This is a genomic window from Acidovorax sp. CCYZU-2555 (assembly GCF_018413525.1).
Classification (GTDB): Bacteria; Pseudomonadota; Gammaproteobacteria; order Burkholderiales; family Burkholderiaceae_C; genus Comamonas.
The window spans coordinates 1-55,601 of the sequence record NZ_JAHCDD010000020.1; the positions used below are offsets into that span (position 1 = coordinate 1).

Annotated in this window: 56 protein-coding genes (1 of these 56 running past the window's edge); 31 read left to right on the forward strand and 25 right to left on the reverse strand. The window is 65.6% G+C overall.

Annotation, left to right across the window (positions count from 1 at the left end; genetic code table 11):
• The 4 genes from KHY18_RS09185 to KHY18_RS09200 all read right to left on the reverse strand — a co-directional run.
• Positions 1-697: cytochrome c (locus tag KHY18_RS09185; protein WP_249729011.1), on the reverse strand; the 697-nt coding region annotated here is incomplete at its 3' end.
• Positions 697-1,353: a c-type cytochrome gene (locus KHY18_RS09190; RefSeq protein ID WP_249729012.1), complete on the reverse strand. Its 657-nt coding sequence runs from the start codon at positions 1,351-1,353 to the stop codon at positions 697-699. The genes KHY18_RS09185 and KHY18_RS09190, both read right to left, overlap by 1 nt.
• A gap of 266 nt (positions 1,354-1,619) precedes the next feature.
• The gene (locus KHY18_RS09195) at positions 1,620-2,792 is read right to left on the reverse strand and encodes a hypothetical protein (protein WP_213298364.1); all 1,173 of its coding nucleotides are present in this window, start codon (positions 2,790-2,792) and stop codon (positions 1,620-1,622) included.
• Positions 2,789-2,980, reverse strand: coding sequence for a hypothetical protein (locus tag KHY18_RS09200; protein WP_213298366.1), 192 nt, complete (start codon positions 2,978-2,980; stop codon positions 2,789-2,791). The genes KHY18_RS09195 and KHY18_RS09200 overlap by 4 nt, the downstream gene beginning before the upstream one ends.
• Before the next feature lie 260 nt (positions 2,981-3,240).
• On the opposite strand from KHY18_RS09200, the gene KHY18_RS09205 reads away from it, so the two are divergent.
• The 3 genes from KHY18_RS09205 to KHY18_RS09215 are packed head-to-tail and all read left to right on the forward strand — an operon-like array spanning position 3,241 to position 5,160.
• On the forward strand, positions 3,241-3,825 hold the full coding sequence (locus KHY18_RS09205; RefSeq protein ID WP_213298368.1) for a lipocalin family protein: 585 nt from the start codon (positions 3,241-3,243) through the stop codon (positions 3,823-3,825).
• Positions 3,826-3,852: 27 nt separating this feature from the next.
• Positions 3,853-4,806, forward strand: a complete 954-nt coding sequence (locus KHY18_RS09210; protein ID WP_213298371.1) for a DnaJ C-terminal domain-containing protein — start codon at positions 3,853-3,855, stop codon at positions 4,804-4,806.
• Between the two features lie 21 nt (positions 4,807-4,827).
• On the forward strand, positions 4,828-5,160 hold the full coding sequence (locus KHY18_RS09215; RefSeq protein WP_213298374.1) for a chaperone modulator CbpM: 333 nt from the start codon (positions 4,828-4,830) through the stop codon (positions 5,158-5,160).
• 65 nt (positions 5,161-5,225) lie between these two features.
• On the opposite strand, the gene KHY18_RS09220 is transcribed toward KHY18_RS09215, so the two are convergent.
• Positions 5,226-5,393: a hypothetical protein gene (locus KHY18_RS09220; protein ID WP_213298376.1), complete on the reverse strand. Its 168-nt coding sequence runs from the start codon at positions 5,391-5,393 to the stop codon at positions 5,226-5,228.
• Between the two features lie 179 nt (positions 5,394-5,572).
• On the opposite strand from KHY18_RS09220, the gene KHY18_RS09225 reads away from it, so the two are divergent.
• Entirely contained in the window at positions 5,573-7,366 is a 1,794-nt protein-coding gene (locus tag KHY18_RS09225) for an ABC transporter ATP-binding protein (RefSeq protein WP_213298378.1), read from the forward strand.
• 207 nt (positions 7,367-7,573) lie between these two features.
• A complete protein-coding gene (locus KHY18_RS09230) occupies positions 7,574-8,221 on the forward strand; it encodes a lipocalin family protein (RefSeq protein WP_213298380.1) in 648 nt (215 codons plus the stop codon).
• 13 nt (positions 8,222-8,234) lie between these two features.
• Here the strand turns inward: KHY18_RS09230 and KHY18_RS09235 are convergent, their stop codons facing one another.
• The 5 genes from KHY18_RS09235 to KHY18_RS09255 form a co-directional block, all read right to left on the reverse strand.
• Entirely contained in the window at positions 8,235-9,122 is an 888-nt protein-coding gene (locus KHY18_RS09235) for an alpha/beta fold hydrolase (RefSeq protein ID WP_249729017.1), read from the reverse strand.
• Positions 9,123-9,285: 163 nt separating this feature from the next.
• Positions 9,286-10,902 (reverse strand): ABC transporter ATP-binding protein, encoded by a 1,617-nt coding sequence (locus KHY18_RS09240; protein WP_213298384.1) that lies wholly within the window; start codon positions 10,900-10,902, stop codon positions 9,286-9,288.
• Positions 10,899-12,020, reverse strand: a complete 1,122-nt coding sequence (locus KHY18_RS09245; RefSeq protein WP_213298386.1) for an ABC transporter permease — start codon at positions 12,018-12,020, stop codon at positions 10,899-10,901. The genes KHY18_RS09240 and KHY18_RS09245 overlap by 4 nt, the downstream gene beginning before the upstream one ends.
• A complete protein-coding gene (locus KHY18_RS09250; RefSeq protein WP_213298388.1) occupies positions 11,986-13,017 on the reverse strand; it encodes a microcin C ABC transporter permease YejB in 1,032 nt (343 codons plus the stop codon). Before KHY18_RS09250 ends, KHY18_RS09245 begins: the two co-directional genes overlap by 35 nt.
• 10 nt (positions 13,018-13,027) lie before the next feature.
• Complete coding sequence (locus KHY18_RS09255; protein ID WP_213298390.1) at positions 13,028-14,857, reverse strand: extracellular solute-binding protein; 1,830 nt, start codon at positions 14,855-14,857, stop codon at positions 13,028-13,030.
• Positions 14,858-14,963: 106 nt separating this feature from the next.
• Between KHY18_RS09255 and fabI the strand changes: the two genes are divergently transcribed.
• Together fabI and KHY18_RS09265 are read left to right on the forward strand one after the other, a co-directional pair.
• Complete coding sequence (fabI, locus tag KHY18_RS09260) at positions 14,964-15,764, forward strand: enoyl-ACP reductase FabI (protein ID WP_213298393.1); 801 nt, start codon at positions 14,964-14,966, stop codon at positions 15,762-15,764.
• A gap of 152 nt (positions 15,765-15,916) precedes the next feature.
• A complete protein-coding gene (locus tag KHY18_RS09265) occupies positions 15,917-16,897 on the forward strand; it encodes a cation diffusion facilitator family transporter (protein ID WP_213298396.1) in 981 nt (326 codons plus the stop codon).
• Positions 16,898-16,906: 9 nt separating this feature from the next.
• Here the strand turns inward: KHY18_RS09265 and KHY18_RS09270 are convergent, their stop codons facing one another.
• The 4 genes from KHY18_RS09270 to KHY18_RS09285 form a co-directional block, all read right to left on the reverse strand.
• A complete protein-coding gene (locus tag KHY18_RS09270; protein WP_213298399.1) occupies positions 16,907-17,143 on the reverse strand; it encodes a DUF2789 domain-containing protein in 237 nt (78 codons plus the stop codon).
• A 196-nt stretch (positions 17,144-17,339) separates the two neighbouring features.
• Entirely contained in the window at positions 17,340-18,338 is a 999-nt protein-coding gene (locus KHY18_RS09275) for a Bug family tripartite tricarboxylate transporter substrate binding protein (RefSeq protein ID WP_213298402.1), read from the reverse strand.
• A 49-nt stretch (positions 18,339-18,387) separates the two neighbouring features.
• Positions 18,388-18,759 carry an AtuA-related protein gene (locus KHY18_RS09280; protein WP_213298405.1) on the reverse strand — a complete coding sequence of 124 codons (372 nt, stop codon included), beginning with the start codon at positions 18,757-18,759 and terminating at the stop codon, positions 18,388-18,390.
• 15 nt (positions 18,760-18,774) lie between these two features.
• Positions 18,775-20,148 carry an acyclic terpene utilization AtuA family protein gene (locus KHY18_RS09285; protein WP_213298544.1) on the reverse strand — a complete coding sequence of 458 codons (1,374 nt, stop codon included), beginning with the start codon at positions 20,146-20,148 and terminating at the stop codon, positions 18,775-18,777.
• Between the two features lie 132 nt (positions 20,149-20,280).
• Here KHY18_RS09285 and KHY18_RS09290 point away from each other — a divergent pair, with 132 nt between their 5' ends.
• The 4 genes from KHY18_RS09290 (at position 20,281) to KHY18_RS09305 (ending at position 24,508) form a co-directional block, all read left to right on the forward strand.
• Positions 20,281-21,222, forward strand: coding sequence for a LysR family transcriptional regulator (locus tag KHY18_RS09290; RefSeq protein WP_213298408.1), 942 nt, complete (start codon positions 20,281-20,283; stop codon positions 21,220-21,222).
• 61 nt (positions 21,223-21,283) lie between these two features.
• Positions 21,284-21,712 carry a hypothetical protein gene (locus tag KHY18_RS09295; RefSeq protein WP_213298411.1) on the forward strand — a complete coding sequence of 143 codons (429 nt, stop codon included), beginning with the start codon at positions 21,284-21,286 and terminating at the stop codon, positions 21,710-21,712.
• Between the two features lie 368 nt (positions 21,713-22,080).
• Positions 22,081-22,701 carry a YqiJ family protein gene (locus KHY18_RS09300; RefSeq protein WP_213298414.1) on the forward strand — a complete coding sequence of 207 codons (621 nt, stop codon included), beginning with the start codon at positions 22,081-22,083 and terminating at the stop codon, positions 22,699-22,701.
• A 58-nt stretch (positions 22,702-22,759) separates the two neighbouring features.
• Positions 22,760-24,508: a flotillin family protein gene (locus tag KHY18_RS09305; protein ID WP_249729013.1), complete on the forward strand. Its 1,749-nt coding sequence runs from the start codon at positions 22,760-22,762 to the stop codon at positions 24,506-24,508.
• Positions 24,509-24,568: 60 nt separating this feature from the next.
• Here the strand turns inward: KHY18_RS09305 and KHY18_RS09310 are convergent, their stop codons facing one another.
• Positions 24,569-25,462 carry a dienelactone hydrolase family protein gene (locus KHY18_RS09310; protein ID WP_213298420.1) on the reverse strand — a complete coding sequence of 298 codons (894 nt, stop codon included), beginning with the start codon at positions 25,460-25,462 and terminating at the stop codon, positions 24,569-24,571.
• A gap of 76 nt (positions 25,463-25,538) precedes the next feature.
• A complete protein-coding gene (locus KHY18_RS09315; RefSeq protein WP_249729014.1) occupies positions 25,539-25,934 on the reverse strand; it encodes a COG4315 family predicted lipoprotein in 396 nt (131 codons plus the stop codon).
• On the opposite strand from KHY18_RS09315, the gene KHY18_RS27040 reads away from it, so the two are divergent.
• The gene (locus tag KHY18_RS27040) at positions 25,861-26,010 is read left to right on the forward strand and encodes a hypothetical protein (RefSeq protein ID WP_249729021.1); all 150 of its coding nucleotides are present in this window, start codon (positions 25,861-25,863) and stop codon (positions 26,008-26,010) included. The two genes, KHY18_RS09315 and KHY18_RS27040, sit on opposite strands and share 74 nt — an antisense overlap.
• Before the next feature lie 73 nt (positions 26,011-26,083).
• On the opposite strand, the gene KHY18_RS09320 is transcribed toward KHY18_RS27040, so the two are convergent.
• A complete protein-coding gene (locus KHY18_RS09320) occupies positions 26,084-27,463 on the reverse strand; it encodes an aminotransferase-like domain-containing protein (RefSeq protein ID WP_213298426.1) in 1,380 nt (459 codons plus the stop codon).
• Positions 27,464-27,580: 117 nt separating this feature from the next.
• Here KHY18_RS09320 and KHY18_RS09325 point away from each other — a divergent pair, with 117 nt between their 5' ends.
• Positions 27,581-28,858, forward strand: coding sequence for a hydroxymethylglutaryl-CoA reductase, degradative (locus tag KHY18_RS09325; RefSeq protein ID WP_213298429.1), 1,278 nt, complete (start codon positions 27,581-27,583; stop codon positions 28,856-28,858).
• Positions 28,859-28,966: 108 nt separating this feature from the next.
• On the opposite strand, the gene KHY18_RS09330 is transcribed toward KHY18_RS09325, so the two are convergent.
• From KHY18_RS09330 to KHY18_RS09350, 5 genes are all read right to left on the reverse strand, one after another.
• On the reverse strand, positions 28,967-30,601 hold the full coding sequence (locus tag KHY18_RS09330) for an AMP-binding protein (RefSeq protein WP_213298431.1): 1,635 nt from the start codon (positions 30,599-30,601) through the stop codon (positions 28,967-28,969).
• Positions 30,602-30,616: 15 nt separating this feature from the next.
• Positions 30,617-31,342 carry an ABC transporter ATP-binding protein gene (locus tag KHY18_RS09335; RefSeq protein WP_213298434.1) on the reverse strand — a complete coding sequence of 242 codons (726 nt, stop codon included), beginning with the start codon at positions 31,340-31,342 and terminating at the stop codon, positions 30,617-30,619.
• A complete protein-coding gene (locus KHY18_RS09340) occupies positions 31,335-33,158 on the reverse strand; it encodes a branched-chain amino acid ABC transporter ATP-binding protein/permease (RefSeq protein WP_213298438.1) in 1,824 nt (607 codons plus the stop codon). The genes KHY18_RS09335 and KHY18_RS09340 overlap by 8 nt, the downstream gene beginning before the upstream one ends.
• Complete coding sequence (locus KHY18_RS09345; RefSeq protein WP_213298441.1) at positions 33,158-34,078, reverse strand: branched-chain amino acid ABC transporter permease; 921 nt, start codon at positions 34,076-34,078, stop codon at positions 33,158-33,160. The genes KHY18_RS09340 and KHY18_RS09345 overlap by 1 nt, the downstream gene beginning before the upstream one ends.
• A 78-nt stretch (positions 34,079-34,156) precedes the next feature.
• Entirely contained in the window at positions 34,157-35,344 is a 1,188-nt protein-coding gene (locus KHY18_RS09350) for an ABC transporter substrate-binding protein (RefSeq protein WP_213298444.1), read from the reverse strand.
• A 279-nt stretch (positions 35,345-35,623) separates the two neighbouring features.
• Between KHY18_RS09350 and KHY18_RS09355 the strand changes: the two genes are divergently transcribed.
• Entirely contained in the window at positions 35,624-36,010 is a 387-nt protein-coding gene (locus tag KHY18_RS09355; protein WP_213298447.1) for a VOC family protein, read from the forward strand.
• A gap of 35 nt (positions 36,011-36,045) precedes the next feature.
• On the opposite strand, the gene KHY18_RS09360 is transcribed toward KHY18_RS09355, so the two are convergent.
• Positions 36,046-36,591, reverse strand: a complete 546-nt coding sequence (locus KHY18_RS09360; RefSeq protein ID WP_213298450.1) for a TetR/AcrR family transcriptional regulator — start codon at positions 36,589-36,591, stop codon at positions 36,046-36,048.
• Positions 36,588-37,124, reverse strand: a complete 537-nt coding sequence (locus KHY18_RS09365; RefSeq protein ID WP_213298453.1) for a dihydrofolate reductase family protein — start codon at positions 37,122-37,124, stop codon at positions 36,588-36,590. The genes KHY18_RS09360 and KHY18_RS09365 overlap by 4 nt, the downstream gene beginning before the upstream one ends.
• A 188-nt stretch (positions 37,125-37,312) precedes the next feature.
• Between KHY18_RS09365 and hisD the strand changes: the two genes are divergently transcribed.
• The 9 genes from hisD to KHY18_RS09410 are packed head-to-tail and all read left to right on the forward strand — an operon-like array spanning position 37,313 to position 46,425.
• Positions 37,313-38,635: a histidinol dehydrogenase gene (gene hisD, locus KHY18_RS09370; protein ID WP_213298456.1), complete on the forward strand. Its 1,323-nt coding sequence runs from the start codon at positions 37,313-37,315 to the stop codon at positions 38,633-38,635.
• Positions 38,632-39,408 carry an SDR family NAD(P)-dependent oxidoreductase gene (locus tag KHY18_RS09375; protein ID WP_213298459.1) on the forward strand — a complete coding sequence of 259 codons (777 nt, stop codon included), beginning with the start codon at positions 38,632-38,634 and terminating at the stop codon, positions 39,406-39,408. The genes hisD and KHY18_RS09375 overlap by 4 nt, the downstream gene beginning before the upstream one ends.
• On the forward strand, positions 39,405-40,442 hold the full coding sequence (locus KHY18_RS09380; RefSeq protein WP_213298462.1) for a LacI family DNA-binding transcriptional regulator: 1,038 nt from the start codon (positions 39,405-39,407) through the stop codon (positions 40,440-40,442). Before KHY18_RS09375 ends, KHY18_RS09380 begins: the two co-directional genes overlap by 4 nt.
• Complete coding sequence (locus tag KHY18_RS09385; protein WP_213298464.1) at positions 40,439-41,416, forward strand: 3-hydroxyacyl-CoA dehydrogenase; 978 nt, start codon at positions 40,439-40,441, stop codon at positions 41,414-41,416. Before KHY18_RS09380 ends, KHY18_RS09385 begins: the two co-directional genes overlap by 4 nt.
• A 52-nt stretch (positions 41,417-41,468) precedes the next feature.
• Entirely contained in the window at positions 41,469-42,461 is a 993-nt protein-coding gene (locus KHY18_RS09390; protein WP_213298467.1) for a Bug family tripartite tricarboxylate transporter substrate binding protein, read from the forward strand.
• Between the two features lie 40 nt (positions 42,462-42,501).
• The gene (leuC, locus tag KHY18_RS09395; RefSeq protein WP_213298470.1) at positions 42,502-43,905 is read left to right on the forward strand and encodes a 3-isopropylmalate dehydratase large subunit; all 1,404 of its coding nucleotides are present in this window, start codon (positions 42,502-42,504) and stop codon (positions 43,903-43,905) included.
• A complete protein-coding gene (gene leuD / locus KHY18_RS09400; protein WP_213298473.1) occupies positions 43,902-44,507 on the forward strand; it encodes a 3-isopropylmalate dehydratase small subunit in 606 nt (201 codons plus the stop codon). Before leuC ends, leuD begins: the two co-directional genes overlap by 4 nt.
• Positions 44,508-44,548: 41 nt before the next feature.
• A complete protein-coding gene (locus KHY18_RS09405; protein ID WP_213298476.1) occupies positions 44,549-45,412 on the forward strand; it encodes an isocitrate lyase/PEP mutase family protein in 864 nt (287 codons plus the stop codon).
• 38 nt (positions 45,413-45,450) lie between these two features.
• Positions 45,451-46,425, forward strand: coding sequence for a tripartite tricarboxylate transporter substrate binding protein (locus KHY18_RS09410; RefSeq protein WP_213298479.1), 975 nt, complete (start codon positions 45,451-45,453; stop codon positions 46,423-46,425).
• Between the two features lie 10 nt (positions 46,426-46,435).
• Here KHY18_RS09410 and KHY18_RS09415 read toward each other — a convergent pair whose 3' ends face one another.
• A complete protein-coding gene (locus KHY18_RS09415; RefSeq protein ID WP_249729015.1) occupies positions 46,436-47,137 on the reverse strand; it encodes a FadR/GntR family transcriptional regulator in 702 nt (233 codons plus the stop codon).
• Between the two features lie 133 nt (positions 47,138-47,270).
• Between KHY18_RS09415 and KHY18_RS09420 the strand changes: the two genes are divergently transcribed.
• The 8 genes from KHY18_RS09420 to KHY18_RS09455 all read left to right on the forward strand — a co-directional run.
• A complete protein-coding gene (locus KHY18_RS09420; RefSeq protein WP_213298482.1) occupies positions 47,271-48,239 on the forward strand; it encodes a Bug family tripartite tricarboxylate transporter substrate binding protein in 969 nt (322 codons plus the stop codon).
• A gap of 6 nt (positions 48,240-48,245) precedes the next feature.
• Positions 48,246-49,448, forward strand: a complete 1,203-nt coding sequence (locus tag KHY18_RS09425) for a mandelate racemase/muconate lactonizing enzyme family protein (RefSeq protein ID WP_213298485.1) — start codon at positions 48,246-48,248, stop codon at positions 49,446-49,448.
• Between the two features lie 115 nt (positions 49,449-49,563).
• Positions 49,564-50,595, forward strand: a complete 1,032-nt coding sequence (locus KHY18_RS09430; protein WP_213298488.1) for a porin — start codon at positions 49,564-49,566, stop codon at positions 50,593-50,595.
• Positions 50,596-50,777: 182 nt separating this feature from the next.
• Complete coding sequence (gene ssuD, locus KHY18_RS09435) at positions 50,778-51,947, forward strand: FMNH2-dependent alkanesulfonate monooxygenase (protein WP_213298491.1); 1,170 nt, start codon at positions 50,778-50,780, stop codon at positions 51,945-51,947.
• Positions 51,948-51,976: 29 nt separating this feature from the next.
• Positions 51,977-52,936 (forward strand): aliphatic sulfonate ABC transporter substrate-binding protein, encoded by a 960-nt coding sequence (locus KHY18_RS09440; protein ID WP_213298494.1) that lies wholly within the window; start codon positions 51,977-51,979, stop codon positions 52,934-52,936.
• Positions 52,933-53,763, forward strand: coding sequence for an ABC transporter permease subunit (locus tag KHY18_RS09445; RefSeq protein WP_502768622.1), 831 nt, complete (start codon positions 52,933-52,935; stop codon positions 53,761-53,763). The genes KHY18_RS09440 and KHY18_RS09445 overlap by 4 nt, the downstream gene beginning before the upstream one ends.
• A 7-nt stretch (positions 53,764-53,770) precedes the next feature.
• Entirely contained in the window at positions 53,771-54,529 is a 759-nt protein-coding gene (locus tag KHY18_RS09450) for an ATP-binding cassette domain-containing protein (protein ID WP_213298497.1), read from the forward strand.
• Positions 54,530-54,743: 214 nt separating this feature from the next.
• Positions 54,744-55,601, forward strand: partial view of a Fic family protein gene (locus tag KHY18_RS09455; RefSeq protein WP_213298500.1) — the 5' portion only. 732 nt of this gene lie beyond the right edge of the window; 858 of the gene's 1,590 nt are visible here — the first part of the coding sequence; the start codon lies at positions 54,744-54,746; the stop codon falls past the right edge of the window.

Consider the following 55,601-nt stretch of genomic DNA (forward strand, 5'->3'; position numbering starts at 1 on the left):
CGCCGCGCAACATGCCTTCTTCCACCGACGCGCCCCAACTGTTGCGTGCCGAATGGCAGGCCGCGCAATGGCCCAGGCCTTGCACCAGATAGGCACCGCGATTCCATTCGGCCGGCACATCGGCCGCGGGCTGCCATTCCTGCGCGCGGAAATACAGCGCGCGCCAGACGGCCAGTGCCGCCTGGGTATTGAACGGAAACGACAGCTGATGCGCTTTCGCCGGCGCATGAACGGGCGCCAGGCTTTGCAGATAGGCGAACAGCGCATCGGCATCGGCGCGCACGACGCGCGTGTATTGGGGATAGGGAAAGGCCGGGTACAGCAGGCGGCCGTCCTGCGAACGGCCGTGGTGCAGCGCGCGCCAGAACGCATCGGGCGTCCAGCGGCCCAGCCCCGTTTCGGGATCGGGCGTGAGATTGGGCGCATGGATCACGCCAAACGGCGTCTCTATGGCGCGCCCACCTGCATATTCCACTCCGCCCTGCGCGGTATGACAGCCCATGCAGTTGCCGGCGCGCGCCAGATAGGCGCCTTTTTCCAGCATGTCGGGCGAAGCCGGCGCGACGGCCGCGCCCGGTTCGCGGAACAATTGCGGCGCCGAGGCTTCACCGCGCAGGTTGAGCCAGACGACAACGGCCACGCCTGCGAGCAGCAACCCGGCCAGCGCCAGCAGCCAGCGCATTGATGATTTGTGCATTACCGGCCCTCCTTGCGCGCGGCGTTGTCGGCATGCATGCCGGCGCAGGCCATGGGCGCGGCGCCGGGCAGCTGCGCCAGCGGCTTGCCGCCCTGGGGTACGGGCTGCGCGGCCAGCCAGGACGACAGCGCCCCCACCTCCTGCACCGAGAGCTTGCGCGCGATCGCGGCCATGCAATCGGGCGCCTGGGCATGGCGCGCGCCGGTGCGCCAGGCGCCGAGCTGGCTGTTGAGATAGTCGCGCGACAGCCCCAGCAGGCCGGGCACGGCGGGCAGCACGCCCGTCATTGCCGCGCCATGGCAGGCAACACATGCGGGCAGACCGCGCGCCGCATCACCCTGCATGACCAGCGCCTGCCCCTGGGCCAGCACCGCGGCCGAAGCCTGCGGCCGCAGCGGCGCGGGATACGGCACCTCGCGCTGCGCAAAGTAGCCCGCCATTTCGCGCAGATAGTCATCGGTCAGGTTGGCGAGCAGATAGGACATCTGCGTGTGGCTGCGCCGGCCGTCGCGAAAATTGAGCATCTGCCGAAACAGGTAATCGGCCGGCTTGCCCGCGAGCCGCGGGAAATAGCCTTCGGGGCTGGCCCGCCCCTGGTCGCCATGGCAGGCACTGCAGGCCTTGACGCGCCAGGCCATCGAATCGACGGGCGCCATCTCGGGTGGATTTTGCTGCGCCTGCGCGCCCAGTGCCAAGGTACCGAACAGCGCTGCAACACCGAGTGGATGGGAAAAAACGCGGAAAAGGCCGTTGCGATGCACGTATGCGCCCGCCCCCACCCCCATTGATAAACCCATTGGACACGCCTCTGATTGAACTTCGGAACGCTCCAATCTAAGGGGTGCGGCCACGCCTGGGTAGAGGGAGAGTGCCAGTAGCCAAAGGGGCTTGAAACCCTGCAGCCGGCACCTTGTCCCGCGACTCAATGCCTCACCTCGACAACCACCCTGCTCCCGGACTCACGCTCGAGCACATCACTCCACATGGCCACATTCGCTTTGTCCAGGTTGGCATCCCATTCATCCAGAAGAAGATGGGTCACATCCTTTTGCGCAACGATTTCACGAAGTGCCTGCAAAACCTGCTGCCCCGTTGAAGTGCCAGCAACCTCTGCGGACCAATACAGTCCAGGCTCCCCTGGCGGAAAATAAACAGCGCTCTCGCCGATCGCCCTCTTCAACCTCAGCATCATGGTGGATTTTCCAGAGCCATTGCCACCACGAATCGTATACCGACCAGTGCCCTGCTTTACAAGCTCATTGACAAACCCACCCGGATCGCCCATCGGAGAACCATTCACTGTTATTTCATCGGAAACAAAACCATTTTTTTGCGCAGCACCGCGAGACATGCTAAACACCCCCAGGAGCACCTTCACCCTGGCCCACTCCGCAGTCCAGTCCAGACTCTCCGAAACGAGCGCACTCAAAGAGCTCAATATGTGAAAAATTCTCGTCAAATTGACAATAATGACAGCGATCAACGGAGCACTGGCTTGCCCATTGACAGCAAGCCACAAGAGATAAACTGTGGGCAGCACTGAGAACATGGAGAGAAGAAAGCTGATGAATTGCTTCTTTATTTCCAACGCGATCTTGTTTTCATAATAAACAGCAGAGACCGTGTCGAATCGACGCTGCCACGCCTGACGATTCATCCTGTTTCCCAAGGAGACATTCGGCCACATGTCACCCAGCGCCGAGGAATACTTCAAAAAACTGAGCTCGGCTACCGAAGCCGCGTTCTCTATGAAGCGGCGCGTCAGAATTATCAGCACTATGCACAATGCCAGACTGACCACGTACCCATAGAAGATATCTCCCGGCAGGATCAGACCAATCACCAGAAAACTCAAAAAACTGTTCAACACGAAACTTGTAAATCTGTGGACAAATGAAACCACATCATTAATTATCATGAATGAGCTTCTTGCCGCAACGGACTCAACCAGGGATCTCATTTCAGCATCCCTATAAACGTCAGCCCCAGCCCTTATAAAATTCACCAGGGCCTCAATATATTCCACATGGCTTTTTCCAATCCACCTCTGCAACGTCACAAAAGAGAGATAGCCTGGAATATATGGAAAAATCATGGAGCAAAAATACAAAACCAACTTATCGTGTAGTCACGTCCTTCTTGAAAATTCTCAATGGCATCTGTCAAAAACACAGCCGACAATGCAATGATAGCTTGATGAATAAAAATCAAAATCATTGTAAGAATCGAATATTTATTCAAAAATATTCGAACCACCATCTTTGCTTGAGACGTTTCAGTCATGACACCCCCAACCAAAGCTAGAAAAATTTCAATCGCAAGACATTGACGCACAAAATTTCGCCGATTTTTATGGCGCGCGCATGCCCATTCCAATCACATCATTCGCATGCGCAGATCATTTTTCGACCGGCCAACACGGCGCTGCCTTGCCCCGTTTTTACCGACACCCCATGCCAGTTCCCGCCTACATGTCACCGCCGGCCCAGTACCTACATTGAGGCTTCACGCCGCGCCATTGCGGCGACCTTCGGGAGACGAACATGCCTGCCGCTCTGTCCCATGGAAGTCCTATGCCGCGCCAATGGCTGCTGATCCTGATGCTGTGCGGCCTGGTCTTCGCCTGCGGACTGAGCGCCCATACGCATCCCGCGCCGCGGGATATCGCAGTCATCCAGAATTTCGACGCCGCACGCTATGCGGGGCAATGGTTTGTGCTGGCGCGCATCGACCACCCGGCCGAGCAAGGCCTGATACAGACCGGTGTGTACTACCGCAGCAATGACGATGGCTCGCTGGCCATGGTGCAGCGGGGCCTCGATCCCGAGCGCAAGCAGTGGACCAAGCGCGAAAGCCTGGCCCTGCCCGCGGGCGCGGCCCACGAAGGCGCATTGAAAATTTCAGCCCAAGGCGCATACTCTGATTACCATGTGGTGGCGCTCGACACCGACTACCGCTGGGCGCTGGTGGTCGGCGCGAGCACCGATCGCGCCTGGGTTCTGTCGCGCACGCCCAGCCTGCGCGCCGAAGACCGCAGCCGGCTGCTGCAGCAGGCGCGCGCCGCTGGCGTCAACACTGAACAGCTGCTCTGGGTTCCACAGGAACGCCAGGGCGCACCTTTGCTCTAGCCTGTACCTGCCACGGAGAACCTCTGAATGGATTACAAGGACTATTACAAGATCCTGGGTGTCGATCCCGCGGCCAGCGCGCAGGACATCAAGAAAGCCTACCGGCGTCTGGCGCGCAAGCACCACCCCGATCTGAGCAAGGATCCCGAGTCCGCGGCGCGCATGGCAGAGATCAACGAGGCCAACACCGTGCTGTCCGATCCCGAAAAGCGCGCGGCCTACGACCAGTTGAGCGCCGAACCCGCCGAGACCTACGGCGCGCGCGGCGGCTTTCGTCCTCCTCCAGACTGGGACCAAGGCCATTCATTCCAGCAGAACGGCGGCCCGGGCAGCGAAGACTACAGCGACTTCTTCGACGAGTTGTTCGGTCGCAGCGCCTATGCGCGGCAAACCCATGCGCGCGGCCAGACGCCGCCCGACCGCAAGGGGCGCGACCACCATGCAGTCATAGAGCTGGACCTGGAAGACAGCTACCGCGGCACCGAGCGCTCACTGCAGGTGCGCAGCGCCGCGCTCGATGCCCAGGGCCAGGCGGTGGAAAAGACCCGCGAGCTGCAGGTCACCATCCCCAAGGGAGTCAAGGAAGGCCAGCTGATACGCCTTGCCGGCCATGGCAGCCCGGGCCTGGGTCATGGAATGTCGGGCGACCTGCTGCTCGAAGTGCGCTTTCGCCCCGACCCGCGCTGGTACGCCAAGGACAAGGATGTCTACCAGCATGTGGCCATCGCGCCCTGGGAAGCCGCCTTGGGCGGGCCGATCGAAGTCACCACGCTGGCCGGCACGCTCGAAGTCAATGTGCCCGCGGGCTGGAAAAAAGGCCGGCAGCTGCGCCTGCGCGGCAAGGGTCTGCCGGCGGCAACGCCCGGAGATATGTATCTGCTGCTGGAGATCACGCTGCCGCCCGCCAATGACGAAGCCAGTCGCAAGGCCTACGAAGCGTTCTCGCAGGCCTTCCCCGACTTCAACGCGCGCAACGCCTGAACCTGCCATGAGGAAAATGCCATGACTGCCGCCCCTTCCCCTTTCTGCACGCCCTGCGAAGTGCTGGACACGGCCGCGCTCGATCTCGCACAGCTGGCGCACGCCTGCGCCCAGCCCACGGGCTGGGTGGTGCAGCGCGTGCACGAAGAGGTTTTGCAGATCGATGCGGCCAGCGGCGAAGACCGCGGCGAATGGCGTTTCAGCAGCCACACGCTGCTGCGCGCGCGGCGCATTGCGCATCTGGAAACCGCGTTCGATGCCGACCCCCAGCTTGCGGCGCTGGCCGCGGACCTGATGGAGGAAGTGCAGACGCTGCGCAAATTGCTGCATGAACGCGGCGACGGCCGACGTTGACGCGGCGACGCCAAAAAGCAAAAAAGCCCTCGAGAGGGCTTTTTTTTCAGCGAAGCAGCAACGGCTTAGCCTTGGTGCGGACGCTTGCCAGCGTTCTTCTTCGAGCGCGTGGCCACGCCACGTTCCTTGCTCACGCGCTGACCACGGCCAGCCGTAGGCAGGCTGTAACCGTTAGGCAGGGGAGGCTGGGGCGTGAACTTGCGGTCGGCTTCGGTAACGATCTTGTTGCCCATGGGATGTCCTTCAATGAAAAAAGCGATTTGAAGCCGCTATTAGGCCACAGCCTGGGACCGGCCTGAACGGCAAAGTCATACGCGGATGCGCGTTATCGCTGCGAAGCTGAGGTTTGCACGCCTGCAATGCGCTTCTGTCCGACAGCGCAGTCCCACAGGAGAGTGGATAAGAGTCGGCTATGCACATACTCTGGACCTACCTGAAACCCCATGCGCGACTCGCCTGGCTGGCACTGCTGCTGGCCGCGATCAGCCAGGTGCTGGCGCTCGTGGACCCCATCATTTTCGGCAAGATCATCGACGGCTATGCGGTGCATCCCGGCGACAAGACCGATGCCGAACTGATTTCGGGCGTGCTGAGACTGCTGGGCCTGGCCGTGGTCGTGGCCATAGGTTCGCGCCTGGCCAGGGCGCTGCAGGAATATGTGACGCGACTGGTGGTGCAGAAACTCGGCACGCAACTGTTCAACGACGGCCTGCGCCAGGTGATGCGGCTCAAGTACCAGGAGTTCGCCGAAATGCGCACCGGCGAAACCTTGTCGCTGCTGCAGAAGGCGCGCTCCGACAGCGAGCGCTTCATCAACACGTTCATCAACACCGTGTTTGCGGCCGTGGTGGGCATCAGCTTTCTGGTCTGGTATTCGGTCACGCGGCATTGGGCGCTGGTGCCGGTGTTTCTGATCGGCGTGCTGGTGCTCGGCGGCCTCACGGGCCTGCTGAGCCGCGAAATTCGCAACCAGCAGCGCTCCATCGTGCGCGAGACCAACCGCAACTCGGGCTTCATCACCGAGTCGCTGCGCAACATCGAACTGATCAAGAGTCTGGGGCTCACTTTCCCCGAAGTGCGCCGCCTGCAGGCCCAGACCGAGAAGATCTTTGCGCTCGAAATGCTCAAGGTCAAGCGCATTCGGCTGCTGTCGTTCCTGCAGGGCTCGACGCTGAGCCTGCTCAAGCTGGGCATTCTGTTCGCGCTGCTGTGGCTGATCTTTCGCGACGTGCTGAGCACCGGCGAGCTGATCGCCATGCAGTTCATTTCGGTGGCGATCTTCGCGCCGCTGCAGGAGCTGGGCAACATCATCGTCGCCTGGCGCGAGGCCGAAGCGTCGCTGCTGAACTTCGACACGCTGATGAAGAAGCCCGTCGAGAAGCGCCCCGCCAACCCGCAGCGCGTGGGCCTGGTGCAGGACCTGAGTTTCGACCAGGTCGAATTCCAGCACCAGGGCGCGAGCGACAAGGCGCTCGACGGCGTGTCGTTCTCCGCCAAACTGGGCGACACCATCGCCTTTGTCGGGCCTTCGGGCTCGGGCAAGTCGACGCTGGTCAAGCTGCTGGTGGGCCTTTACACGCCGCAGGCCGGCACCATCGCGTTCAACGGCATACCGACGCAGCAGCTGCGCTACAACGAAGTGCGCCGCCAGATCGGCTTCGTGACCCAGGAGACCCATTTGTTCGCCGGCACGCTGCGCGAGAACATGCTGTTCGTCAAACCCGATGCCACCGACACCGACATCCTCACGGCGCTGGAGCAGGCCTCGTGCCTGCACCTGCTCGAACGCTCACCGCTGGGCCTGGATACGCCTATCGGCGAGTCGGGCGTTCGGCTGTCGGGCGGCGAGAAGCAGCGGCTGTCGATTGCGCGCGCGCTGGTGCGCAATCCCCGGCTGCTGATCTTCGACGAAGCCACTTCCGCGCTGGACTCGCTGACTGAAGAACAGATCACCGCGACGGTGCGCCGCGTGTCGCAGCAGGCCAACCGCATCACGCTGCTGATCGCCCACAGACTGTCGACCATCCTGCATGCACAGACCATCATGGTGCTCGAGCGCGGGCGCATCGTCGAATCCGGCAGCCACGCCGAATTGCTCGCGCACAAGGGCCTGTACTACGCGATGTGGCGCCAGCAGATCGGCGAACGTCCGGCCGGCAGACCGCTGGGCGCGTTGACGCCGCAAGCCGCGCCGACCGACGAATAGTGCGCAGCTAGCGCGCCTGGCCGCGCGCAAACGTCGTCCTTCGCTGACCAACGCATGCCAGCAAACACCTACATGCGCTGCGCGCCGCACGGGGTAGATTGTTGATATGGGCGTACCCGCCCTCACTATAAAAGTGCTGATGACCTGTGCCGGGCCTGGGCCCCGCCGCCTTCGCAGGTTTTCGTTCAACGCTGTCCAAGGAGTTCTATGCCGCGTCACACCCCTCGCCAACTGCCCTCGTTCGATGACCTGCGCAGTCGCCTGGACTACGATCAACTGCCGGCCGCGGCCAGGCGCCACGGCTCCACGGCAGCGCTTGCGGTCGGCGCGGGCGCGATTGCCTATCTGGCGTGGATGGCCTTGCGCACCCCGCCCCGCCCGGCCTCGGTGCAGCCCGTGGGCAATTTCGATGTCTCGCGTTATCTGGGCCGCTGGTACGAAGTCGCGCGCATAGACCAGCGTTTCGAAAAAGGCCTGGTGCGCACGCGCGCCGAATACAGCCTCGCGCCCAACGGCAGCGTACAGGTAGTGAACCGCGGCTTCGATCCGCGGCGCAATCGCTGGGAAGAAGCGCGCGGCAAGGCGCAGTTCATCCACAGTTCGGACGAAGCCGCGCTCAAGGTGTCGTTCTTCGGTCCGTTCTACGCGGGCTACCACGTGGTCGCGCTCGACGAGCAGTACCGCTGGGCCATGGTCGTGGGCTCGAGTCTCGACGCCTTCTGGATTCTCTCGCGCACCCCGGTGCTGCCCAGTGGCGTGCGCCAGCATCTGCTGTCCCAGGCCCAGCAGATCGGCATCGATCTGGACCGCATTCTGTGGGTCATGCAAGACGGCGCCAACCCCACGGGCAGCTGAGCGTTCCGCCGGGTCAGGCGCCCTGCCCCTGCAGGAACGGCAGCGCGGCGTCGAGCAGTGCCTGCGGCGCCTCTTCCGCGATGTAGTGGCCGCAAGGCAAGGGATGGCCGCGTACGTTGTCCGCGAGTTTCTGCCATTCCTTGAGCGGCTCAAAGCAGCGGTGGACCACGCCCTGCTCGCCCCACAGCACCAGCAGCGGCATGGTCAGGCGCCGGCCCCGTTCCCGGTCTTCGCGCTCGTGCACCAGGTCTATGCCGGCCGCGGCGCGGTAATCCTCGCAGATGCCATGGGCCGCGCCTGGCAAGGCCAGACAGCGCATGTATTCATTGAGCGCACGCGCATCGAACGGCGCCAGCCCCGCGCTGCGCCCGCCCATCACATCACGCACATAGGCCCCGGCGTCGGCCTCGATCAGGCGCTCGGGCAGCGGCGCGGGCTGGATCAGAAAGAACCAGTGCCAGTAGGCGCGCGCGAAATCCTCGCTGGTCTGCTCGTACATCGCCAGCGTGGGGGCGATGTCGAGCAGCACCAGCCGCTCTATCGCTGAAGCGTGGTCCATGGCCAGCCTGTGGGCAACGCGCGCGCCGCGGTCATGGGCCAGCACGCTGAAGCGTGCATGGCCCAGCTGCTGCATCAGCGCCAGCAAATCGCGCGCCATGCGGCGCTTGCTGTAGTTCGCATGGTCGGCATCGCCCCGGGGCTTGGAAGAATCGCCATAGCCGCGCAGGTCGGGAACGACCAGCGTGAAGTGCCGTGACAGCGTGGGAACGAGCTTGTGCCAGATGACGGCCGTTTGCGGATGGCCATGCACCAGCAGCAGCGCCGGCCCCTGGCCGCCGACCCAGGCGTGCAGTTGCACATCTTCATCGACCACCACCTGCTGCGGGTGCAGGCCCGCCATCAAGTCAGCGGCATCCTTGGCTACGGCAAGGTCTGCAGGGGCGGCGGTCATGGTGTTCTCCTGGTGGCAAATATGCGACCCATGATATGGAGAAACAAATGGGTATCAGTGGCTTTGGATTTACTTCACTAGTGCATTCAATTCACGAATTGAATGCCAAGGACTAAGAGAGCGTCGCCGCGGCCACCAGGCGCTGGGTATAAGGATGGCGCGGGGCGTCGAGCACCTGCGACACGGGGCCGGCTTCCAGCACTTCGCCGTCTTTCATGACCATCACGTCGTGGGCCATGGCGCGTATCACTTCCACGTCGTGGGTGATCAGCAGATAGCTCAGGCCGCGCTCCTTTTGCAGCCGCTGCAGCAAGGCCAGCACCTGCTGCTGCACGGTCACGTCGAGCGCGCTGGTGGGCTCGTCGAGCACCAGCAACTGCGGCTGCACGATCAGCGCGCGCGCAATCGCCAGCCGCTGGCGCTGGCCGCCGGAAAACTCATGCGGATAGCGCTGCAGCAGGCCCGGGTACTGCAGCTCGGTCAGGCCCACATCGGCCAGGGCCTGCTCCACGCGCTGGCGGCGCTCCACCGGCACGCTCGTGGACGCATGCACGTGCAAGCCTTCGCCGACGATCTCCTCGACGGTCAGCCGCGGCGACAGCGAAGAGAACGGGTCCTGGAACACGACTTGCACGCTGCGGCGCAGCGCCTGGTTCGCGGGGCTGTTGCGCGTGGCCGGCTGATGCCAGGCCCGGCCGTTGATGCGCAGCTGGCCTTCGGACGGCAACAGGCCCAGAATGGCCTGGGCCAGCGTCGACTTGCCCGAGCCCGATTCACCCACGATGCCCAGGGTGTGGTGCGGCAGCAGGCGCAGATCGACACCCTTGACGGCGACAAACTCGCCTTTGCGAAACCAGCCGCGCAGCCCGGGCAACGGGGTCGCATAGCGCACCTGCAGCTGCTGGGTCTCGACCAGCGCCTGGTCGGCGCGCGGCGGTGCTTCGACCACATCGCGCTGCGGCACGCTGCCGATCAGGCGGCGCGTATAGGCATGCTGCGGATGGGAAAAAATCTGCTGCACCGGGCCTTGCTCGACCAGCAGGCCACGCTCCATGACCGCGGCGCGATCAGCAAAGCGGCGCACCAGGTTCAGGTCATGGGTGATCAGCAGCAGCGCCATGCCGGTCTGGCGCTGCAGGTCGCCCAGCAGCTCCAGAATCTGCATGCGCAGCGTGACATCGAGCGCCGTCGTCGGTTCGTCGGCGAGCAGCAGCTTGGGCGATGAGGCCAGCGCCATCGCGATCATCGCGCGCTGGCGCTGGCCGCCGCTGAGCTGGTGGGCGAACGAACGCGCACGCCGCTCGGGTTCGGGAATACCGGTGGTCGCGAGCAATTCGACGGCCTGCTTGCCGGCCTGGGCCACCGACAGCGACTGCTTGAGCTGCAGCACTTCGGCGATCTGATCGCCGACGGTCATCAGCGGGTTCAGTGCCGTCATCGGCTCCTGGAAAATCATCGCCACGTCGCCGCCGCGCACGCCGCGCATTTCGCGCTCCGACAGCGCCAGCAGATCGCGGCCGTCGAACAGCACCTGGCCGCTGAGGTGGGCGTCGCCGGCCAGGCGCAGCAGCGACAGCGCGGTCACGGTCTTGCCCGAGCCCGACTCGCCGACCAGGGCCAGCTTCTCGCCGGCGCTCAGCACGAAGTTCACGCCGTGCACCACCTGCTTGTCGCCAAAGCGCACCTGCAGGTCACGCACTTCGAGCAGGGGCGTAGTAGTTGCGTTCATTTGCGTTCCGCCTTGTCCGATATCTGGGCCTTGCGCGGGTCGAGCGCATCGCGCAGCGCGTCTCCCATGAAAGTCAGCAGCAGCAAAGTGCTGACCAGCACGGCGAACGTACCGAGAGAAATCCACCAGGCGTCAATGCTGTTCTTGCCCTGGCTCAGCAGCTCGCCCAGGCTGGGTGTGCCCGGCGGCACGCCCAGGCCCAGGAAGTCGAGCGAAGTCAGCGCCAGAACCGCAGCGCTCATGCGAAACGGCAGGAAAGTGACCACGGGCGTGAGACTGTTGGGCAGGATGTGGCGCCAGATGATCTGCGCATTGCCCACGCCCAGCGCGCGCGCCGCCTTCACATAGTCGAGCTGGCGGTTGCGCAGGAACTCGGCGCGCACATAGTCGGACAGCCCCATCCAGCCGAACAGGCTCAGCAGCACCAGCAGCAAGGAGATGCTGGGCGCGAACAGCGCGCTGAAGATGATCAGCAGATACAGCTCGGGCATGGAGCCCCAGATTTCTATGAAGCGCTGAAAGGCCAAATCGGTCTTGCCGCCGAAAAATCCCTGGATCGCGCCCGTGATCACGCCCAGCAGCACGCCGGTCACCGTGAGCGCCAGCGCGAACAGCACGCTCACGCGAAAGCCATAGATCAGCTGCGCCAGCAGATCGCGGCCGCGGTCGTCGGTGCCCAGCCAGTTGGCCGCGCTGGGCGGCGACGGGTTGGGCAGCTCGGCAAAATAGTTGATCGACTGCGGGCCGTAGCGGTTGAGCGTGTAGACCGCCCAGTTGCCTGGCGCGTCCAGGCGCTGCGCGATGAACGGGTCGAGGTAGTCGGTGGTGGTCTCGAAGTCGCCGCCGAACGTCGTTTCAGGGTAGTCGTTCCACAACGGCCAGTAGGTCTGGCCCTGGTAATGCACGACGATGGGTCGGTCGTTGCTCAACAGCTCGGCGCCCAGGCTCAGCAGCACCATGGCGCAGAAAACGATCAGGCTCCAGTAGCCCAGCCGGTTGCGCTCGAAGCGCTGCCAGGCGCGGCGCGCGGGCGACAGCGAAGGCGCTGGCGCAGCGGCGCGCGCCACCGCGGCTTGAACGGGGTCAGTCGAACTTGACACGTGGATCCACCCAGACATAGCAAAGGTCGCTGATCAGCTTGGTCACCAGGCCGATCAGCGTGAACAGGTACAGGGTTCCGAGCACGACGGGATAGTCGCGCCGGATCACGCTTTCATAGCTCAGCAGCCCCAGGCCGTCGAGCGAGAACAGGGTTTCGATCAGCAGCGAGCCCGCGAAGAAGGCGCCGATGAACGCCGCGGGAAAGCCGGTGATGATGGGAATCAGCGCGTTGCGGAACACATGCTTCCACAGCACCTGGCGCTCGCTCAGGCCCTTGGCGCGCGCGGTGAGCACGTACTGCTTTCTGATTTCTTCAAGGAAGGCATTCTTGGTCAGCATGGCCGTGACGGCAAAGCTGCCCGCGACCATGGCCGTGATCGGCAGCGCGATATGCCAGAGGTAGTCGACGATGCGCGCGCCCCAGCTCAGCTGCTCCCAGTTGGCCGAGGTCAGCCCGCGCAGCGGAAACCACTGCAGCTGGCCGCCGAAGATCACCAGCAGCGCCACGCCCAGCACGAAGCCCGGAATCGCATAGCCCACAAGAATCGCCAGCGTGGTCACCAGATCGAAGCGCGAGCCCGCGCGCACGGCCTTGGCCACGCCCAGCGGCACGGCGACGAGATAGCTGATCAGGAAAGTCCACAGCCCCAGGCTGATCGACACCGGCAGCTTCTCGACCACCAGGTCCCAGACCGCCTTGTTGTGGAAAAAGCTGCGGCCCAGATCGAAGCGCGCGAACTGGCCCAGCATCTGGAAGAAGCGCTCGTGCGCGGGCTTGTCGAAACCGTAGAGCGCCTTGATCTGCTCCAGGCGCTGCGGGTCCACGCCCTGGGCGCCGCGGTAGTTCATGCCGCCGCCGCCGCCCGTCGCACCGCCCACGCCGGCCTTGGCTTCGGCCAGATATTGCTCCACCGGCCCGCCGGGAACGAACTGGATCACGACGAAAGTCAGCAGCAGCACGCCCAGCAGCGTGGGCACCATCAGCAGCAGCCGCTTGAGGATATAGACGAACATGGCGGTCTTTCTAGCGCGGCTGGGCCGAGGTTTGCGGCGGCAGCTTGGCCCACCAGGTGTCCAGGGCCCAGAGCTCGCCCGTGGCGTAAGGCGGCACGGTCTCGGGGCGTTGCAGGCGCCAGGCGTTGTAGACCATGCGGTGCGTGCCCGCGCTCCACTGCGGAATCAGATAGTGGCTGTGCGCGATCACGCGTTCCAGCGCATGGCAGGCGGGCAGCAATTCTTCCTGCGACTTGGCCGTGGTGATGGCCTTGATCAGCGCATCGACGGCCGGGCTCTTGACGCCCGCATAGTTCCCCGAATCTTCGGTGTCGGCGGCCTTGCTGCCGAACAGGTCGGCGAACTCCTGGCCCGGGTTGTGCGTACCCTGGAAGACGATGGTCGCCATGTCGAAATCGAATTTCTGCAGCCGCTGCTGGAACAGCGCGAAATCGACGGCGCGGTATTTGAGCTTGATGCCCAGCTTTTCGAGATTGCGCTGCCAGGGTGCGACGGTGCGCAGGCTGCCTTCGCCGCTGTCGAGGTATTCGAGCTCCAGCTCCTGGCCGGCGGCATTGCGCAGCACGCCTCCCTGCACGGTCCAGCCAGCATCGCGCAGCAGCTGCTGCGCGCGGCGCAGATTCTCGCGCAGCGAGCTGGGTGGATCGGTGCGCGGCGGGCTGTACATTTCGCCGAATGCGGCCGCGGGAATCTGCGCGCGCCAGGGCTCCATCAGCGCCAGCTCGGCGGCGCTGGGCAGGCCGCGGGTCTCGCAGGCCGTGTTGCCGAACATGCCGCGCACGCGGTAGTACGAGCCATAGAACATCTGGCGGTTCATCCACTCGTAGTCCATCGCCAGATCGAGGGCTTCGCGCACCCGGGCGTCCTGCAGCAGCGGTCGGCGCGTGTTGAGCACATAGCTCTGGAAGCCCGAGGGCAGCTTGTGTTCGAACTCGCCCTTGACCAGCTCGCCCGTGGTGAAGCGCTTGCCGCTGATGCGCCGCGCCCAGTCGCCCGCGCTGTACACGCGCATCAAATCGAACTCGCCGGCCTTGAGGGCTTCGAGCCGCGCGGTGTTGTCCTTGTAGATCTTGACGCTCACGCGCTCGAAGTTGGCCGTGCCCTTGCGCACGCCCAGGTCCTTGGCCCAATAGTTGGGGTCGAGCACATAGGTGATGTCTTTGCCGAAACGCACCGGGCCCACACGGTAGGCGCCGCTGCCTATCGGTGTCTCCATCACCACCTGGTCAAACGGCTTGACCTTGCCGTCGGCGCCGCGCGCCCAGTCGGGGCTGAAGATGGGCAAGCCGCCCACGGTCAGCGGCAGCTCGCGGTTGGGCACGTGAAAACGAAAGCGCACCGTGCGCTCATCGACCACGTCGGCGCCAGCGACGTCGATCAGCAGCGTCTTGTAGGCCGGCGACGTGTATTGGCCGATCAGCGTCTCGTAGCTGTACTTCACGTCCTTGGCGAGCACGGGCTTGCCGTTGTGAAAGCGCGCCTCGCGCCGCAGCCGAAACGTGGCCGACAGGCCGTCGGGCGCGACGTCCACATCTTCGGCCAGCAAACCGTAGCCGGTCGCGGTCTCGTCGAGCGAGCCCGTGAGCAGCGTGTCGAACATCAGGTTCGACAGATAAGCGGGCGCATTGCCCTTGATGGTGAACGGGTTGTACTTGTCGAAAGTGGACACCCGAAGGTTGCTCACCAGCCGCAATTCGCCGCCTTTGGGCGCCTGCGGGTTGACGTAATCGAAATGCGTGAAGCCCGCGGGATAGCGCGGCGCCCCCCACAAAGCATACGCATGCGCGCTCCAGGCAGGAGAAGCACCCATCAACAGCAGAGAAAACATCCAGTAGCGCATGAGACAATTCTGCCCTAGCCTTGACCGGATGCGTCCATCGCCCGGTCGCCGCGCACAACAGAATTTGCGAACTGCACATTCCCACCTACTTTCCTGGAGAAAAACAATGGGTTTCCTCACCGGCAAAAAACTGCTGATCACCGGCGTCCTGTCCAACCGTTCCATCGCCTATGGCGTCGCCAAGGCCTGCCATGCGCAAGGCGCCGAACTCGCGTTCAGCTATGTCGGTGAGCGCTTCAAGGACCGCATCACCGAATTCGCCGCCGACTTCGACTCGAAGCTGGTGTTCGACTGCGACGTAGCCGACGACGCGCAGATCGAGAAGCTGTTCGCCGACCTGGGCGAGACCTGGGGCAAGTTCGACGGCTTCCTGCACTCGATCGGCTTTGCGCCGCGCGAAGCGATCGCCGGCAATTTTCTCGACGGCCTGAGCCGCGAGAACTTCCGCATCGCCCACGACATCAGCGCCTACAGCTTCCCCGCGATGGCCAAGGCCGCCCTGCCCTACCTCAACGACAAGTCGTCGCTGCTGACGCTGTCGTACCTGGGTGCGCTGCGCTCCATCCCCAACTACAACACCATGGGCCTGGCCAAGGCCTCGCTCGAAGCCTCGGTGCGTTACCTGGCCGAAGCCGTGGGCCGCACCGAAGACGGTCGCACGATACGCGCCAACGGCATTTCTGCCGGCCCGATCAAGACCCTGGCCGCCAGCGGCATCAAGGACTTCGGCAAGCTGCTCAGCCGCGTGGCCGACGCCTCGCCGCTGCGCCGCAACGTGACGCCCGAAGACGTGGGCAATGTCGCGGCCTTCATGTTCTCCGACCTGGCCGCGGGCGTGACCGCTGAAATCACTTACGTGGACGGCGGCTTCAGCCAGACCGCGGGCCTGAGCGCCGACCAGGTCTGAGCATCACGCTGCGGCGTCGAGTTGAAAGCCATGGGCGTGAGCCCATGGCTTTTTTCATGCACGTGAAGGGTGCAGGGACATGGTGCCGGCCCTGGTCACTCCCCGCATGACGAATTAAGCTGGCTGCAATTTCAGCTCCGCGCGCCGACCCGATGCCCTCCAGCGAACACGACACCCATCACGGCCACGACCATGGCCACCCGCACGGCGAAGCGCACGCACACTCCCACGCGCATGACCATGGCGCTGGCGGGCATTCGCATGCGCCATCGGTCACGGCGTCGAACGCCAAGCGCATCCAGTGGGTCTTCGTGATGACGCTGGGCTATGCGGCGGTGCAGGTGGTCGGCGGCTGGTGGTCGGGCTCGCTGGCCTTGATCGCCGATGCAGGCCATATGCTGTCGGACGCCGCGGCGCTGCTGCTGGCACTGATCGCCTACCGCATTGCGGCGCGCGCGCCCGACAAGCTGCGCACCTATGGCTTTCACCGCGTGCGCGTGCTCGCGGCGCTGGCCAATGGCGCCTCGCTGCTGCTGCTCGTGGCCTGGATCGCCTGGGAAGCCGTGGCGCGTTTTCGCCAGCCCACCGAAGTGCTCGCCGGGCCGATGCTGGCCGTGGCCGTGGTGGGCCTGCTGGTGAATGTGGTCGGTGCCTGGGTGCTGATGCGCGGCCAGCAGAATGACGGCAATCTGCGCGGCGCGCTGCTGCATGTGGTCGGCGACCTGCTGGGTTCGGTGGGCGCGATCGCGGCCGCGATCGGCATCATGTTCACCGGCTGGACCGTGCTCGACCCGATTCTTTCAGTACTGGTCGCGGTGCTGGTGGTGCGCTCGGCCTGGAGTCTGGTGTCGGACGCGCTGTTGATCTTGCTGCAGGCCGTGCCGCGCGGCCTCGATGTGGAAACCGCGCAAGCCGATATCGCCGGCCTGCCAGGCGTCGCCGAAGTCGGCCATTTCCATGCCTGGACGCTGACCGACGAGCGCGTGGTGGCCACGGTCCATGTCACGCCCTCGCCAGGCACCGACAACCTGACGCTGCCGCAACAAGTCGCACAGTTGCTGCGCGACAAGCATGCTATCGAACATGTGACGGTGCAGGTGGACCCGCCCGGCGGGCTGCAGGGCCCGCACTGAGACGCTGGCTTATTCGGCGCGCAACGATGCGTTGAGTTGGTCGATGACTTCGGCCCACTCCGCGTCGGCGCGCAGTTCTTCGCGCAGCAGGCGCGCCTGGGATTCGTTCCAGAAAGGCGCTTCGTGCAGCAGCACGGCGGAGTCCAGAGGTGCGTGTTCGCGGATGAAGTCGGCGATGCCCTGGGGATCATCGGCCAGGCCCAGTTGGGCGAACAGTTCGGAGAAGCGGGGATTGATGGTATCCATGGAAAAGTCCTTTGCACAATCACGTGGGTGGCTTCACGGCCGCGCGCGCGGCCGTGAAAAATGGCGGTGACAGGACTGCCCCGACGGCGTTGCCGTGGTTGCAGCGCTGTTGAAGCATTGTGCAGGATTCCCCCGTGGTCCACGCTCCCCAAACTGTCGGAGAAAGCGCCGATTCAGGCGTCGCTTGGCGCGTAAATCACTCGGGCTGTATGCCCGCGGCCTTGATCACCTTGCCCCATTTGGCGGTTTCGTCTGCCTGGAACTTGGCGAGTTCATCGGGCGTGCCATGCCAGCGGCTGGTGCCCGACAGCGTGTAGAAGCTCGCAGCCTGGCGGCTTTCGACGGCCTTGCCCAGCAGGCTGCTGAGCTGGTTGACGATCTGTGGCGGCGTGCCCGCGGGCAGGTAGGCCGCGAACCAGTAGCCCATGTTGTAGCCCTTGACGCCCGCCTGCTCGATGGTCGGCACGTCGGGCAGCATGGCGCTGCGCTCCTGCGTCGAGAAGCCCAAGGCCTTGAGCTTGCCGGCCTGCACCTGCGGCAGGCCCGTGGAGACGTCGGTGATCATCAGATCGATCTGGCCGCCCAACAGGTCGGTGATCGCCAGCGGGTTGCTCTTGTAAGGCACATGCAGGATGTCGACGCCCGCGAGCTGCTTGAGCATTTCGCCGGCCATGCGGCTGGACGAACTGCCGCTGCCGAAAGTCAGCTTGCCGGGATTGGCCTTGGCATAGGCCACGAGATCCTTGACCGACTGCAGTGGCGATGAGGAATTCACCACCAGCACCTGGCCGCCCTTGCCCAGGCCCGTCACGGGCGCGAAGTCCTTGACCGGGTCGTAAGGCAGCTTCTTGTAGAGGTGCTCGTTGGCTGCGTGCGTGGTGTTGGTGGTGATCAGTACCGTGTAGCCATCGGCTGCGGAGCGCGCCACGCCCTGGGCGGCGAGCATGCCGCTGGCCCCGCCCTTGTTTTCCACGACCACGGCCTGGCCGGTCTCCTGCGTGATCGACTGGCCCAGCGCGCGTGCGATCTGGTCGGTGGCACTGCCGGCCGCGAACGGCACGACGAAAGTCAATGCCTTCGACGGGTACTTGGCGGCGGTCTGGGCAAAGGCCGCGGGCGCGGCGGCCAGCACCAGCGCGGCGGCAAGGCTGGCACCCAAGGTGCGGCGGCGCAGGGATTGAGGAATGGGGTTCATGGTTTTGTCTCCTGGGTTGTAGTAGTTGGAAAATGAACGCTGAAAAAGCCTAGGACTCTTGCGGTCCCTTGCAATGCACCAGCAGATCGGCGGGCAGGTCGATGTCCAGCAGCAGCAGATCGAAGGCCAGCGCCTTGCCATGGGTGTCGAGGTTGAGCGCGCTGTTGACGCCGCCTTCGAGCACATCGTCGATCACGAAATTGAGCGCCTGCAGCCTGGGCAGCACATGGCGCGCAACGTTGCTGGGACTGCGCGCCGCGAAATGCGCGGCCACGCGCTCGGCCGTGACCTGGGCTTCGATCACCGGCCAGAGCAGCGGGTGGTAGGCGATCACGCTGATGTTGCTGCGGTTGCCTTTGTCGCCCGTGCGGCCATGGGCCAGGCGGTAAAGGGGCAGGCTCAGGGTGTTGGAAGTGTTCATGGGAGATGACATGGTTCAGGGCTGGGCCGCGGCGGGACTCCACCAGCGCCAGCCACAGGGAATCTGTTCGCGCGGCAGCAGGCACGACACCGTCGACAAGCGCGAGCGCAGCTGGGTGCGCACGCCGCCGCCGCCGCCGGGCCCGCAGGTGTAGAGCGCGTTGACTTCGCGCAGCAGCACTTCGGCGGCCTGGGCCGTGGGCTGTTCCCAGGCCCAGCGCACGCGCACATCGCGCGGCGCCTGGCCCGCGTGCGGCAGTTGCTGGAGCCACTGGCCCTGGTCATCGCCGAGCACGCTGGTCACGCCGATGAAGTCGCAGCGCAGCGTGCCTTGCGCGCCCAGACGCGTGGCAATGATTTGTCGTGCCAGTTGGGCGCGAGCCAGGGCATGCGCGCCCGCATAGGAAATCTCGGCTTCGGCGAGCCAGCCGCGCTCGCTGCAGACATTGATCTTGAGGTGGCTGGGCCGCGCGTGGCCGCGCACGCCTTCGAGCCGCACCTGATTGAGGCCGACTTCGGTGACCCAGGCTTCGCTGATGTCGGCGACGACATCGGGCGTCAGATAGGCCGCGGGGTCGTGCACCTCATAGAGCAGCTGTTCCTTGACGGTCTGGGCGTTGATCAGCCCGCCCGTGTGCTCGGGCTTGCTGATGGTGCACCGGCCGTCGGCTTCGATGCGCGCGATAGGAAAGCCCACATGGGCCAGATCGGGCACATCCTTGTAGCCCGGATCGGCGAAATAACCGCCCGAGACCTGGGAGCCGCATTCGAGCAGATGCCCGGCCATGGTGCCGCGCGCCAGCAGATCCCAGTCGTCCCAGGCCCAGCCATGCCAGGCCACGGCCGGGCCCAGCACCAGCGCCGGGTCGGCGACGCGGCCCGCGATCACGATCTCGGCGCCGTCCTGCAGCGCCTGGGCGATGGGCTGGGCGCCGATATATGCATTGGCGCTCACGACCCGGGACGCAGGCCATTGCGCGCCGCAGGCGTCCTGCAGCGGCTGCACATGCTCGGCGCCCATCAGGTCGTCGCCATGCACCAGCGCCATGCGCGGCACGCGAATGCCCAGTTCGGCGGCCAGCGCCGCGATGCAGGCCGCCGCGCCCGCGGGATTGGCCGCGCCGAAATTGCTGACGATGCGAATGCCGTGGGCGATGCAGTCGGCAAGCACGGGCCGCAGCAGATCGGCGAGCAGCGGCTCGTAGCCGGCCGCGGGATCGCGCGCTCGCGCCAGTTGCGCCAGCGCCAGCGTGCGCTCGGCCAGGGTTTCGAAAATCAGCACCGCGGGCGCGGCGGCGGCGATCAAGGCGTCGACCACGGGGCGCGCGGCGTCCGTGCGATCGCCCGAGAACCCCGCGCCGCAGCCGACCAGAAGCGGGCCGCGGGGCATGGAGGCAGAAGCCGGCCCCGAGGGCCAGCGCGTGGAATTCAGATCAGGAATGGTGTTCGCCATGAGGCCAATATAGAGAAAGCGATTTATGTTGTAAATTCGATGATTTGGATAGATTGATTTGCATCACCTATGAATCTGACCACCCGCCAACTCCAGGCCTTCGAAGCCCTGCAACAGCATCTGAGCTTCACGCGCGCCGCGCAGCAGTGCCATCTGTCGCAGCCCGCGTTCAGCGCGCTGATCCAGGGCCTGGAACAAGGCCTGGGCTCGCAGCTGTTCGAGCGCAGCACCCGGCATGTGGTGCTCACTTCCGCGGGCCAGGACTTTGCGCCCCATGCCCAACGCCTGCTCGCCGCGATAGACCAGGCCGTGGAGTCGATGCAAGGCGCGGCCCAGCTGCGCGCCAGCCGCGTCACCGTGGCGCTGCTGCCATCGCTTGCCGCCCACTGGCTGCCGTCGCTGCTCGCGCAGTTTGCGCAAAGCCATCCCCAGATCCAGGTACAGGTGCGCGATGCCTTGAACACGCCCTGCCTCGAAAGCGTGCAGCAGGGCCAGGCCGACTGGGCGCTGTGCACGGCGCTGGCGCGCCACCCCGACCTGCATGCGGCGGCCGTGGCCGAGGAAACGTTCTATCTTGTGTGCCCGCATGATCATGCACTGGCGCAGACCAGCGCGCCGATCGCGCCCCAGGCGCTGCGCGCCATACCGTTCGTGCAACTCGCGGCCCACACCAGCATTCGCGCCAGCGTCGAGGCCTGGCAGGCCGCGGTGTTCACGCAACCGCTGCTGCAGACCTGCATGGAAGTCGAGCAGCTCGCGACCGTCATGGGCATGGTGCGCGCCGGCCTGGGCGTGAGCCTGGTGCCTGCGCTGTCGCTGGCGTACTTTCAGGACCCAGGCATCGCGATACGCCGGCTCGAAGGCCTGGCGCCGTCGCGCACGATCTACTGGGTGCGCCACCGCCACCAGAGCCTTGGCCCCGCGGCCCAGGCGTTCTACGACAGCGCCCAGCATTCGTTGCAGGCCTGGCTGCAGGGCCAGGAAGAAATGCAGTCTCTGGGCCGCACGTGAAAAGCCATATCGCCCGCGTCTGGCTATGATGGCCTGAGCCCCCACCACGGCAGCCCGCACGATGAGCCCACTGCCCCTTTTTCCCTTGCGCAGCGAATGCCCGCCCGGTGCCTGCACCTGCGGGCGCGACGCGTTGCTGCAGGACCCGCAGGCCGACCTGCGCATCATGCGGCTCACGCGCGAAGACGAAAAACGCCTGGTGCAGCGGCTAGAAAACCTCAGCAGCCTGGCCGATCTGCGCCACATGCAGCAGCGCATGCAGCTGCAGCTGGGGCTGGAGCTGGAGATACAGACCAGCGCGCGCGAAGTGCGCACGCTGCGCGGCATCACCATCCTCGTTCTCGAACGCCCGGGCCTGTGCCGCAAGACGCGCCAGGCGATTCCCGCGGCAATCAAGCGCAGCTTCGAACAGCGGCCCGAAATTGCGTTTGAACTGCTCGATGAAGAAAGCCTGTTTGCGCCGCAAGCTGATGCGCCCGTGACACGCTGACGCTCCAAGCCAGCTGCGCCGGCGAGAACGTCAGCCGGTGCATGTTGCCAGCCACATGCGCCGAAAGAAATAACGGTTTTTCTCGCCATGCCATTGGATGCACCCAGGTACTTTCAGCGCCACCCTATTGATAGATTAAAACTATCAAAATACAATAACTAATGAGTAATAACTCAAATACACCAAACGGTGGCACGCAATGCAGCCGCCGGTGACACACCAACAGTGCCGCAAACATCAACCCAAGACTTGCGCTGTGCCCGTTTGATTTTCGCCAACCCAAGGACAAGCACCATGACCGATACCCTCCAGCCCCGCGCCGATCGTAGTGATACCTGGCCGCGCTCAAGGCCGGGCGGTAACTCCGCATGATTGTTCTCCTGAGCCCTGAAACCTGGCCATTTGGCGCAGCCCTGGCAGCCGTGGTCGGGCTGACCGTGATCGAAGGCGCGGGTCTGCTGTTCGCGCAAAGTCCCTCGCACGGGCTCGATAGCCTGCTGCCCGATATGCCCGAAGGGCTGGAACGGGCGTTGGGCTGGCTATATCTCGGCAAGGTCCCGGTCCTGGTACTGCTGATCCTTTTTTTAGCCGGCTTTTCCGTGTCGGGCTATGCCGTGCAGGCGCTGGCTGGCACCTTGTTCGGCAGCTTGCTGCCATGGTGGCTGGCTTCGCTGCCCGCAGCGCTCGCAGGCCTGTCCTGCGTGCGGGCGCTGGGCGGCCTGCTCGCGCGGGTACTGCCCGACCATGAGACCACGGCGGTCAGCGAGCAGTCCCTGGTGGGCCGCACCGGCATGGTCACACAAGGCATTGCACGCAGCGGCGTGGCAGCCCAGACCAAGGTGCGCGACGCGAACGGCGGCTTGCACTACGTGCTCGTCGAGCCCGAGATCGCGACCGAGACCTTTGCCGAAGGCGACTCGGTGCTGCTCGTGCGCAAGGCCGGCGCGCGCTTTTACGGCATACGCAACCCACACCCCGAACTGCTTTAGTGCGGTCAACACCATTCAAACAGAGGAAAAAATGCTCAGCGATACACAGATGAACGAAATGCTGATCAACATCGGCGTTCCGACCGGCATTGCACTGCTTGCCCTGCTGGCCATAGGCCTCATCGTTGCGCGCCTTTACCAGCGCGCCAGCAAAGAGACCGCCTTCGTGCGCACCGGCCTTGGGGGCCAGAAAGTCATCATCAACGGAGGCGCGCTGGTGTTGCCGGTTTTTCACGAAATCATTCCGGTCAACATGAACACGCTCAAGCTCGAGGTCTCGCGCAAGGAAGAGCAAAGTCTGATCGCACTCGACCGCATGCGCGTCGACGTGGCAGCCGCGTTCTTCGTGCGCGTCAAGCAAATGGCCGAATCGGTCAGCACTGCCGCACAAACCCTGGGCCGCAAGACCATGGAGCCGCAGCAACTCAAACTGTTGGTGGAAGACAAGTTTGTCGACGCCCTGCGGGCCACCGCCGCGACCATGACCATGCAGGAATTGCAGGACAAGCGCCGGGAGTTCGTCCAGGCCGTGCAAAACGCGGTGGCCGAAGATCTGGAAAAGAACGGACTGGAGCTGGAATCGGTGTCGCTCACCAGCATGGATCAGACCGCCAAGGATTTCTTCAACCCCGACAACGCGTTCGACGCCGAAGGCTTGACGCGCTTGACGCAAGAAACCGAGGCCCGCCGCAAGCAGCGCAACGATATCGAGCAGGATACGGAAGTGCAGGTGCGCACAAAGAACCTTGAGGCCGAACGCGTCAAGCTCGACATCTCGAAGAATCAGGAGTTTGCCAAGCTGACGCAATTGCAGGCGATCGCCAATGCCAAGGCCGAGCAAATTGCCGAAATCGCAAAAACCGAGGCAGAACGCCAACGCGAAGCCGAAGAAGTGCGTATCACGTCAGACCGTCAGGTCAAGGAGCGGCGCATTGAGGCCGATCGCACGGTGAACAGCGCAGAAATCGACAAGAACCTGGCCATCCAGAAAAAGAACATCGAAGCGGAGCGCGAAACGCGCATCAAGCAAGCCGAGCAACGGCAATCGGTGGAGCTCGCCAACCAGGACGCCGCCATTGCCATCGCCCGAAAATCCGAAGAACAATCACAGGCCGACGCCACCGCCAACGCGGCCTTGGCGGATTCCGTGCGTTCGGAAGAGCTCGTCAAAACGGCGCGCGAAATGGCGGTGGCTGAACGCGGCAAGGCCATTCAACTGATCGATGCCGCAAAAGAAGCCGAGCAGCAGGCCATAGGCGTCAAGGTGGCGGCGCAGGCCGAACGCGAAGCCGCCGAGAATCGCGCCGCCGCGATCACCGTGGAAGCCCATGCGCGCAAAGACGCGGCGTTGGCCGAAGCCGAAGGTATTGCCGCCATCAACGAAGCCAAGAACCGCCTCGGTGTGGCCCAGATCGATTTGGCCGTGCGCCTGCAACTCATTGAGTCCCTGCCCCAGATCCTGGAGCAGGCGGCCAAGCCGATGGAGAAAATCGATTCCATTCGACTCTTCCAGGTCAACGGCTTGCCGGGCATGGGTGCGGGCGCGGGCGCGGGCGGTCATGGCAACGGCCCGGCAACTGGCGGCACGCTGCCGGAGCAGGTGGTGAACTCCGCCTTGCAGTATCAAGTGGCCAAACCCATTGTCGACGCCATCATGAAAGATGCCGGCTTGGCCCATCCTTCGCTGACCGGTATCGCGCAGTCGATTGCCGGCATGGTGGCGCTTCCCGCCGCGCCGGCAACCGATGCGCCTATGCTTGGAGCCAACCCGCTGCCAGCGCAGGAGTCCGTTGCCGAGAATGCCTGACGCTGTCGGGACTTCGGCAGGCACGGGGCTCGGGACGAGCGGCCGTGCCCGCCTCTCCGATCAACCGAGCTGCGTCTTGAAAAACGCAATCGTGCGATCCCAGGCCAGCTTGGCTGCGGCCGCGTCATAGCGGGGCGTGGTGTCGTTGTTGAAACCGTGCTGCGTGCCCGCGTAGTGGTGCACCTCGTATTTCGCGCCGGCCGCCTTGAGCGCGGCTTCGTAGGCGGGCCAGGCGGCATTGATGCGTTCGTCGACGGCCGCCAGATGCACCAATAGCGGCGCCTTGACCTTCGCGGCCTGGGCGGGATCGGGCGTGTTGCCGTAGAACGGCACGGCGGCGCGCAGCTCGGGCAGTTGCGTTGCCAGCCAATGCGACATGCCGCCGCCGTAGCAAAAGCCCACCACGCCCAGCTTGCCGTCGCCATCGGCGCGCATGCGCAGCCACTGCGCGGCGGCCAGGAAGTCTTCGCGCGTGCTGACCTGGTCGAGCTTGGCAAAGGCTTCGCGCGCCTTGTCTTCATCGCCGGGATAGCCGCCCAGCGGCGTGAGCGCGTCGGGCGCGAAGGCCATGAAGCCCTCGAGCGCCAGGCGCCGGGTCACGTCTTCGATATGGGGATTGAGGCCGCGGTTTTCATGCACCACCAACACCATGGGCAGGCGCGCCGCGCCGGCCGCGGCCGGGCGGGCGAGATAGCCGTTGATGCTGTTGTAAACCGAAGGGGTGGGCAGCGAGACGCGCTGCGTGGTCACGCGGCTGTCTTGCGCCGGCACCTGCTGGCCCGCGGCGAAATTGGGGCTCAGCGCCGCGAGTAGGCCCGCAGCCGTGACGCCGGCCTTCGCATAGCGCTGCGCCTGGCCCAGAAAGCTGCGCCGGTCCATGTCGCCATGCACGTAGGCGTCAAAAAGAATCAGCAGTTCCTGGTCGAAATCGGCGGCAGTCAAGCGAGTGGTCATTGGCGGCTCCTGAACAAGGGATGGGAAGCAACGATCTTACGACCATGCGCGCCCATCCACCAGCGCCGCGGGGTCGTCAGGGCCGTGCCAGGCGCCAGACGTTGCCCACGCCTTCACCCGTGGCGTCGCCCGGACGGCTGTCCTTGGCCCAGAAGTACAGCGGCCGGCCCTTGTACGCCCATTGGGTCGCGCCGTCGTCGCGCGTGATGACGCTCCAGTCGCCTATGGGCTTGGCACCCGCGGGCGCCATCAGCGGCGGCCAATTGGTCGCGCAGCCGCCGTTGCAAACGCTCTTGCCGCTGCCCACCGCATCGCGGTCGAACACATACAGCGTCATCTGGTTGGGGCCGACAAGCATGCCGTTCATCGTCGTGGCCGGCGAAGCCTGGGACTGGGCCATGGGGGCCTTGCTGCTGGGCGCCGTATTACACGCGGTCAATGCGACCGAAGCCAGAAAAGCGATTGAAGCCATACGTAGCATGGAGTACTCCTTGAATGAGGAAAGCCGGAAAAAGGCGCGTGATTCCATCAACCTGGGCGCCCGTTGAAGTCGCCAAGGCAGTATCTGCCTTTTTGCGCTTGCGGTGGTAACGAACTTCTACCGCGCGTCGCCCATGGACCTCACCACAGCGGCCGGCGTCGCAGCATGGCCTGGAATTTCTCGTGCACCACGATGCCGCTGTTCAATCGCATCCAGGGGCTGGTGACGCCGGGATCGACGCTGAAGATGCGCCCGGGCGCGACCGTGATCTGCTCGGCCGTGAGGTATTCGGACAGCGCCAGCGAATCCTCCAGGCCGTCGAAGCGCACCCACATATAGAGGCTTTCCTCGGGCGCGCAGAAAAAGCGCGCGCCCGCATCGGCCAGCAATTGGCGCGACTGGCGCGTGGCCTGGGCCACATGCGACTTCAGCGCGCTGATGTGCTTGGCATAGGTGCGTTCGCGCAGGATGGTGTCCACCGTGCGCTCCGCGTACTCCGAACTGCTCACATGCACGATGGACTTCAGATCGGCAAGTTCGGACGCCATGTCGGCGCTGCAGGCGAGAAAGCCCACGCGCAAGGCCGCGGACAGCGACTTCGAAAACGAGCCGATATAGATCGTGCGCTGCAACTGGTCCAGCGCCGACAGCCGCGTCTGATCGTGCGGCTTGAGATCGGCCAGCGGGTCCATGTCGACCAGCAGCAGATTGTATTTTTCGGCCAGTGCCAGCAGGCGCCTGGCCTTGTCGGCGCTGATGTCGGAGCCCGTGGGGTTGTGGCCCACCGACTGCACGAAGAACAGCCGCGGGCGCTTGCGAATCAGCACCTGCTCGAGCACTTCCAGATCGGGGCCGTCGGGCTGGCGCGGAATGCCCGCGATTTCCGCGCCATGCACCTTGAGCTTGGCGAACAGGAAGTAGTAGCCCGGGTCATCGACCAGCACCGTCGCGCCCGGCGGAATCATGTAGCGCAGCACCAGGTCCATTGCCTGGTTCGCGCCATGGGTCATGAGAATCTGGCGCGGGTCGGTCTCAATGCCCAGATTGCCGAGCTTGCGCACCAGTTGCTGGCGCAGCGGCAGATAGCCTTGGCGGTTGCCATAGCTGAACAGCGCCCCCAGCCCGCCGCGCGCGACCTTGTGGTGCACGCGGTCCAGGCGCGCGCCCGCAAGCCATTCGGGCGGCGGCATGCCGTCGGCGGCGCGAATCGCGTGCGGATCGTCCTTGAGCTGCTCGCGTATCAGCCAGACCCAGTCCTTGGCGCGCCCCAGCGCGTGGTCGTCCATGTCGGGCGGCTCGGCGATGTCTTTCACATAGAAACCCGCGCCGCGCCGCGGCTCGACCAGGCCGCGCGCGACCAGCAGTTCGAAGGCCGCGATCACGGTGTTCTTGCCATAGGCGCGCTCGCGCGTGATCTCGCGCAGCGACGGCAATTTCTCGCCGACCTTGTACGCGCCCTGGCGGATTTCCCGCTCCAGCGATTCGGCGAGGATCTTGAAACCGGCAAGCGGTGTTGGCATGGATCTGTTCTCAATAACTGTACCTGCTGCAAAGGGTACAGCACGCCTAAAGTAACGGGCAGTCCCGCTTCGCCGGGAATACCCTGATCCACCCTCACCTGCGCTCCAAGGATTTTCATGACCCGTGACTCCCGCCTGCCCAATATGCGTTCCCTGACTCCGCAGGAACGCCTGCACCGCGTCGCCGAAGCCGCGGGCCTCGATGCCCAGGACCGCGCGCTGCTGGCCCAGGCCGGCGCGCTGCCGCTGGACGTGGCCGACGGCATGATCGAAAACGTCGTCGGCACGTTCGAGCTGCCGCTGGGCATCGCCAGCAACTTCCGCGTCAACGGCAAGGATGTGCTGGTGCCCATGGCCGTCGAGGAACCCTCGGTCGTCGCCGCGGCCTCGTTCATGGCCAAGCTCGCGCGCGACAGCGGCGGCTTCTTCACTTCGTCCACCGCGCCGCTGATGCGCGCCCAGATCCAGATCGTCGGAATGACCGACCCCTATGGCGTGCGCCAGATCGTGCTGGAGAACAAGGCCGAGATCATCGAGCGCGCCAACGCCAGGGACACGGTGCTGATCGGCCTGGGCGGCGGCTGCAAGGACATCGAAGTCCATGTGTTCGACAGCACGCCGCGCGGCCCCATGGTGGTCGCCCACCTGATCGTCGACGTGCGCGACGCCATGGGCGCGAACACCGTCAACACCATGGCCGAAACGGTGTCGGCATACATCGAGCAGATCACGTCGGCCACGGTGCGCCTGCGCATTCTGTCCAACCTCGCCGACCTGCGCCTGGCGCGCGCGCGCGTGACGCTGTCACCCGAGACGCTGAAGACCGCCGAGTACAGCGGCGAGGAAGTGATCGAAGGCGTGCTCGACGCCTATACCTTCGCCAAGATCGACCCCTACCGCGCGGCCACGCACAACAAGGGCATCATGAACGGCATAGACCCGGTGATCGTCGCCACGGGCAACGACTGGCGCGCAGTCGAAGCCGGCGCCCATGCCTACGCCGCGCAGTCGGGCCGCTACACCTCGCTCACGCGCTGGGAAAAGAACCGTGACGGCCATCTGGTCGGCAGCATAGAGCTGCCCATGCCCGTGGGCCTGGTCGGCGGCGCGACCAAGACCCACCCGCTGGCGCGCTGGGCGCTGCGCGTGATGCAGGTGCAAAGCGCGCAGGAACTTGGCGAAATCGCCGCGGCCGTGGGCCTGGCGCAAAACCTGGGCGCGCTGCGCGCGCTGTCGACCGAAGGCATTCAGCGCGGCCACATGGCCTTGCATGCGCGCAACATCGCCCTGCTCGCGGGCGCGGCTGGCGCCGACATCCAGCGCATCGCGGCGCAGATGGCGCAGGAGAAGAATGTGAGTGTGGACCGGGCGAAGGCGTTGTTGGCTGGCGTATAAAAACGCGGACGAACGGTCGTCCGTTCGTGGTGAGCCTGGCGCGGCGGAGAAATCCGTTCGGGCTGAGCTTGTCGAAGCCCGGTATTCCACAGACCCGGCGGCGTCTCCTCACCCGCGCTTTTTCATCGCCCGCAAATCCAGCATCCCCTGGGCCTCGCGCGGATCCGTGCCGCGCGCGAAGATCGCGTGCTTCTGGATCTTCTGCGTGCCCGTGGTGGGAATCTGCGGCGTGAACCAGATCCAGCCCGGGGCCTTGTAGTACGCCATGGCGCGGTGGCAGTGCTGGAAGATTTCCTGCGCCAGCGCCATCGTCTCGCCCATGTCGGGCACGCCGGACTTGAGCACGATGCAGGCCAGCACTTCCTCTTCGCGCACTTCATCGGCCACGGCCATCACGGCGGCCTGCTCGACCCAGGGATGGGTCAGCAGCATGGCTTCGACTTCGGCCGCGGCGATGTTCTCGCCCGAGCGCCGGATGATGTTCTTGCGCCGGTCGACGAAATGGAACATGCCGCCCGCGTCGCGCACCACCATGTCGCCCGTGTGGAACCAGCCGCCGCGCCAGGCGCTTTCGGTGGCCGCGGGGTCGTCGAGGTATTCGCTGAAGAAGTCTTTGCGCGGCGTTTCTGCAGAATGGCGAATGACCAGCTCGCCCGGCGTGCCGTCGGGCACTTCCTGGTCGAGATCGTCGACGGCGCGCGCCTGCACGCCCTCCACCGCGCAGCCGAACGCGCGGCTGCCCACCTGGCGCGGCGCATGGCAATCGACCATGATGCGCACCATCTCTGTCATGCCCCATAACTCGAGCAGTGGAAAGCCGAAGCGCTCTTCGAACGCCGCATGCAGCTGAGGCTCCACGCCCGCGCCGAAGCCAAAGCGCACGCCATGATTTCTGTCGTCCGCCGACGGCGGCTGCAGCAGCAACAGCTGGATCACCACGCCCAGGTAATGAACGATGGTCGCGCGCGTCTGGCGCACTTCCTGCCACCAGCGCGAAGGCTGGAAGCGATCGGTCTGCACCTGGCAGCCGCCGGTCAGCAGCATGCAGTAGAACGAAAGAATCGAAGCGTTCACATGGAACAGCGGCAGCGGGTTGTAGAGCCGCTCCGTGCCTTCGCGGATGCTGGCCATGCCGCCGCGCGTCGCATAGGCATGGCCCGCGGCGACTTCGTAGTGGTGCGACAGCACGCAGCCCTTGGGCCGGCCCGTGGTGCCTGATGTGTAGAGAATGCTGGCCGGCGTATCGGGCCCCGCTTCGCCGGCCTGCGCGGGCCGCGGCGCCGGGGGAACGCCTTGCGCCCATTGCTGCAGCACCGAGAGCACGGGCTGGTGGCGGCTTTCGCGCAGCGCGGCTTCGGCGGCAGCGACATGGCTTTCGAGCACCAGCAGCAGATCGATCTGCGCATGGTCGATCAAGTACGCGAACTCGGCGGGCCGGTAGTCGGGGTTCACGGGCACGCAGCACACGCCCAGCGCGTTGAGCGCGAGCTTGTGCAGCATGTGCTCGGGCCGGCTTTCGAGCAGCAGGCCCACGCGGTGGCCCAGGCCGTAGCCCGCCTGCCGGTAGTCGCGCATCAGTTCCCGGACCTGCGCGGCCGCATCGGCGTAGCTGATCTCGTAGCCCTGCGGGTGGTAGCCGCGCGCCGGGTTCACCGGCACGGCCATCAGGCTGTTGGCGGCGTATTTCTCCGCGGCCAGGAAGAACACTTCGCCAATGGTGCTGGCATCATGAATGGCAATCACATGCAGTCCTTGCGTTCAATGGCTGCCCAGATAGGCGGCGCGGATCTTGGGGTCGGCGCGCAGCTCCTTGCCCGGCCCCTGCATCGTGATGCAGCCCGTCTCCAGCACATAGGCGCGATCGGCCACGGCCAGCGCCTGGTTGGCCATCTGCTCGACGAGCAAGATGGTCACGTCCTTTTGCTGCAGGCCGCGAATGATGGCGAAGATCTCCTTGACGATCAGCGGCGCGAGACCCAGCGAAGGCTCGTCGAGCAGCAGCAGCTTGGGCTTGGCCATCAGCGCGCGCGCGATCGCGAGCATCTGCTGCTCGCCGCCCGACATGGTTCCGGCCATCTGGTCCTGGCGCTCGCGCAGCCGCGGAAACGCGTCGAACTGCGCCTCGATATCGGCATCGATCAGCGCGCGTCCCACCTTGCGGTGGTAGGCGCCCAGGATCAGGTTGTCGCGCACGGTCTGGTCGGCGAACACCTGGCGGCCTTCGGGCGACTGCGCGATGCCCAGCGCCACGCGCTGGTGGCCGGGCAGGCGCGTGATGTCCTGGCCGTCGAACACGATGGCGCCGCTGCTTGCGGGCTCCAGGCCCGACAACGCTTTCATCAGCGTGCTCTTTCCCGCGCCGTTGCCGCCGATCATGGTGACGATTTCGCCCGCATGCACTTCGAGGCTGATGCCGCGCAAGGCCTGCACCGCGCCGTAGTGCACCTGCAGATCGGTGACTTTGAGCAAGGCTTTCTCAGACATGGCGTTCTCCCTGGCCCATGGGGGCCGCTTCTTCTTCTTCGTCATCCGTGCCCAGATAGGCGGCAATCACGCGCGGATTGCTCTGCACCGCGAGCGGCGCGCCCTCGGCGATCTTCTCGCCGTAATCGAGCACGATCACATGGTCCGAAATCGCCATCACCAGATCCATATGGTGTTCGATCAGCAAGATGGTGATGCCCAGATCGCGGATGCTGCGAATCACTTCGACCAGCTCCGCCGTCTCCTGCGGATTGAGGCCCGCGGCGGGCTCGTCGAGCAGCAGCAGCGTGGGCCGCGTGGCGAGAGCCCGCGCGAGTTCCACGCGCCGCTGCAATCCATACGGCAGGCTGCCCGCGAGCGCGCGCGCATGCTCCTGCAGGCCCAGAAACTGCAGGATCTGCAGCGACTCGGCCGTGGCCTTGACTTCATCCCTGGCCGCCGCGGGCAGGCCCAGCAGATACGACCAGAAGCCGGTGCGGATATGCTGGTGCAAACCCACCTTCACGTTGTCGATCACCGACATGTCGGCAAACAGCTTGAGGTTCTGGAAAGTGCGGCCCAGGCCCATGTTGCAGATGCGGTAGACGGGCTGGCCCACGGTGCTCCTGCCGCGAAACTCCATCGTGCCCCTGCTCGGCGGCACGATGCCCGACAGGATGTTGAGCAGCGTGGTCTTGCCCGCGCCGTTGGGGCCGATCAGCGAATGCACATGGCCCGACTGGATCTCGATGTCGAGGTTGTTGGTCGGCACCACGCCGCCATAAGCTTTGTACAGGCCTTGCGTGCGCAGCAGCACTTCGCCGCCGGGCACGGCATCGCCGGCCACCTGCAGACGCCAGGGGGCGATGGGTGCGCGTTCGGGGCCCGGCACGCGGCGGTCGGACCAGCGCAGGCGACGAAACAGCGAGGTCAGCGCGCCCGACAGGCCGTTGGGCATCGCATACAGCGCGAACAGCAGCAGCGCACCATAGGTGAAATGCTGCACGCCGGGCCAGCGCGCGAGAAACGCGTCGAGCAGCGTCAGCACCACGGCGCCCAGCAGCGGCCCGTAGACCGAACGGCCGCCGAACAGCACGATCAGCAGGAAGAACACCGACAGATTGAAGGTGATGAAGTCGGAGTTGATGTACTGGTTCTGCTGGGTGATCAGCGCGCCCGCGAAGCCGCAGGTCACGGCGCTGATGACGAAGGCCAGCACCTTGTACTTGTAGACGCTCACGCCCACGCTTTCGGCGGCCACTTCGGCGGTGTTCACGGCCATGAACGCGCGGCCGTACTTGCCGCGCAGCAGAAAGCGCAGCATCAGGTGGGCGGCAATGCCCAGCGCCAGCACCACCCAGACCCATTGCCGCGCGTCGAGCGGCTGGCCGCCGAACGTCAGCGGCAGCACGCCGTAGATGCCCTGCTGGCCGGCGAACACATCCTGCCATTCGGAAACGACTTTCTCCACGACCACGCCGAAGCCTATGGTCACCATCGCCAGCGCCGGCCCCTTGACGCGCAGCGCGGGCAAGGCGATCACCACGCCGAACAGCCCGGCCATCGCGCCGGCCGCGGCGAACGCCAGCCAGGGATTCCAGCCGAGCTTGGCGGTGAACAGCGCCGCCGTGTAGGCACCGACGGCGAACAGCCCCGCATGGCCCAGCGACTTCTGCCCGGCATAGCCAACCAGCACGTTGAGGCCCGCGGCGGCGAGGTAGTTCACGCCGATAAGGAACAGGACCTTGAGATAGAAACCATTGTCGGTGATGACCGGAATCAGCCCCACCAGCGCCGCGAACGCGACGACGCCCAAAAGATGCTTGTACTGGTTCATCAGACCTTCTCCACCACGCGCTGACCCAGCAGGCCTTCAGGCTTGAGCACCAGAACAAAAATGATCAACAGGAAGATGCTGATTTCGCGCAGCTCCGCATGCCACAGGCCCACCATGGCCTCGATCAGACCCAGCAGAAAGCCGCCCAGCATGCAGCCGCGCGGATTGCTCAGGCCGCCGACGATGGCCGACGAGAACGCCTTGAGCGCCAGCGTCAACCCCATGAACACCGAAGCGGTAGTGATCGGCGCGATCAGCAGCCCGGCGATGCCGGCCAGGCTGGCGCTGACGACAAACGCCAGCACCACGATGGCCGTCACGTTGATGCCCATCAGCGTCGCCGCGGTGCTGCTTTGCGCCACGGCGCGCACGGCCTTGCCCAGGCGCGTCTTGCGCATCACCACGTCGAGGCACAGCATCAGCGCGATGCTCACGCACAGCACCAGAATTTCCTGCGGCAGAATGCCCGCGCCGCCTATGCGCAGCACTTCGTTGCCCAGCGGCGACGGCATGACCATGGGCGACGGGCCCCAGATGGCCAGCGCGATGTTCTGGATGATGATGCCGAAGCCAATCGTGCTCATCACCCAGGCCAGGCCGGGCTGGCCTATGAACGGGCGGATCGCGGCGTAATACACCACGACGCCCAACAGGCCCATGATCGCCACCGTGGCGATCAGGCTCAGGCCGTAGCGCGCCAACGTGACTTCGGCCTGCTGCAGCGTGCCCTTGAAGTCATGGCCGGCGAGCAGCAGCAGCGTAGACACCGCGATGAAGGCGCCAGCGACGAGAAACTCGCCCTGGCCGAAATTGAAGGTTTTGGTGGTGTTGTGGGTGATGTTGAAACCCAGGGCCACCAGGGCATAGATGCTGCCCAATGCCAGGCCGCTGAACAGGGCCTGAAGAATACTGACTGCCATACGCGCAACTCCCGATCGCTCGCCATACCAACGCCAGGCGCTGACGGGCCGCGGCTGCGGTCCGTCAGCGAACCGGCTTTACTTCTTGAAGTCAGCGGGCTGGAAGCCCTTGGTCACGGAGTCTTCGAACTTCACGACGGTGTCGCCCTTCCAGCGCGCGAGGTAGAAGTCGCTGACGCTCAGGCCTTCGTGCATGGTCTTGGTGAAGGGCTTGTTGTAGGTCTTGATCACGCCTTCGACGCCCTGCAGGTTTTCCAGCGCCGCGGCCACCTTGGGGCCGTCGGTGCTGTTGGCCTGCTTCATCGCCGCGGCCAGCAGCATCACCGAGTCATAGCTTTGCGCCGCGCAGGGGAAGGTCGTGAGCGTGGGGAAGTTCTTGCGCACGCGCTCGCCCAGCGCCTTGGTCTTGGCGTTGGTGTCTTCGGTGGTCGACGCCGCCATGATCAGATGCTCGGACAGCTTGGCGCCGGTCATCTTGGGGAACAGCGAACTCAGATTGCCCCAGGCGCCCAGCGTGGTCGGCAGGTAGTTGATCTTCTCCATGCTGCGCAGCACCTGCGCCGTGCCGTCGGCCAGGCCGTAGACGATCACGGTGTCGGCGCCCGCGGCCTTGATCTTCGACAGCTGCGAGGTGATGTCGGTGTCCTTGGGGCCGAACTTCTCCACGGCCACCGGCTTGACGCCATGCAACTCCAGAATCGCCGTCGCGTCCTTGGTGCCGCCCTGGCCGTAGCCCGTGGAATCGGCGAGCACGGCAATCTTCTTGCCGGCCGAATGCTTGACCGCATAGGCGGCGAGCAGCGCCGATTGTTCACGGTCCACCATGGAGATGCGGAACAGGTAGTTCTGTGCATCGTTGGCGTAGCGCGTGGTGATCTCGGAGCCGGTGGCGATGGGCACCACGACAGGAATCTTCTTTTGCTGCGGCAGGTGCAGCCAGGCCAGCGCATTGCCGGAGTTCGCCGGGCCGACGACGGCCGAGACCTTCTCGTTGTCGATCAGCTCGGTCATGTTCTGGATCGACTTGGGCGGCGTGCCCAGGTCGTCGCGGATCACGCCCACGACCTTGCGGCCCAAGATGCCGCCGGCCTTGTTGATGTCCTCGATCGCGGCCTCGAAGCCCCAGCGCCCCGAGATCCCCAGCTCGGCGACACCGCTGCCCGACATGTCGGCGTTGTAGCCGATCTTGATGTCCTGCGCGTAGGCCGTGCCCGATACGATGGCGGCGGCAATCGCCGTTTTGGCAAATCCTTTGAACCAGTTCATGCTTGTCTCCTTTGACGGCTTTTGTGAGGTCACTTATCAAAGCGCCTTGGCCTTGGGTTTGTGACCCATTTGGTGTCTGGTCAATATAGACAAACTGTATCCATCCCGACAGGTACAGTTGCGCGGTACAGCGCAGCCACCGATCCTGCGGCGCACGCCCTGGCCACCGGAAGAGACCTCACTGGCATCGCAGCGTGCGCGGGCGTAAGCTGTGCTGCCGGTCGAACGGATGCGCGCCCTGCGGCGCCCGACGGCAGCGATCGCGCGAAAGGACTCGCCATGCTGTCCAACTCCAGCGTGACCACCATGCTTCCAGTCATGGACATGGAGCGCGCACGCCGTTTCTACGAAGGCAGCCTGGGGCTGCGACCCGGCGGCTTGCGCCCCGATGGGAAATTCGTCTACCAGGTGGGCGGCACCACGCTCGCGCTGTTCCCCAAAGCCGAAGGCACCAAGGCCGACCACACCGCCATCAGCTTCCGCGTCGCGGATATCGCCGCGAGCATCGCCCAGTTGAAGCGCGCGGGCGTGGCCTTCGAAGACTACGATTTCCCGGAGCTCAAAACAGTCGACCATGTCTGTGTGCTGGGCGCCGAGAAGGCCGCCTGGTTCAAGGACACCGAAGGCAATTATCTGTGCCTGCATGAAGACCTGCCCGAAGGCTAGCGCGGCCCGCATGGGTACAGTTGCGCCCGCCGCTGTCAGTCCAGGCCATCGAGCAGCCTGTCGAGCGCCAGCCCGTACTGCTGCGCCATGGCCTCGATCTGCGCCGGGGCCGCGGCCAGCGCCAGGCCGCTGCCATGCGCATGGTCGACGAGAATGTCGCGCCACAGCAGGGGCTGATCCGTGATCCGCTGCAGCAGCGCGGTCAGGCGCGCGGTGATCTCCTGTGTCACGCCGGCGAAGGCCTGCGGCGTCGCAAAGATCGCCAGCGTCAATTGCGGATAGCGGCCCACGGCCTGGTGATACCGAGTGAGCAGCGCGCGGATTTGCGCGCGTTCATCGGCGCACTCGCCCAGGCCCTCGAGCGCCTGGGCGTAGACCCGGTCCGCGAGCGCGCGCAGCAGCCCGGCCTGGTCGCCCACATGGCGGTAAAGACTCATGGGCGTGACGCCCAGCCGCGTGGCCAGCGCGCGCATCGTCAGGGCCTGGCCGGCTTCTTCGCCCATCAAGTCCAGCGCCGCCGCGAGGATCTCGTCGCGCGCAATGCCCTGGCCGCGTGCCGGCCGTCCGCGTGCGAGGCTCATGCCTTGCGCCGGTAGCAAGACTGCACCAGTCCAGAAGCAAAGCTGCGGCTCGACACCAGCGTCCAATCGATGTCGCCGGACAGCGCGCCGAACAGGCGCCGCCCCGACCCGAGCAGCACGGGCACGCTGCTGATCACCATGTCGGCGACCAGTGCGTCGCGCAGGAACGATTGCACCAGTTGCCCACCATCGACATAGATGCGCTGCACGCCCTGTGCCGCCAATGTGTCCATCAACTCGCGTGGCGTGCTGCCGCTGAACCGCACCTTGCCCTCAAGCGCCTGCGGCACGGCCACACCAGCCAGCTGTTTCGACAGCACCAGCACGGGCCGGTCATAAGCCCAGGGCCCCAGCGTCAACACCTTCTCGTAGGTGCCGCGGCCCATCACGATCAAGTCCTTGTCGGCAATGAAATCCGCGTAGCCATGGTCCTCGTTCGGGTCATCGCGCTGCAGCAACCAGTCGATATCGCCATCGGCGCGCGCAATGAAGCCATCCAGACTGGTGGCAATGAAAACATGGGCGGTGGTCATGGGCAGCTCATTAAATATACAACGTATATTATTCCACAGGAAAGGCCTTCATGCCGCGATCCGGCGGATGGACCCGCCATGCACAGGAATCGGAAATGGGCGTCGACACCTAGGGAAAACAAGGAGTTGCATACGAATGCATAAAAACAAAACTGCATACGTATGCACAACCCAGCCAGGAGATTTCCTTGATCCGCTACCTCAAACGTGGACGCGACGTCCAGGCCCGCAACGCCGACGACACCATGGTGCGCGGCACTGTCGAAGGCATCATCCGTGACATAGAAAGCCGTGGCGATGCGGCCGTGCGCGACTACAGCAAGAAGTTCGACAACTGGGATCCCGCGGATTTCCGGCTGTCGCAGGCCGCCATCGAACGCGCGCTGAAAAGCCTGTCGGCGCGCGAACTCGAAGACATCCGCTTCGCCCAGGCGCAGGTGCGTAACTTCGCCCAGATCCAGCGCGACTCCATGCTGGACGTGGAAGTCGAAACCCGTCCCGGCGTGTTTCTCGGCCATCGCCACATTCCCATCAACGCGGTGGGCTGCTACATTCCCGGCGGCAAATACCCGCTGCTGGCCTCGGCCCACATGAGCGTGCTCACGGCCAAGGTCGCGGGCGTCAAGCGCGTCGTGGCGACCGCGCCGCCGTTCCACGGCGAGCCCCACCCGGCCATCGTGGCGGCGATGCACATGGCGGGCGCCGATGAGATCCTGGTGCTGGGCGGCGTGCAGGCCGTGGTGGCGATGGCCGTGGGCACATCCACCATCGCACCTGTCGACATGCTGGTCGGCCCGGGCAACATGTTCGTCGCCGAAGCCAAGCGTCAGCTGTTCGGCCGCGTAGGCATAGACCTGTTCGCGGGCCCCACCGAAACGCTGGTGATCGCCGACGACTCGGTGGACGGCGAAATATGCGCTGTCGATCTGCTGGGCCAGGCCGAGCATGGCCTGACCACACCGGCCGTGCTGCTCACCAACAGCGAAGCGCTGGCGCACGCGACCATGGCCGAGATCGAGCGGCAACTGAAGATCCTGCCCACGGCCGAGATCGCGGCCCGGGCCTGGGCCGACTTCGGCGAAGTCATCGTCTGCGACACGCGCGAGGAGATGCTGCTCAAGGCCGACGAGATCGCGTCGGAACATGTGCAGGTCATGACCCATGACCCCGACTGGTTCCTGACGCACATGAGCAACTACGGCGCGCTGTTCCTGGGCCCGCGCACCAACGTCGCGTTCGGCGACAAGGTCATAGGCACCAATCACACGCTGCCCACCAACAAGGCCGCGCGCTATACCGGCGGCCTGTGGGTCGGCAAGTTCCTCAAGACCTGCACTTTCCAGCGCGTGACCACCGACGCCGCCAGCGCCGAGATCGGCGAGTACTGCTCGCGCCTGTGCCACATGGAGAACTTCGCCGGCCACGGCGAGCAGGCCAACATCCGCGTGCGCCGCTACGGCACCCGCGCCGAAGTGCCATGGTACGAGCCGGTGCCGGCGCTGCAGGAATGAGCAGCGCTGCCGACCTGCCCGCGTTCGGCGGCTTCAGGCTCGACGGCAAGCGCGCGCTGGTCACCGGCGGCGGTCGGGGCCTGGGGCTCGCTGCAGCGGCGGCGCTGACCCAGGCCGGCGCCCATGTGACGCTCGCGGCGCGCTCGGCCGGGCAGCTCGAAGCCGCGTGCGCGGCCATTCAGCGGCAAGGCGGCAGCGCCGAGCATCTGGTGCTCGACGTCACCGACCCGATCGCCGTGCAGCGCGAAATCAGCCAGCGCGCGCCATTCCAGATACTGGTCAACAACGCGGGCATGAACCGGCCCAGGCTGCTGACGGAAACGCCGGACGACGACATAGACGCCGTGCTGGCGCTCAACGTCAAGGCCTGCTTCTACGTGGCGCGCGAAGTCGCGCGCGGGCTGCAGGCCGCGGGCCTGCCCGGCTCCATCATCAATGTCTCGTCGCAGATGGGCCATGTGGGCAGCCCGCGGCGCACGCTCTACTGCGCCAGCAAACATGCTGTCGAAGGCATGAGCAAGGCGCTGGCCTGGGAGCTGGGCGCGGCGGGGATCCGCGTCAACACGCTGTGCCCGACTTTCATCGAAACCGCGCTGACGGCGACGATGTTCGAAGACCAGGGCTTTCGCCAGTTCGTGCTCGACAGGATTGCGCTGGGCCGGCTGGGGCGCATCGACGAAGTCATGGGGCCCGTGGTGTTCCTGGCCAGCGACGCGTCCAGCCTGATGACCGGCAGCGCGCTGATGCTCGACGGCGGCTGGAGCGCGGCATGAAAGCCAAGCTGACCGCCCATGACGTCGCGCGCCTGGCCCAGGTGTCGCAGTCGGCCGTGAGCCGGGCCTTCACGCCCGGCGCCAGCGTCGCACCCGAAACGCGCGAACGCATCCATTCGGCCGCGCGCCAGCTGGGCTACCGGCCCAATGCGATTGCGCGCAGCCTGATCACGCGGCGCAGCCGCATCATCGGCCTGGTCATGAGCTACCTCGAGAACCAGTTCTACCCGCTGGTCATCGAACGCCTGAGCCAGGCGCTGCAGCGCGACGGCTACCACGTGCTGCTGTTCATCAGCGAGACCACCGAAGCCGACAGCGTGCTCACCGACATCCTGCAGTACCAGGTCGACGGCATCGTCATGGCCTCGACCACGCTGTCGTCGGCGCTGGCCAATGACTGCACGCGCGCCGGCATTCCCGTGGTGCTGTTCAACCGCGTCGCGCAGATGGGCGCCATGGGCCGCTACTCGACGAGTTCGGTCACGTCGCAGAACCGCGCAGGCGGCCGCATGGTCGGTGAATTGCTGCTGCGCACCGGCCACCGCCGCATCGCCTGGCTGGCCGGCGAGGAGAACGCCTCGACCAGCCTGGAGCGCGAAGCCGGCCTGTGCGAAGCCTTGGCCGCCGCGGACAAGGGCTTGTACGCCAGGGCCGTGGGCCGCTACGACTTCGGCGAAGCGCAGCGCGCGGTGCTGGCGCTGTTCGCCGACCCGGCAACGCGCCCCGATGCGCTGGCCGTCGCCAACGACCACATGGCCATCGCGGCGCTCGAAACCCTGCGCGCCGAACTGGGCCTGCGCGTGCCGCACGACGTGTCGGTGGTGGGCTTCGACAACGTACCCCAGGCCGCGTGGCCGTCGTTCGACCTGACCACGGTGCAACAGGACGTGGACCAGATGGTGGACGCCACGCGTGCCCTGCTTTTCGAACATATCGGCGGCGAGGTCGTGCCGCGCAGCGTGGCCGTGCCCTGCGTGCTGATCGAGCGCGGCACGGTGCGCACCCGCGAACCAAAAAGGAGACAGACAACATGATCGACAAGGAAAAGATCCGGCAACTGTGCGCCGGCCGCCCGGTGGCCATCGTCGGCGCCGGCCTGGTAGGCGCGGGCTGGGCCGTGGTCTATGCGCGCGCCGGCCTGAACGTGAAGATGTTCGACGCCAACGCCGAAATCACGCGCAACGCCATGCCGCTGATCGCCGACCAACTCGCCGGCCTGCAGCGCCATGGCCTGCTCGATGAAGCGCCGGCCGCGGTGCTGGCGCGCATCGCGCCCGTGGCCACGCTGGCCGAGGCGCTGGACGGCGTGGCCTATGTGCAGGAGTCGGTGCTCGAACGCGTCGATGTCAAGCGCCAGCTGATGCTGGACATCGACGCCCTGGCCGCCCCTGATCTGGTCGTCGGCAGCTCCACTTCCGGCATTCCCGGCTCGGCTTTTGCGCTGGGCCTGGCGATCTCGCCGCGCGTGCTGATCGCCCATCCCGTGAACCCGCCCTATCTGGTGCCGGTGGTCGAACTGGTGGCCTCGCCCGAGACCTCAACCGCCACCGTGGCCTTTGCCGACGCGTTGATGCAGGCCGTGGGGCAGAGCGTGGTGCATGTGCGCAAGGAAGTCGAAGGCTTTGTGCTGAACCGGCTGCAGGCCGTGCTGCTGCGCGAAGCCTGGGCGCTGGTGCAGGAAGGCGTGGCCACCTGCGAAGACGTGGACAAGACGGTGCGCGACGGCCTGGGCTGGCGCTGGTCCTTCATGGGCCCGTTCGAGACCATCGATCTGAACGCGCCCGGCGGCGTGGCCGACTACGCCCAGCGCCTGGGCGCGCTCTACCAGCGCATCGCCGACGCGCGCAGCCACCCTGAACCCTGGGATGCGGCGCTGATCAGCGAGGTCGAGAGCCAACGCCGCGAACAGCTGGCGCACACCGATCTGGCCGCGCGCCGCGCCTGGCGCGACGAACGGCTGATGGAATTTGCCGCGGCACGCCAGCGGCCTGCGCCCGCGGCGCCGTAAAGCCCGCACCCCGATCGCCCGCAACGCCCCATAACCAGAGACAAGCCCCATCATGACACTGCGCCCCGCCTCCCTCCGCCGCCATCTGCTCGGCGCCACCATTGCCCTGGCCGCCTGCGGCCTGCCCGTCGCGCATGCCCAGGGCGACTACCCGAACAAGCCCATACGCCTGATCGTGCCCTTCGCGACCGCGGGCGTGACCGACACCAGCGCGCGCATCGTCGCCGAGAAGCTGGGCCAGCAGCTGGGCCAGTCGGTGGTGGTCGACAACAAGCCCGGCGCGGCCGGCAACATCGGCACCCAGCTCGCGGCGCAGGCACAGCCCGACGGCTACACGCTGCTGCTGGGCTATGACGGCACGCTGGTGATCAATCCCAATCTGTATGCCAAGGTGCCCTTCGATTCGGTCAAGGACTTCGCGCCCATAGGCAAGATCGGCGACGCCACGCTGCTGATCGTCGCCAACCCCAAGCTGGGCGTTAGCACCATGGCCGAGCTGCAGCAATACGCCAAGACCGTGTCCGGCGGCCTGTCCTATGGCAGCGCGGGCACTGGCAGCACCACCCACCTGGCCGGCGAAATGCTGCACCAGCGCACCGGCATTCCCATGACCCACGTGCCCTACAAGGGCGGCGGCCAGGCCGTGGCGGACGTGGTCGGCGGCACGCTGCCGGTGACGTTTTCGGCGGTGACCGGCGCGATCCCGTTCATCAAGGGCGGCCAACTCAAGGCCGTGGCCGTGACATCGCGCCAGCGCGCGCCCGCGCTGCCCGATGTGCCCACGTTCATCGAAGCCGGCCTCAAGGACTTCGAGATCAACTCCTGGGTGGGCCTGCTGGCGCCCGCGCGCACGCCCAAGCCCGTGCTCGACAAGCTCAACGCGGCGCTGCAGAAAGTGCTGACCGCACCCGAAATGCGCGATCGCCTGGCCGCGCTGGGCATCGTCGCCATGCCAGGCACGGCCGATGCCTTCGGCCGCGAGATCGTGCGCGATCTCGAAAAGAACAAGGCCATCGTCAAGGCCGCGAACATCCAGCTCGATTGAATCCGCCAGTGATGCGCCCCACTACAAATAGAACCACCCCATGACCACCTTGTTTGACAAGATCTGGGCGACCCACGCGGTCGCCCGCAACGAAGCCGGCGAAGACCTGGTCTACATCGACCGGCACCTGGTGCAGGAAGTCTCCAGCCCGCAGGCATTCGCCAGCATGGCCGAGTCCGGCCACACGCTGCGTTCGTCGCCGCGCCACATCGCGGTGCAGGACCACAACGTGCCGACTTCGGCCGATCGCCTCACCAATATTCCGAATGCCGAAAGCCGCGAGCAGATCGCCACGCTGCGGCGCAACACCCAGGCCACGGGCATGCGGCTGTTCGACCTGGATCACCCGCTGCAAGGCATAGTCCATGTGATCGCGCCCGAGCTGGGCTATGTGCTGCCGGGCAGCACCGTGGTCTGCGGCGACTCGCACAGCGCCACGCTGGGCGCGCTGGGCGCGCTGGCCTGGGGCATAGGCACATCGGAAGTCGCGCATGTGATGAGCACCCAGGGCCTGTGGATGCGCAAGCCGCGCACCATGGGCATAGACATCTCGGGCGCGCTGGCCGCGGGTGTCTATTCCAAGGACCTGGCGCTGGCCATCATCCACCACATAGGCACCAGCGGCGGCACCGGCCACGGCATCGAATACTTCGGCCCCACGGTGCAGGCGCTGTCGATGGAAGCGCGGCTGACGCTGTGCAACATGACCATAGAAGCCGGCTCGCGTTTCGGCCTGATCGCACCCGACGCCACCACCCTGGCCTACCTGCGTGAACGCGTGCAGGGCGCGGCGCGCACCCACTTCGAGCAGGCGGCACACAGCTGGAGCACGCTGCGCACCGACGCGGCCAGCGACTACGACCGCTGCGTGCCGTTCGACGCCGCCACCGTGACCCCGCGCGTGACCTGGGGCACGACCCCGGCCGACAGCAGCGCCTTCAGCGGCCGCGTCGGCGACGGCGCCGCGCCCGCCGATGCCGCCGAGCGCGCGCGCATGGAGGAGAGCCTGGCCTACATGGGCCTGCAGCATGGTCAGGCGCTGTCGTCCGTACCCATCGACGTGGCCTTCATCGGCTCCTGCACCAACGGCCGGCTCGAAGACCTGCGCGCCGCCGCCGCGGTGGCGCGCGGTGGTCGCGTTGCCGCAGGCGTGCGCGCACTGGTGGTGCCGGGCTCGGGCAGCGTCAAGCGCGCGGCCGAAGCCGAAGGCCTGGCGCAGATCTTCGTCGACGCGGGTTTCGAATGGCGCGAATCGGGCTGCTCCATGTGCATAGGCATGAACGGCGACAGCCTGGAGCCCGGCCAGCGCTGCGCCTCCACCTCCAACCGCAACTTCGAGAACCGCCAGGGCCAGGGTGGGCGCACCCATCTGATGAGCCCGGCCGCCGTTGCCGCCTCGGCCCTGCAGGGCCGGCTGACCGATCCCCGGGAGTACCTCGCATGAAAGCCGTGATCACACAGGCCCAGGGCCGCGCCGCCGTCATGCAGCGCGACGATATAGACACCGACGCCATCTTTCCGGGCCGCTTCCTGCGCCTGGTACAGCGCACCGGCCTTGGCGTGCACCTGTTCGCCGACTGGCGCGCCGAAGGCCGGCCCGAAGTGGACTTCATGGCGCAGCCCACACCCGCGCGCGTGCTGGTGGCGCTGCACAACTTCGGCTGCGGCTCGTCGCGCGAGCATGCGGTCTGGGCGCTGGCCGACTACGGCGTGCAGGCCGTGGTGGCACTGTCTTTCGGCGACATCTTCCGCAACAACTGCGTGAAGAACGGCATCGTGGCCGCGACCGTGGCGCCCGCCGACCATGCGCGCCTGCTGCAGGCCCTGGCCGCGGCCGGCGGCGCGCCGCTGTGCCTGCAAGTTGCCGCCAGCAGCCTGCAGCTGCCCGACGGCAGCGCGCTGACGATCACGCTGGCCGACGGCCATGCCGAACAACTGCTCTCGGCCGAGGACGAAGTGGACCGCACCCTGCGCCACGAGGCCGCGCTGCGCGCCTACGAGGAGCGCGTGCAGCGCGACCAGCCCTGGCTGGCCTCGATGGACTGACCCGCCCTTCTTTTTTTGACTTCTTGCTATAGGACCCCCCAATGGCCAATCCCATTCTTCGACAAAAACTCGCCGCCGGCGAATTCATGGTCATCCCCGGCGTGCAGGACATGATCGCCACGGTCATGACCAACAAGGTCGGCTTCGACATCATCTACGGCACGGGCTACTGGCTCACCGCCTCGAGCCTGGGCCTGCCCGATGCCGGCATCGCCACCTATACCCAGATGGTGGACCGCATGCGCACCATCACGCGCACCAGCAAGGCGGCACTGATCGCCGATGCCGACACCGGCTACGGCGGCCTGCTCAACGTGCACCACACGGTGCGCGGCTACGAGGAAGCCGGCGTCACGGCGATACAGATCGAAGACCAGGAGTTTCCCAAGAAGTGCGGCCACACGCCGTTCAAGCGCTGCGTGCCCACGGCCGACATGGTCGAGAAGATCAAGGTCGCCTCCGAGGCGCGCGAAGACAAGGAGAACTTCCTCATCATCGCCCGCACCGACGCGCGCGCGGGCCTGGGCATGGACGATGCCATGCGCCGCATGGAGGCCTATGCCGAAGCCGGCGCAGACATCCTGTTCTTCGAGGCCCCGCAGTCCGAAGACGAGATGCGCCGCGCCTGCGAAGCCTTCGATCTGCCCATGATGGCCAACATGGCCGATGGCGGCAAGACGCCCATCCTGCCGGCCGAAGTGCTCAAGGAAATCGGCTATTCGCTCGCCATCTTCCCTGCCATGACCAGCCTGGTCGCTGCAGCGGCCATGGAAAAGTCGCTGCGCCATCTCAAGCAGGCCGGCACCAGCCTGTCGCCCGACATTCCCATGACCGACTTCAACGAGTTCTGCGAACTGATCGGCTTCCAGGAAGTCTGGGACTTCGAGAAGCGCTGGGCGCGCTGACCGCGCGCGCCAGCAAAAACAATATCAGGAGACAAAGCATGCCCTTCAAGCCCCGCACCGCAATCCGTTGCCACCACATCGCCACGCTCGCCGCCATCGCGGCAGCCGCCGCGCCCGCGCTCGCCGACTGGAAACCCACGCGCCCCGTCACCATCGTCGTGCCCTACGTGGCCGGCGGCGGCACCGACACCACGGCGCGCGCCACGGCCAGGCTGCTCAGCGAGCAATGGGGCCAGCCCGTGGTGGTGGAGAACGTTCCCGGTGCCGACGGCCTGATAGGCACGCGCCGCGTCAACGAGTCCAAACCCGACGGCCATACGCTGCTGCTGCAGACGCCGGCCATCGTGCTGACCAAGCACGCTCCGGCGTTCAAGGGCGCCGACCCGCTCGCGCGCCTGGTGCCGGTGACCAACATCGCGCAGTCGCCGGGCGTGATCGTGGCCAACGGCAAATTCCCGGCCAGCACGCTGCCCGAGCTCATCAGCTACTGCCGGGCCGCGGCCCAGCCCTGCTCCATGGGCACGGGCGAGAACGTCGCCAAGCTGTTCGGCCGGCAGCTGCAGGCCGAGGCCATTCCCAATCTCATCGTCGTCAACTACAAGGGCACGGCGGCCATCATCACCGACATGATCGCCAACAACGTGAACTTCGCCGTGACGGGCGTGGCCTCGGCCTTGCCGCACCAGAAAGCCGGCACGCTGAAGATCGTCGCCAGCCAGGGCGTGAACCGTTCTAGCGGCGCCCCCGAGGTGCGCACCGTAATCGAGACCGGACTGCCACAATACGAATACACCACCTGGTTCGGCCTGTTCGCGGTCAAGGACACGCCGCCGGCCGTGACCCAGGGCATCTACGCCGCGGTGCGCGAAGCCATGCGCAACCCCGATCTGCAAAAAGCCATTGCCGCGGCCGGCGCCGAGCCGCTGGTGAACACGCCCGACGAATTCGCGGCCCAGGTGCGCAAGGAAGATGAGCGCTTCACCGCCTTGGCGAAACGTTTTCCGCTCGACTGACGCGCGACCGTTATTGCAGCTCGATATGGCTGATGCGCACCACCGCGCGCGCGATCAGCGCCAGCACCGCGGCTTCGGCGCCCTGCGGGTCATGCGCTTCAATCGAATGCAATAGCGAACGGTGCAATTCCAGCGCCTGGGCATCGGGCCCCCAGGCGTCGCTGGACGCCTGAAAACTCGTCTTCCAGACCGCCGACAGCGCGGTCTCCAGTTGCTGGATGAACTGGTTGTCGCAGGAGCGCACCACGGCGCCATGAAAGCGCAGATCGGCCTCGATGTACGACGCCTGGGTCTGGGCCTGGGCCATGGCCTCGAACGCTTCGCGAATTTCAGCCACCTGCCGCGGCTCGGCGCGCGCCGCAGCCAGGCGCGCGGCCAACGGTTCTATGGTCTGGCGCAGCTCCATCAGATCGGCGATCAGCTTCTTGTCGGGCGGCGCTTCGCTTTGCCAGCCCAGCACCGCGGGGTCGAACAGATTCCATTCGGCGCGCGGCAGCACATGGGTGCCGGTGCGCGGGCGAATCGACACCAGCCCCTTGGCCGCGAGGCTCTTCATTGCTTCGCGAATGATCAGCCGGCTCGCGCCATAGGTTTCGGCAAGCTGGGGTTCGGTCGGCAACTGCGCGCCTTCGGCATAGCGCCCGGCAACGATGCTCGCGCCCACGGCGTCAACGATTTGGTGGTGAAAGTTGCGCAAACGGGGTGGAGCCATAGGCTGCAAGCATAACCGCTGCCCTCTGTGAGACTGACAAATACCGCCTTGACGTCAATCATATGATGATTGTATTATTGCCACCGACGATCAGCACCGTCCCATAAATCAACCAAGAGCTGGAGACAAAATCATGAACAAGAGCCTTGCGGCCGTTGCGCTCGCATTCGGCGCGACCCTGGTCCTGCATCCCGTGGCGCACGCCCAGGACTACCCTTCCAAGCCGATACGCATGATCGTTCCCGTGCCGCCCGGCGGCTCGGGCGATCTGGTGTCGCGCCTCACCGCCAACGCGGCCGCGAAGGAACTGGGCCAGGCCATCGTGGTCGAGAACCGCCCGGGTGCGACCGGCAACATCGGCACGGCCGTCGCAGTGAAGGCCCCGGCCGATGGCTACACCATCTTCCTGTGCAGCATAGGCAACTGCTCGGTCAACTCCAGCCTCTATGCCAACCCCGGCTTCGACCTGTTCAAGGACATCGCGCCCGTGGTGCTGCTGGGCTCGTCGATCAACGTGCTCACGGCCAGCCCCAAGTCCGAAATCAACAGCGTCGAAGACCTGGTCGCCAAGGCCAAGCGCGGCCAACTGACCTACGCCTCTTCCGGCGTGGGCGCGTCCAACCATCTGGCGGGTGAAATGTTCAAGAAGATGGCCGGCGTCGAGCTGCTGCATGTGCCCTACAAGGGTTCGGGCCCGGCGATCACCGACCTGCTGGGCGGGCAGATCGATGTGTTCTTCGACAACGAGCCATCGATCGCGCCCTTCGTCAAGACCGGCAAGGTCAAGGGCCTGGCGGTCACGGGCAAGGGCCGTTCGGCCAATCTGCCCGAGCTGCGCTCGATGGAAGAGATTGGCTACAAGAGCTTCATCATCGAGCCCTGGTTCGCGATCGGCGCGCCCGCCGGCACGCCGCCGGCGCTGATCCAGAAGCTCAACGCCGCGTTCAACAAGGGCCTGCAGGACCCCACGGTGCGCAAGACCATGCAGGACGCCGGCATCAATCCCCTGGGCGGAGCGCCTGCCGTGCTCGGCAAGCACATCCGCTCGGAGCACGACAAGTGGGCGGACCTGATCCGCTCGCAAAAGATTTCCGCGGAGTAACCACGAATGCGCATCACAGCGATTGAAACCACACGCCTCAAGACCCAGCCCAACCTGTTGTGGGTGGAGATTGAAACCGACGCCGGCATCATCGGCCTGGGCGAGACCTTCCGCGGCGCCGAAGCCGTGGAGACCTACATCCACTCGATGGCCGGGCCGCTGATCCTGGGCCAGAGCGCGCTCGACATCGAACGCCTGCACAAGATCCTGCTGCGCGGCTATCTGGGCTTCAACGGCAGCGGCGTGGAAACGCGCGCCGCCTCGGCCATAGACATCGCGCTGTGGGACATCCTGGGCCAGGCCACGGGCCAGCCCATTTACCAGCTGCTGGGCGGCGCCTGCCACGACCGCATGCGCGCCTACAACACCTGCGCGGGCGTCGACTACAACAGCAAGAGCATTCAGCGCCGGCTGGTACAGCCCGGCGACGCCAAGGTGCGTCACCGCTACGACGACCAGATCGCGTTCATCGAAAGCCCGGGCGAACTCGCGCAAAGCCTGATCGAAGAGGGTTTTAGCGCGATGAAGATCTGGCCGTTCGACGGCGCGGCCACCGAGTCAGACGGACAGTATGTGAGCGCCAAGGCCATGCGCCAGGGCCTCGAAGTGTTCGAGAAGATCCGCCTGGCCGTGGGCGACAGGATCGAAGTGATGTGCGAGTTCCATTCGATGTGGAACGTGACATCGGCGCTGTCGATCGCGCGCGAACTCAAGCAGTACCGCCCGTTCTGGGCCGAAGACCCGATCAAGATGGACAGCCCGGGCGCGCTCGCCGACTACCGCCGCCTGGCGCAGATTCCGGTCTGCGGCAGCGAGACGCTGGCCGCGCAGGGTGCGTTTCGCGACCACCTCGCAGCGCATGCGCTGGACTACGTCATGCTCGATCTTTCGTGGTGCGGGGGCATCACCGAAGCGCGCAAGATCGCGAGCCTGGCCGACGCCTACCAGAAGCCCATCGCGCCGCATGACTGCACGGGCCCGGTCGTGCTCATGGCTTCGCTGCACCTGGGGCTGGCCTCGCCCAACGCCATCTTCCAGGAAGTGGTGCGCGCGTTTCTCAGCACGTTCTACAAGGACCTGGTGACCGAACTGCCGGTGCTCGAAAACGGCTACCTGCTGCGCCCCGACAAGCCGGGCCTGGGCACCGCGCTGGCGCCCGGCGTCAAGCGCGATCCCGCGGCCAGCACGCGCCGCAGCACCGCGCCTTAAGACCAAGCCCCCTGCTTCGGGCCGGCGCTCGCCGGCCCTGCCCCGCTACGCCCACAAAAAAGCCGCAATGACGGCTGGGCGCAGCCATGCCCGATTACAACAAGGAGACAAGAAAATGCGCCACAAGATTCACCAACACATCGCCCTGAGCGCCCTGCTCGCCTGTTCCACTGCCGCGTTCGCGCAGTCCGGCGTCACCCTCTACGGCCGCGCCGATGCGGGCGTGTACCACCAGTCGCGTTCCAATCCCGGCGCCAACCAATGGTCGCTGTCTTCGGACACCAGCTACTTCGGCCTGCGCGGCAACGAGGATCTGGGCGGGGGCTTGAGCGCGACGTTCAAGCTGGAAAGCCAGGTCGATCTGTCGAGCGGCGCCAGCAGCGCGACCTTCTTCAATCGCGAAGCCTATGTGGGCCTGTCCGATCGCCGTCTGGGCACGCTGCAGTTGGGCTCGATGTGGGGCCCGTCGGTCTGGATTTCGGGCAAGGCCGATGCGTTCGGCCGCGCCCAGCTCGGCGCCGTGCAGACGCTGCTGCAGGGCGCGAACAATCGCGGCAACACCTTCAAGTTCGACAACGCCGTGCAATACATCAGCCCCAAGATCGGCAACGTGTTCGGCCGCGCCTACGTGCAGGCCGCCGAAGGCGCGACCACGGGCCGCAACTACGCGCTGGCGCTCGACTACAGCAGCGGCCCGGCCTTCCTGGGCCTGGCCTTCGACAGCGCGCAGATCGCGGGCTCGGCCGTAGGCCTGGCCGCAGCCGCAGTGCGCGCCAAGACGCTGGGCCTGGGCGGCGCCTACAACTTCGGCGTGGCGCGCATCCATGGCTACTACCAGCGCAATCAGATTTCGGGCCTGGCCGACGCGAACTCCATCAACGCCAGCGCCGCCCTGCCCGTGGGTTCGGGCGAGTTCCGCCTCGCCGTGGGCCGCTGGTCGCGCCCCGGCGACGCCGACGCCAAGCGCCTGGCATTGGGCTACGCCCACTTCCTGTCCAAGCGCACCCAGCTCTACGGCACTTTTGCAGTGCTCAAGAACGGCAGCCGCTCGACCACCATGCTGTTCCCCATCAGCCAGGACTCGGCACCCGCCGTGGCGGGCCAGGATGTGAAGGCGTTTGGCATAGGCATGCGGCATATGTTCTGAACGCTGGCGGCGAAAGGTGAACGGCCCGCGCTCCAGACACGAGAACGGGCCCCTGCAGCCCAAGGGCTTGCACACCGCGGAACATGCGGATTCCGCATATGCAAGCACTGAAATGATCGTTGGAAATTGGGGCGCGCAGACCCAAACTCGTTTCACATTTTTCACTCCCCATCGGAGCCCATGTGAACGACGCCGTCAAGCGCCAGGAAGCGCCACCCCATTTCTTCTGGTTCATTCCCACGCACGGCGACGGTGCGTACCTGGGCTCGGAAACGCGCCAGCGTCCACCGGACTTCAACTACTTCCGCAACGTCGCCACCTCGGTGGAGCACCTGGGCTATGAAGGCGTGCTGCTGCCCACGGGCCAGGCCTGCGAAGACTCGTGGATCACGGCCACCGGCCTGGCGACCGCGACCAGCCGGCTCAAGTTCCTCGTGGCCCTTCGCCCTGGCGTGGTCCAGCCGACCTATGCAGCGCGTCAGACCGCGGCGCTGGACCGACTGAGCAACGGGCGCCTGCTGCTCAACGTGGTCGTGGGCGGCAACCCTACTGAGCTGGCCGGCGACGGCCTGTTTCTGTCGCACGACGAACGCTATGAGCAGGCCGGCGAATTCCTGCACATTTGGCAGTCGCTGCTGGCCGGTGAAACCGTGGATTTCACGGGCAAGCATTACACCGTCAAAGGCGCAAGACTGGACTTCCCGCCCGTGCAACAGCCCCGGCCGCCGCTGTACTTCGGCGGCTCGTCCGAAGCCGGACAGGCGCTGGCCACGGACCAGACCGAGCTCTATCTCACCTGGGGCGAGCCCGTGGAGCAGGTCGCCGAGAAGATTGCCTGCGTGCGCGCCCAGGCCGCGGCACGCGGGCGCACCATGCGCTTTGGCATTCGCCTGCACTTCATCGTGCGCGAAACCGACGCCGAGGCACGCGCCGCCGCCGAACACCTGATCAGCCATGTGACCGACGAGCAGATCGCCCGGGCCCAGCAGCGCTTCACCCAGGAAATGGACTCGGTGGGCCAGCGCCGCATGTCGGCGCTGCACGGCGGCGACCGCGAGCGGCTGTGGGTAGGACCCAACCTCTGGGCCGGCATAGGCCTGGTGCGCGGCGGCGCGGGCACGGCGCTGGTGGGCGATGCCGACAGCGTGGCCCAGCGCATACGCGAATACCAGGCGGCGGGCATAGACACCATCATCGGCTCGGGCTACCCGCATCTCGAAGAAGCCTACCGCACGGCCGAGTTGCTGTTCCCGCGCCTGGGCCTGTCGACGCGCCGGCCCGATGCGCCGCCGCGCGCCTATGGCAACGAGTTTTCCGGACTCACCACGACACGCCTGCAGTCGGCGTCGTAAGTACCTCACTTCCAAATAGAAATACTTCCATGACTTCCAGAAGACAGTTCAACGCCGGCCTGCTGGCCCTGGCCGCCACCGGTTTTCCGACGCTGGGCCAGGCCCAGCAGGCCGCGCCCAAGGAATTCAAGATCGGCTGGCAAAAAGGCTCGGTGATCATGGTGCTGGCCAAGCACAATCAGGTCTTCGAAAAGCGCCTGAAAACACTGGGCGTGGACAGCGTGAAATGGGTCGAGTTCCAGTTCGGCCCGCCGCTGCTCGAAGGCCTGGGCGTGGGTGCAGTCGACATCGGTGCCGTGGGCGACACACCGCCCATCTTTGCCCAGGTCGCCGGCGCCAAGGTGGCCTATGTCGCCACCACGCCGTCGTCGCTGAGCGCCATCCTGGTGCCCAAGGATTCGCCCATCAAGACCGTGGCCGATCTCAAGGGCAAGCGCGTGGCCTTCGGCCGGGGCTCGAGCGCCCATGCGGTGACGGTGCGCGCGCTGGCCCATGTCGGCCTGACGCTCAAGGACATCGAGCCGGTGTATCTCTCGCCCGCGGACGCCACGGCCGCTTTCAACGGCGGCCGGGTCGACGCCTGGACCGTCTGGGACCCCTACTTCGCCATCGCCCAGCAGCGCTACAACGCGCGCGTGCTGATCGACACCACGGCGGCGCATTTGTCGAGCCACTCCTACTACCTGGCCAACCGGGATACCGCGCAGAAGTACCCGGTGGTGCTGTCGGCCGTGCTGGAAGAAATCGGCAAGCTGATCGCCTGGGCGGGCAACAACCGCAAGGAACTCGCGGAGTTCTACGCCAAGGAAACCGGCGTCGAGCTGGAGTCCACGCTGCTCGCCTTCCAGCGCGCCCCGTATGCCTGGGGACCGGTCACCGAGACACATGTCCGTCTGCAGCGTGAACTCGCGACATCCTTTTACGAACTCGGCATCGTTCCCAAGAAAGTCGACCCCAAGGAGATACTGTGGAAAGCAACGGCACTTTGAGCGCGGTAGACACCGCCGTCGCGGCCCGGCCCGCACCACCACCGGCCTGGCTGACCACATGGCGGCGCTGGCTCGCCGACGGCGGCATGGGCTGGCTGCTGCCCGTGGGCCTGCTGCTGCTCTGGGAAGCGGCCTCGGTGCTCGATCTGCTGCCGCCAACCATCCTGCCCGCGCCCAGCGCGGTGTTCGCCGCCGGCTGGCGCCTGCTGCTCAAGGGCGAACTGCTGACGCATATCGGCGTCAGCGGCGTGCGCGCCCTCGCGGGCTTCGTGGTGGGCGGGCTGATCGGCTTCGCGCTGGGCCTGGCCAACGGCCTGTCGGCACGCAGCCGCAGCCTGACCGACACCACCTTGCAGATGGTGCGCAACGTGCCGCATCTCGCGCTCGTGCCGCTGGTCATCATCTGGTTCGGCATCGACGAAGGCGCCAAGCTGTTCCTCGTGGCGCTGGGCGTGTTCTTCCCCATCTACGTCAACACGCTGCTGGGCATTCTCACCGTCGACACGCAGCTGATCGAAATGGGCCGCGCCTACGGCATGTCGCGCCGCACGCTGTTCCTGCGCGTGCTGCTGCCCGGCGCCCTGCCCTCGATCTTTGTCGGGCTGCGCTACGGCCTTGGCATCATGTGGCTCACGCTGATCGTCGCCGAAACCATTGCCGCCTCGTCCGGCCTGGGCTACATGGCCATGCAGGCGCGCGAGTTCCTGCTGGTCGACGTGGTCGTGCTGGCCATCCTGATCTACGCCCTGCTCGGCAAACTTGCCGACAGCGTGGCGCGCGCGCTCGAACGCCGCACGCTGCAGTGGCACCCTTCGTTCAGAAAGTAGACGCCCCATGTCAGATACAGATCAAGGTGCGGCCTTCCGGCTCGAAGGCGTCGTCAAGGAGTTCGGCAACAAGACCGTGTTGCGCGGCATCGACCTGGTCGTGCCCGCCGGCCAGTTCGTCGCCGTCATCGGCCGCAGCGGCTGCGGCAAGAGCACGCTGCTGCGCCTGCTCGCGGGCCTGGACGCGCCCTCGCGCGGCCGCGTTCAGCTCGGGGCCGGCAACGGCCCGCAGTCGAGCAGCGCACGCATCATGTTCCAGGAGCCGCGCCTGCTGCCCTGGGCGCGCGTGATCGAGAACGTCGAAGTCGGCGTGCCCGAAACCGAATCACCCGCCGAGCGCCGCAAGCGCGCGCTGGAACTGCTGAACGAAGTAGGCCTGGCCGACCGCGCCGACGACTGGCCCGGCGTGCTCTCGGGTGGCCAGCGCCAGCGCGTGGCCCTGGCCCGCGCCCTTGCCAGCCGCCCCCGCCTGCTGCTGCTCGACGAGCCCCTGGGCGCGCTCGATGCGCTGACCCGCATCGAAATGCACCGGCTGCTCGAAAGCATTTGGCTGCACCAGGGCTTCTCGGCCGTGCTGGTCACCCACGACGTCAGCGAAGCCCTGGCGCTGGCCGACCGCATCGTGCTGATCGACGACGGCGCCATTGCGCTCGACGTTCTGGTGTCCGTACCGCGACCGCGCCGGCGTGGGCAGGTGGAGCTGGGACAGTTGGAGGACGAGATTCTGGGGCACCTGTTCGAGGGCGCGGGGGCTGCGGCGCACTAGAGGATTGCTACGCAGATCGAGCAGGCCCATGCTGGGGATGCCCTGCGCCGTGAATTGCCAAACGCCCGATGAGGTTCATCGGGCATTTTTCTTTGCTGGCGTTTCGCCAGGCTGTTCACTCACAAAGACCGTGGCGTTGACACCTTGGAGATTTTCGCGCGCACCTTGGAAAATAAAGAATTAAGAGGAAAAACCAATTTTTCTAGGAAAATAAATGACTTCCTACGAAAAAATAGCCATGACTGCGACTTCCTTGGGTTTTACACGGGTGGCAGAAATGCTCGGCATCGCGCTGGTTCAGCCACTTTTTTCGCGCAGCCAGCTGGGGCCCGCCAATCGCATCGAGAGACATCCGTCGGCAGAGATCCGCAGCTGGACTGCGCAGTACATGCCCGACGACAGCTTTCGCGGGCATTTCGAGTTCGGCCTCAAATACGAGCGGCTGAACTTTGAGTTCTTCTCCCGGGTTTTCGAACGGATTGACCCGCAGGAAATCGTCGCCTGGGTCAATGACTCGCCCACGGGCGCTTACGCGAGGCGCACGGCCTTCTTCTACGAATGGTTCACTGACAAGACATTGGATGCGCCAGACACGGCTCCCAATGTGGGCTATGTGGATGCGCTGGACCCCGACCTCTACTTGACGGCCACGGAGCCCACGAACAACAGGCGCTGGAAAGTGCGCCAAAACCTGCCCGGCCTTCGCAGCTACTGTCCTCTGGTGTATCTGGGTCCAGCCAAAGCCCGCGATTGGATCTATGACGTAAAGGCCGGGGTGGAACGCCTGAACAAGACCTATGGCACTGATCTGCTGCTGCGCAGCTCGGTATGGTTGACCCTGAAGGAGTCACGCGCCAGCTTTGCCATCGAGCGCGAGCAAGACCAAAGCGACCGAGTCAAGCGATTCGCCGCAGCCATTGGCGAATTGAGCGGACGCATGGAAGCACCATTGGAAGCGCAAGGTCTGCAGACCCTGCAAAACGCCATTCTGGGGACTGCGGTGCTGCGCCTGGGAATCCGCCAATCCCCGGTCTTCGTGGGCCAGTCAAGCGTCCAGGGACAGGTAGTCCAC

Excerpts from the sequence above, each read along its gene's own strand:
- KHY18_RS09190 (WP_249729012.1), bottom strand. The coding sequence starts at position 1,353 with ATGGCGCCCGTCGATTCGATGGCCTGGCGCGTCAAGGCCTGCAGTGCC.
- KHY18_RS09195 (WP_213298364.1), bottom strand. The coding sequence starts at position 2,792 with ATGATTTTTCCATATATTCCAGGCTATCTCTCTTTTGTGACGTTGCAG.
- KHY18_RS09200 (WP_213298366.1), bottom strand. The coding sequence starts at position 2,980 with ATGACTGAAACGTCTCAAGCAAAGATGGTGGTTCGAATATTTTTGAAT.
- KHY18_RS09205 (WP_213298368.1), top strand. The coding sequence starts at position 3,241 with ATGCCTGCCGCTCTGTCCCATGGAAGTCCTATGCCGCGCCAATGGCTG.
- KHY18_RS09210 (WP_213298371.1), top strand. The coding sequence starts at position 3,853 with ATGGATTACAAGGACTATTACAAGATCCTGGGTGTCGATCCCGCGGCC.
- KHY18_RS09215 (WP_213298374.1), top strand. The coding sequence starts at position 4,828 with ATGACTGCCGCCCCTTCCCCTTTCTGCACGCCCTGCGAAGTGCTGGAC.
- KHY18_RS09220 (WP_213298376.1), bottom strand. The coding sequence starts at position 5,393 with ATGGGCAACAAGATCGTTACCGAAGCCGACCGCAAGTTCACGCCCCAG.
- KHY18_RS09225 (WP_213298378.1), top strand. The coding sequence starts at position 5,573 with ATGCACATACTCTGGACCTACCTGAAACCCCATGCGCGACTCGCCTGG.
- KHY18_RS09230 (WP_213298380.1), top strand. The coding sequence starts at position 7,574 with ATGCCGCGTCACACCCCTCGCCAACTGCCCTCGTTCGATGACCTGCGC.
- KHY18_RS09235 (WP_249729017.1), bottom strand. The coding sequence starts at position 9,122 with ATGGCGGGCCTGCACCCGCAGCAGGTGGTGGTCGATGAAGATGTGCAA.
- KHY18_RS09240 (WP_213298384.1), bottom strand. The coding sequence starts at position 10,902 with ATGAACGCAACTACTACGCCCCTGCTCGAAGTGCGTGACCTGCAGGTG.
- KHY18_RS09245 (WP_213298386.1), bottom strand. The coding sequence starts at position 12,020 with ATGTCTGGGTGGATCCACGTGTCAAGTTCGACTGACCCCGTTCAAGCC.
- KHY18_RS09250 (WP_213298388.1), bottom strand. The coding sequence starts at position 13,017 with ATGTTCGTCTATATCCTCAAGCGGCTGCTGCTGATGGTGCCCACGCTG.
- KHY18_RS09255 (WP_213298390.1), bottom strand. The coding sequence starts at position 14,857 with ATGCGCTACTGGATGTTTTCTCTGCTGTTGATGGGTGCTTCTCCTGCC.
- fabI (WP_213298393.1), top strand. The coding sequence starts at position 14,964 with ATGGGTTTCCTCACCGGCAAAAAACTGCTGATCACCGGCGTCCTGTCC.
- KHY18_RS09265 (WP_213298396.1), top strand. The coding sequence starts at position 15,917 with ATGCCCTCCAGCGAACACGACACCCATCACGGCCACGACCATGGCCAC.
- KHY18_RS09270 (WP_213298399.1), bottom strand. The coding sequence starts at position 17,143 with ATGGATACCATCAATCCCCGCTTCTCCGAACTGTTCGCCCAACTGGGC.
- KHY18_RS09275 (WP_213298402.1), bottom strand. The coding sequence starts at position 18,338 with ATGAACCCCATTCCTCAATCCCTGCGCCGCCGCACCTTGGGTGCCAGC.
- KHY18_RS09280 (WP_213298405.1), bottom strand. The coding sequence starts at position 18,759 with ATGAACACTTCCAACACCCTGAGCCTGCCCCTTTACCGCCTGGCCCAT.
- KHY18_RS09285 (WP_213298544.1), bottom strand. The coding sequence starts at position 20,148 with ATGCCCCGCGGCCCGCTTCTGGTCGGCTGCGGCGCGGGGTTCTCGGGC.
- KHY18_RS09290 (WP_213298408.1), top strand. The coding sequence starts at position 20,281 with ATGAATCTGACCACCCGCCAACTCCAGGCCTTCGAAGCCCTGCAACAG.
- KHY18_RS09295 (WP_213298411.1), top strand. The coding sequence starts at position 21,284 with ATGAGCCCACTGCCCCTTTTTCCCTTGCGCAGCGAATGCCCGCCCGGT.
- KHY18_RS09300 (WP_213298414.1), top strand. The coding sequence starts at position 22,081 with ATGATTGTTCTCCTGAGCCCTGAAACCTGGCCATTTGGCGCAGCCCTG.
- KHY18_RS09305 (WP_249729013.1), top strand. The coding sequence starts at position 22,760 with ATGCTGATCAACATCGGCGTTCCGACCGGCATTGCACTGCTTGCCCTG.
- KHY18_RS09310 (WP_213298420.1), bottom strand. The coding sequence starts at position 25,462 with ATGACCACTCGCTTGACTGCCGCCGATTTCGACCAGGAACTGCTGATT.
- KHY18_RS27040 (WP_249729021.1), top strand. The coding sequence starts at position 25,861 with ATGGGGGCCTTGCTGCTGGGCGCCGTATTACACGCGGTCAATGCGACC.
- KHY18_RS09315 (WP_249729014.1), bottom strand. The coding sequence starts at position 25,934 with ATGGCTTCAATCGCTTTTCTGGCTTCGGTCGCATTGACCGCGTGTAAT.
- KHY18_RS09320 (WP_213298426.1), bottom strand. The coding sequence starts at position 27,463 with ATGCCAACACCGCTTGCCGGTTTCAAGATCCTCGCCGAATCGCTGGAG.
- KHY18_RS09325 (WP_213298429.1), top strand. The coding sequence starts at position 27,581 with ATGACCCGTGACTCCCGCCTGCCCAATATGCGTTCCCTGACTCCGCAG.
- KHY18_RS09335 (WP_213298434.1), bottom strand. The coding sequence starts at position 31,342 with ATGTCTGAGAAAGCCTTGCTCAAAGTCACCGATCTGCAGGTGCACTAC.
- KHY18_RS09340 (WP_213298438.1), bottom strand. The coding sequence starts at position 33,158 with ATGAACCAGTACAAGCATCTTTTGGGCGTCGTCGCGTTCGCGGCGCTG.
- KHY18_RS09345 (WP_213298441.1), bottom strand. The coding sequence starts at position 34,078 with ATGGCAGTCAGTATTCTTCAGGCCCTGTTCAGCGGCCTGGCATTGGGC.
- KHY18_RS09350 (WP_213298444.1), bottom strand. The coding sequence starts at position 35,344 with ATGAACTGGTTCAAAGGATTTGCCAAAACGGCGATTGCCGCCGCCATC.
- KHY18_RS09355 (WP_213298447.1), top strand. The coding sequence starts at position 35,624 with ATGCTGTCCAACTCCAGCGTGACCACCATGCTTCCAGTCATGGACATG.
- KHY18_RS09360 (WP_213298450.1), bottom strand. The coding sequence starts at position 36,591 with ATGAGCCTCGCACGCGGACGGCCGGCACGCGGCCAGGGCATTGCGCGC.
- KHY18_RS09365 (WP_213298453.1), bottom strand. The coding sequence starts at position 37,124 with ATGACCACCGCCCATGTTTTCATTGCCACCAGTCTGGATGGCTTCATT.
- KHY18_RS09375 (WP_213298459.1), top strand. The coding sequence starts at position 38,632 with ATGAGCAGCGCTGCCGACCTGCCCGCGTTCGGCGGCTTCAGGCTCGAC.
- KHY18_RS09380 (WP_213298462.1), top strand. The coding sequence starts at position 39,405 with ATGAAAGCCAAGCTGACCGCCCATGACGTCGCGCGCCTGGCCCAGGTG.
- KHY18_RS09385 (WP_213298464.1), top strand. The coding sequence starts at position 40,439 with ATGATCGACAAGGAAAAGATCCGGCAACTGTGCGCCGGCCGCCCGGTG.
- KHY18_RS09390 (WP_213298467.1), top strand. The coding sequence starts at position 41,469 with ATGACACTGCGCCCCGCCTCCCTCCGCCGCCATCTGCTCGGCGCCACC.
- leuC (WP_213298470.1), top strand. The coding sequence starts at position 42,502 with ATGACCACCTTGTTTGACAAGATCTGGGCGACCCACGCGGTCGCCCGC.
- leuD (WP_213298473.1), top strand. The coding sequence starts at position 43,902 with ATGAAAGCCGTGATCACACAGGCCCAGGGCCGCGCCGCCGTCATGCAG.
- KHY18_RS09405 (WP_213298476.1), top strand. The coding sequence starts at position 44,549 with ATGGCCAATCCCATTCTTCGACAAAAACTCGCCGCCGGCGAATTCATG.
- KHY18_RS09410 (WP_213298479.1), top strand. The coding sequence starts at position 45,451 with ATGCCCTTCAAGCCCCGCACCGCAATCCGTTGCCACCACATCGCCACG.
- KHY18_RS09415 (WP_249729015.1), bottom strand. The coding sequence starts at position 47,137 with ATGGCTCCACCCCGTTTGCGCAACTTTCACCACCAAATCGTTGACGCC.
- KHY18_RS09420 (WP_213298482.1), top strand. The coding sequence starts at position 47,271 with ATGAACAAGAGCCTTGCGGCCGTTGCGCTCGCATTCGGCGCGACCCTG.
- KHY18_RS09425 (WP_213298485.1), top strand. The coding sequence starts at position 48,246 with ATGCGCATCACAGCGATTGAAACCACACGCCTCAAGACCCAGCCCAAC.
- KHY18_RS09430 (WP_213298488.1), top strand. The coding sequence starts at position 49,564 with ATGCGCCACAAGATTCACCAACACATCGCCCTGAGCGCCCTGCTCGCC.
- KHY18_RS09440 (WP_213298494.1), top strand. The coding sequence starts at position 51,977 with ATGACTTCCAGAAGACAGTTCAACGCCGGCCTGCTGGCCCTGGCCGCC.
- KHY18_RS09450 (WP_213298497.1), top strand. The coding sequence starts at position 53,771 with ATGTCAGATACAGATCAAGGTGCGGCCTTCCGGCTCGAAGGCGTCGTC.